The organism is uncultured Sneathiella sp., from assembly GCF_963973085.1.
GTDB lineage: Bacteria > Pseudomonadota > Alphaproteobacteria > Sneathiellales > Sneathiellaceae > Sneathiella.
The window spans coordinates 401326-457177 of record NZ_CAXAXA010000002.1; the positions used below are offsets into that span (position 1 = coordinate 401326).

Here is a 55852-nt window from a genome sequence, read left to right on the forward strand (position 1 = left end):
CATGACATCCGTATTCGTTGCCGGGTCGAGCAGGCGGGCGTTGATCAGGGCATGCACCGGTCCCGTCATGGCGCGCCCTCCCGTGTCAACAGGTCGAGGCAGGCCATGCGTACAGCGACCCCCATCTCCACCTGCTCCGAAATGGCGCTGATATTCAGGTCGTCTGCAATCTCACTATCGATTTCGACACCCCGGTTCATCGGCCCCGGATGCATGATCAGCGCGTCGGGCTTGGCGACGGCGAGCTTTTGTGCGTTCAGCCCGAAGAAATGGAAATACTCGCGGATCGACGGCACGAAGGAGCCCTGCATCCGTTCCGTCTGCAACCGCAGCATCATGACGATATCGGCATCCTTCAGTCCCTCGGACATCTTGTTATAGACCTCCACGCCCAGTTTCGCGGCGTTGGAAGGGATCAGCGTCGTCGGCCCGACGATGCGCACCCGCGCGCCCATGATATTCAAAAGCGCGATGTTGGAGCGGGCGACGCGGCTATGCTGGATATCGCCGCAGATGGCGACGATCAAACCTTCCAGCCGTCCTTTGCGGCGCTTGATGGTCAGGGCATCGAGAAGAGCTTGGGTTGGATGTTCATGGCTGCCGTCGCCGCCGTTGATCACGGCGCAATCGACTTTCTGCGCGAGCAGATGCGGCGCGCCCGAATCGCCATGGCGGATCACCAGTACGTCCGGGTGCATGGCGTTGAGGGTCATCGCCGTGTCGATCAGCGTTTCGCCTTTCTTCACGGAGCTGTTGCCAACGGACATATTGATCACATCGGCACCGAGGCGCATGCCCGCCAGCTCGAACGAGGTGCGCGTCCGCGTTGAATTTTCAAAGAAGAGATTGATCTGCGTCTTGCCGCGGAGCAGGTCCTGCTTCTTGTTCGGGGTCCGGGTGAGTTCGGCGTAATGTTCCGCGAGAGTGAGAATCTGATTGATATCGGCCGCGTTGAGCCGCGCGATATCAAGGAGATGCGTATGGGCAAATCGTATGGAATCTGTATTTGTCATTAAAAGCCAACTGTATAGCGACGGAACGAGGGCCGGGCAAGCGCAAGATGATTTTTTTAGCGCATGGCGTCGAGCGCGCCCTGCAGGACATAGGCGGCGGCCATTTTATCCACTGCTTTCGCCCGCTTTTTCCGCGACGCGTCGGCGTCCAGCATGGTGCGGGTTACAGCAACGGTGGAAAGGCGCTCGTCCCAGAAACACATCGGCAGGTCGAAATATTCCTCCAGATTTTTCTGGAACTGGCGAATCGACTGGCACCTTGGGCCTTCACTGCCGTCCATATTGAGCGGCAGGCCAATGACGAAGCCACCGATTTTCCATGACTCGATAATTTTGCCGATTTCCCCCGCATCCGCCTTGAACTTTGTTCGCTTGATTGTCATAAGGGGCGTGCCTATTTTCAGGGCGGCATCGGAGACGGCCAGGCCGATTGTCTTTGTGCCGGGGTCCATGCCCAGAAGCCGCGCGTCCTTGGGGACAAGATGTTTCAAATAGGTGGGGTTGCCGAGGAGCATTGCTTACGCTAATTTGCAGCCAATGTCGGTTTGGTGCCTGTTTTCAAATTGGAGACGATCCCGGGCCGACCTTCCGGAAAGCTCCTTATTATAGCAAAGGGTGACAGATGTCGCTTGATAAAGCCACTGTGGCGAAAGTAGCCAATCTGGCCCGCATTAAGATCGAGGAAGAAGACCTCGAACCGATGGCGGCCGAACTCAATAACATCCTGGGCTGGGTTGAGCAGCTCGGTGAAGTTGATACCGAGAATGTCGAGCCGATGACCTCGGTTGCGGAAATGAGTCTGCGCTGGCGCGCAGATGAGGTGACTGACGGCGGTTATGTCGAGGATGTGGTTGCCAATGCTCCCAGCCGTGAAGACGGCTTTTTTGCCGTGCCGAAGGTGATTGAATAATGAGTGATCTGACGATGCTGGGGATTGCCGCCGCTCGGGACGGCCTCAATGCTGGCGATTTTTCCGCACGCGAGTTGGCCGCCGCCCATATCACGGCGATGGTGGCCGCGAAGCCGCTGAACGCCTATATTACCGAAACACCGGAGCAGGCCGTCGAGGCTGCCACCGAGTCGGATGCGCGTCGCGCGAAGGGGGAGGCCGGGAAGCTTGAAGGCATTCCGCTTGCTATCAAGGATCTGTTCTGCACCGAAGATGTACTTACGACCGCTGCCTCGCATATTCTCGACGGGTTCAAACCGCGATACGAATCCACGGTAACCGCGAACCTCTGGAAAGCGGGCGCGGTGATGCTGGGCAAGGTCAATCTTGATGAATTCGCCATGGGGTCCTCAAACGAGACCAGTTATTACGGCAATGTGGTCAATCCTTGGCGCCGCGAAGGCGATAATCGCGACCTCGTGCCGGGTGGTTCCTCCGGCGGTTCGGCAAGCGCCGTCGCGTCCTTTAGCGCCATGGGCGCGACGGGCACGGATACTGGTGGTTCCATTCGCCAGCCCGCGTCCTTTACCGGCATTGTCGGAATCAAGCCGACCTATGGCCGTTGTTCACGGTGGGGTGTCGTCGCCTTTGCGTCCAGCCTCGATCAGCCGGGACCGATGGCCCGCAGCGTGCGTGATACCGCGATTATGCTGGAGGCTATGGCCGGATTCGATCCCAAAGACAGCACCAGCGTCGATATGCCGGTGCCGAATTTCGAAGCGGCGCTGACCGGCGATATCCGTGGGCTGAAAGTCGGCATCCCGAAGGAATACCGCACCGATGCGATGAGCCCGGAAATCGATACGCTGTGGCAGAAGGGCATCGACTGGATGAAGGCCGCCGGGGCGGAAATCGTCGAGATCAGCCTGCCGCATACGAAATATGCACTGCCCGCCTATTATATCATCGCGCCCGCCGAAGCCTCCAGCAACCTGGCGCGCTATGACGGGGTGCGCTTCGGCCTCCGGGTCGAGGGCAAGGACCTCAACGATATGTACGCAAGCACCCGCGCCGAAGGTTTCGGCGATGAGGTGAAACGGCGCTTGTTGATTGGGACCTATGCGCTTTCCGCCGGGTATTACGACGCCTATTACCTGAAGGCCCAGAAAGTCCGTACCCGCATCGCCGATGATTTCCGCGACGCCTATAAAAACGTCGATGTCATCCTGACGCCGACCGCGCCGTCCGCGGCCTTCAGCTTCGGCGAGAAGAGTGACGATCCACTTGCGATGTATCTGAACGATGTGTTCACCGTCCCCGCCAGCCTGGCCGGGTTACCGGGTATTTCCGTTCCGGCAGGTCTGTCGGAAGAGGGGCTGCCGCTGGGGCTTCAGCTGCTGGGCCGACCGTTCGATGAAGAAACCGTGTTTCGCGCGGCGGGCGTACTGGAAGAGGCGGCGGGCTTTACCGCCACGCCGACCGACTGGTGGAGGGGATAAGATGGGAATGATTATTCAGGGCGCCACCGGTGATTGGGAGGTTGTGATCGGCCTCGAAATTCATGCGCAGGTGACCAGCAAATCAAAGCTTTTTTCGGGTTCTTCCGCTGAATACGGGGCGGAGCCCAACAGCCAGGTGTCCTTCGTCGATGCAGCGATGCCGGGCATGCTTCCGGTGATCAACGAGATGGCGGTGGAACAGGCCGTGCGCACCGGTCTTGGCCTCAACGCGAAGATCAACAAATTCTCGGTCTTCGACCGCAAGAACTATTTCTATGCCGACCTGCCGCAGGGCTACCAGATCAGCCAGTATCTCCAGCCGATCGTCGGGGAGGGCAAGATCCTCATTGACTTGAAAGACGGAGAAACCCGCGAGATCGGGATCACCCGCCTGCATTTGGAGCAGGATGCGGGCAAGAGCCTGCATGACCAGAGCCCGAACCAGACCTTTGTCGATCTCAACCGCTCCGGTGTGCCGCTGATGGAGATCGTGTCGGAACCGGACATGCGCTCGCCGGAGGAAGCAGCGGCCTATGTGAAGAAAATCCGCAGTATCGTCCGCTATCTTGGCAGTTGCGATGGCAATATGGACGAAGGCTCGATGCGGGCCGATGTCAATGTCTCGGTGCGCAAAGCCGGGGAGGAGTTTGGCACACGCTGCGAAATGAAGAACATCAACTCCGTGCGCTTCATGCAGCAGGCCATCATCTATGAAGCCAACCGTCAGGTGGATATTCTTGAAGCGGGCGGCACTGTCGATCAGGAAACCCGGCTCTATGATCCGGACAAGGGAGAGACCCGATCCATGCGCTCCAAGGAAGAGGCGCATGACTATCGTTATTTTCCGGACCCCGATCTGTTGCCACTAAAGTTCGACGATGCGTTTATCGAGGCCATCCGCGCGACCCTACCGGAATTACCGGATGACAAAAAGACGCGCTTTATCAATGAGATGGGTCTGTCTCCCTATGACGCCAGCGTGCTGGTAACGGAGAAGGAAGTCGCCGATTATTTTGAGGCGGTGGCCGAAGGGCGTGAAGCAAAACTCGCCGCCAACTGGGTGATCGGGGAACTCTTCGGCCAGCTGAACCGCACGGGTAAGGACCTGTCCGAAAGCCCGGTCGAAGCGACGGCGCTGGGCGAACTCATCGATCTGATCTCGGATGGCACGATCTCCAACCGGATTGCGAAAGAAGTCTTCGAGGAGATGTTCGATACCGGCAAGAAAGCCGCCGATATTGTCGAGGAAAAAGGCCTTAAGCAGGTCTCCGATACCGGCGCGATCGAGGCGGCGATTGACGAGGTGATCGCGGCCAATCCGGACAAGGTCGCGGAATATCGCGGCGGCAAGGACAAGCTGTTCGGCTTCTTCATGGGACAGGTGATGAAGGCGACGCAGGGCAAAGCCAACCCCGGCGTTGTCACCGGCATCTTGAAACCCAAGCTCGACGGATAGTTATCAGGGCGCGATGCGGCGGGGTTATCTCGCCGCATCCGGCATTTTCCCTAAGCTGCGCTCGTCAAGGAAGCGCCATGATGGCGCACATCCGCGATGCATTTATCGATCGTCTTGTGAATGACGGCGGAGGTTTTGATGACGTGGCCCGTGTGGTCGCTGATCTGCCAGACCCAGCTTTTCTTGGTATAATCCTCATGCTCGGCGAGAATTTTCACCTCCGCATGTCCGGCGATATCGGCAATACATTCTTCGAAAGTTTCGTGAATCTTCGTCGTGCTTTTAACGAGTGTTCCACCGTCGTCCGTCACATGCCAGATCCAGTGGACCTTGGTGATATCCTCGCTGACCGTGATCATGCGGATATGCAAGGTGAGGCCCTGGTGCAGATGTCGATGGTTATGTGTGTGATGATAATGATGGTGCTGCACATGATGCGTTGTCACCGGATGATGATGTGCCGCTGCCGGATGCTGCTCAAACCTCTGGTAGGGGTGAGGATAGCTGTAGATATCATGCCCGGGACCCGCATGGGTCACATGATCGACGAGCGGTGGATAATGTGGGTGCACCGGATGTTGCGGCGCGAGTGCTGGGTAATGGGGGGGACCCATATAGGGGTGGGCCGGATGATGGTTCCCCGGATGATAGCCCGGATGGCCGAGCGTTGGAAAATAACGGTCCGGCAGATTCAGGGGATTATGCGGGTTGGCATCTGGAGCTGTTGGCGGGTAATGGCCATAGTTTGTCCAGTACGGGTGAGGGATGGTCATGAAAATCTCCGTCTTTGATCGAAAAAAGAAAAACGCTCGCTCAGCGCTATTCTTCAGACGACTGGGGACGGAACCTGTGAGACCAAAATCCTATCACACGTAAGACTGTACGGCCCAGATCAGCATCAGCACCGGAAAGATGAAGATATAGGCGGCCTCTCTGGCCTGGGACATTAGCTCGCCACGTGACTTGGACTTGCGAAGGGACATGAATTTATCCTTTAAACCGACATAAAATATGAACTTCCAGCCCCCAAATGGCATCATTTCGCATATGCAGCATTGATTTAAATCAATGGATTAATCGATTTATTTCGCAAGTGCAATATAATTTCCCGCGGACTCAGATCATGACGATTTCAAGCCGGTAGGGGGAGCTGTCGGTGATCTGGATAATCTCCATATCCTGATAAGTCGGTGTCGACTTGCGGTAGGTGATCCCCCAAGCTGTTACATCGATGCGGCAGATCAGACCGTCATATTTAAGCGCGATCTGATAGCCCGATGTCGGTCCGCTGCATTTGCAGCGGTGATATTTGAACGGCGTGAGGACCTCCGGCGGCGGGCATGGCCATTCGATTCCCTCGGTTTCCAGCGCCTGATACTGGAGATCTTTGTTATCGATGGTGCTGATCAGTGCGATGTGGGTTTCCAAGGGCATATTTCCTTCCTCTTTTTTTCCCTTGTGGGACGCACGTGAGGCATGGCTTGTGAGAAAATTGCGGGCGAATTCTGTTCTGATCGGCGCGCCGGTCTGATAGGCTTAAAAAATGCAATGGACAGACAGCGGCCTCATTCTCAGCGTGCGCAAACATGGCGAAAACAGCGTGATTATCCATGCCTTTTCCCGTGAAAAAGGGCGCTATGCCGGTCTGGTACGTGGTGGGGTGGGTCGCCGCCTGCGCGGTATCCTGCAGCCCGGCAACGAGGTGGAGCTGACCTGGCGCAGCCGTCTTGCCGACCAGCTCGGCTCTTTCACCGTTGAGGCCCGGAAATCCCGGGCCAGCATGCTGTTCGATACGCCGGGCGCGCTTGCGGGCGGAAGCTCGGCGCTGTCCCTGCTCGATATCGTCCTGCCGGAGCGCGAGGCCCATGCCACACTGTATAAGGCAACGCTGCTGCTCTTTGATGCGCTGGCCGATGCGCCGGACATCTGGCCGCTCCTACTCGCCCGGTGGGAGCTGGGACTGCTGGGAGAGATCGGTTACGGCCTTGACCTGTCATCCTGTGCGGCAACGGGGGCGACGTCGGGGCTTGTTTATGTCTCGCCGAAATCGGGACGGGCGGTCAGCCGGGAGGCGGGCGCGCCCTACCATGACAAGCTTCTTCCGCTCCCCGGATTTCTCCGCGCCCGCAAATTGGATGAGGACGCGGGGGAGGAGGTGTCGCCCGGGGATATACTCGACGGGCTTATGCTCACCGGTTACTTCGTCGAGAAATTCATCAGCGAGCATCATCCGGGCGTTCATCTGTCGGCGCGCGGGCGGATGATGACGGTGTTGAAACGTCGGTATGCACCGGAATTGAAAGAAAAATCGCGGGAAAATGATCCCACTTAAATTTTCCCTCCTCAAACGAAAATCAGGTGGTATATAGGGGGCATGAGTGACCATTCCCCGATCAGACCCGGCGAGATCGTTCCAACCTCGCTGAAGGACGCCATAAGCGAGCGCTATCTCGCCTATGCGATGTCCACCATCATGTCCCGTTCCCTTCCCGATGTGCGTGACGGGCTGAAGCCGGTGCACCGGCGCCTTCTCTACGCCATGCGGATGCTGAAGCTGGATCCCGGTTCCGGTTTCAAGAAATGCGCCCGTGTTGTCGGCGATGTGATCGGTAAATATCATCCCCATGGCGATCAGTCGGTCTATGACGCGCTTGTCAGGCTCGCGCAGGAATTTGCGCAGCGCTACACGTTGGTTGAGGGGCAGGGCAATTTTGGCAATATCGACGGGGATAATGCCGCTGCGATGCGGTATACCGAAGCCCGGATGACGGTGATCGCTGAGATGTTGCTCCGTGATATCGATCAGGATACCGTCGATTTCCGCCCGACCTATGACGGGGAAGAATCGGAGCCGGTCGTGCTTCCCTCCGCCTTTCCTAACCTGCTTGCCAATGGCTCCGCCGGGATCGCGGTGGGCATGGCGACCTCGATCCCGCCGCATAACGCCACCGAGCTTGCCAACGCGCTCCTGCATCTAATCAAGTTCCCGAATGCGGGGATCGACAAGCTGATGGAATTTATTCCCGGGCCCGATTTCCCGACTGGTGGCGAATTGGTCGAGAAACCGGAGAGTATGCGGGAAGCCTATCTCACCGGGCGCGGCAGTTTCCGTCAACGCGCAACATGGGAAGTTGAAGACCTTGGACGCGGCACCTATCAGATCGTTGTCACCGAAATTCCCTATCAGGTGCAGAAAAGCAAGCTGATCGAGCGGATTGCCGAACTGATCCAGACCAAGAAGCTGCCGTTCCTCGCCGATGTGCGCGACGAATCGGCGGAAGATGTGCGCCTCGTGCTGGAGCCACGCAGCAAAAATATCGAAGCAGATATGCTGATGCAGGGGCTGTTCCGCCTGACCGATCTTGAAAACCGCTTTTCGCTCAACATGAATGTGCTGGACGCGACCCAGACGCCGCGGGTGATGAGCCTGCGCGACGTGCTGCTCGCCTTCCTCGATCACCGGTTCGAGGTACTTGTCCGCCGCTCAAAGCACCGCCTTGGCAAGATTGAGGCGAGGCTGGAAGTGCTGGATGGTTATCTCATCGTCTTCCTTAATCTTGATGAGGTGATCCGGATTATCCGCGAGGAGGACCATCCCAAGCAAAGCCTGATCGACACTTTCAAACTCACTGAGAATCAGGCTGAGGCGATCCTAAACATGCGGCTCCGGTCACTCCGCAAGCTGGAGGAGATGGAACTTCGGACCGAGCATGACAAACTAAGCGAGGAGAAATCTGGGCTGGAAGCCTTGCTCGGCGATGAGGAATTACGTCGCGCCGCGATTTCAGAAGAAATCCGCGACATGAAGAAGGCACTGCAAAAGCTGCCGGAAATTTCTGAGCGCCGCACCCGCATCGGCGAAGCGCAGGAGCTTCCGGATATGCCGCTTGAAGCCATGATTGAGAAGGAGCCGATTACTATTATCTGTTCCGAGAAGGGCTGGATCCGGGCGCTCAAGGGGCATGCGGAAGAAAACGGATCCGAGAAATACAAGGACGGCGACCGGGGTCGTTTCTGGATCACGGCGGAGACGACGGACAAGCTGGTTCTGTTTGCCACCAATGGCCGGTTCTACACCATCGGCTGCGACAAGCTCCCGCGCGGACGCGGCCATGGGGAGCCGGTGCGGCTGATGATCGACCTTGGTAATGATCAGGACATTGTCTCGTTGTTTGTACACAAGCCGGGCCGGAAGCTGCTGGTCGCCTCAAGTGACGGACGCGGCTTCACCGTCGATGAGAACAGCGTCATCGCCCAGACCCGCAATGGCAAGCAGGTTCTCAACGTCTCCGGTGATGTCGAGGCGGCGTTCTGCGTCGATGTGGAAGGCGACAGCGTCGCGGTGATCGGCGAAAACCGACGGCTCAACTGCTTCGCGCTGGAGGAAATTGGCGAGATGGCTCGCGGGCGCGGGGTTACCCTGCAACGCTACAAGGATGGCGGGCTGTCCGATATCAAAACCTTCACCAAAGAAGAGGGGCTCACCTGGAAATCAGGAGAGCGGACCCGCACGGAAACCGATCTGACCGGTTGGTACACGCGCCGGGCCAACGCCGGAAGGCTCCCACCGAGAGGGTTCAACAAGAACAATAAATTCAGCTAGGCAAGGGGAGGATGCCGTGACAACTGTCTACGAGGCATTTTGTGATGCCGCGACCCGATTCCGGGATCATGCCTTTGTCTGCGTTCCGGCCTATAAGAAGCGGAGCTATCACCCTGAGGGGGTCGAGTTCACCTATGGCGAGGCTGCAGGGGAAGTCGAGCGGTTGAAAAGGATATATAAAACCGCCGGCTATGGCCACGGCCACCGTATCGCCTATCTGCTGGAAAACCGCCCCGATTATCTTCTGCATATGCTCGCGGCCAACGCGCTCGGGGTGTCCGTTGTGCCCGTCAATCCTGATTATTTACAGGACGAGATGCAGTATCTGCTGGAGCATTCCGATGTTGATCTGGTTGTCTCGATCGGCGAGAGAGCGCTGGATATACAGAAGGTGGCGTTGAAGCGGACGAGGCCGCTGCCGGTGGTCAAGCTTGAGGAGTTTGCCGGATGGATTCCTCGGCCGCGACCGGCGCCTCTCGCGGGCTCGCCAGGATTCCTGAGCGAGGTCAGCCTGCTCTATACTTCCGGCACGACCGGGCGGCCCAAGGGCTGCATCCTCACCAATGACTATTTCCTGACTGCGGGGCGCACCTATCTGTCGCTGGGCGGCGTGGCGACAATTCGCCAGGAGCAGGAACGCATCTACAATCCTCTGCCGCTTTTTCACATGAATGCGGCGGCGGTTACCTTCCTCTGTGTAATCCTGTCAGGAGGCTGCCTGATCATTCCCGACCGCTTCCACCCGACAACCTGGTGGCAGGAAGTGGTGGAAACCCGCGCGACCGTCATCCATTATCTCGGCGTGGTGCCGCCGATGTTGATGAACCAGCCGAAAAGCGAGTATGAGACGGCACATTCCGTGCGCTTCGGGCTCGGTGCCGGTGTCGAGCCGGAACTGCATGAGCAGTTCGAGACGCGCTATGGTTTCCCACTGGTCGAGGTTTGGGGGATGACGGAAACCGGGCGCGTCTTCGCGGACAGCAATGAGCCCCGGCAAATCCACACCCGTGCCTTTGGTCGCCCGACGGACGAATTCCTCGCCCGTGTTATCGATGAAAACAATAACGAGGTGCCACCCGGGACGGAAGGGGAGCTGCTGGTAAAATGCGGAGGCGGCGATCCACGTCGCGGCTTTTTTGCCGGCTACCTCAAGAATGAGGAGGCGACAGAAGAAGCATGGAAAGGCGGGTGGTTCCATACCGGCGATACAGTGCGTCAGGATGAAAGCGGCATGCTCTATTTCGTGGACCGCAAGAAGAATATCATTCGTCGCTCCGGCGAGAATATCGCCGCTGCCGAGGTCGAGGCGGTGCTGCAGGCTCATGAGGACATCGCGAAGGTTGCTGTTATCGCGGTCAAGGATGAGCTGCGCGAAGAGGAGGTAATGGCCTGCATTGTGCTGTTGGAGGGCGTGGCCGCAACGGAGGAAACGGCCGAAGGGTTATTCTCATATGCGGATGAATGCCTTGCCTATTTCAAGACGCCGGGCTGGATATTGTTCCTCGATGACCTGCCAACAACCGGTACTCAGAAGATCCAGAAAACCCGGATTTTCGGTGCCGATGTCGATCCACGAGAACAGGCGGGGGCCGTTGATTTCCGTGAAATGAAAAGGAAGAAGAAGTCGCTTTTATCATAATAGGCATAATTTAGGGTTGATAGGCAAACGTTTGTTTGGTAAGCCGGAATTTCTTTATTGCCCCTTCGGGCATCCGTAATTGAAAGGAATTTTTTATGTCCAACGGAACGACTCCTTCTCCCCTTATCAATGGCATATGGGCTGTGGGCACGGACGTCTCCCGCTCGGCAAAGCTTTTTCGTCTTGTTATGCTGGCGGTCGCCGGGACCATGCTGATTGCCCTGTCGGCCCAGCTGTCCGTACCGATGTGGCCGGTCCCGATGACCATGCAGACCTTCGCCGTGACGATCATCGGCGCGACCTATGGCTGGCGCCTCGGCGGGGCAACGGTAGCGTTGTATCTGGCGGAAGGGGCGATCGGCCTGCCGGTTTTTGCCGGTGGCGGCAATCTCGCCTCGCTTGCGGGCCCGACGGCTGGCTATCTCTTTGCGTTTGTTGCCGCGGCAGCGCTTGTCGGTGCGCTGATGGAAAAGGGCTGGGGACAATCGATCCTCAAGACGACTCTGGCGATGGTGGTCGGCTATGTGGTGATCTTTGCCGGTGGCCTTGCCTGGCTCGCGACGTTTACCGGGTTTGAAAAGGCGCTGGTCGCCGGTCTCTATCCCTTCATGCCGGGCGCCGCAGCCAAGATCGCGCTGGCGGTTGCCATCCTGCCGATGGTCGGCAAGCTGGTCCAGAAACTTCGTAAATAACCGAAAGAGCTGCGCGGGAGGGGAAATCCTCCCGCGTTCCCCTAGTAGGTTGAGCCGTTCAGAATCGCGGGCAGCCAGGTGGCCAGCGCCGGAAAGGTCGCAAGCAGGGCAAGCGCGACGAGCTGCAACAGAACAAAGGGGATAACGCCCCTGTATATCACCCCGGTCGTGACTTCCGGCGGAGCGACGCCGCGCAAGTAAAACAGTGCGAATCCGAACGGCGGCGTCAGGAACGACGTCTGCAAATTCAGCGCAATCATGATCCCGAGCCAGATCGGGCTGATCTCCATCAGCAGCAGAACCGGCGCGACGATGGGGACAACGACAAAGGTGATCTCGACGAAATCGAGGAAAAAGCCGAGAATAAAGATCACGGCCATAACGACGAGCAGCGCGCCGAACTCCCTACCCGGCAGGTCCCTTAACAGGCGATAGACCAGCTCATCGCCGCCCAGCCCCCGAAACACGAGGCTGAAGATGGTCGCGCCGATCAGAATGACGAAGACCATGGCGGTCATCTCCATGGTCGATTGACAGACATCCCTGAGAATGCCGCGCCTCAGCAGCCGTCTCAACCCGATGGCGAGCCCGGTGACGATCACCGCGAGCAGGATAAAAGCGAGCAACGCCGCCGGACCAACCCCGTCTACCGCGATCCGCTTGAGGTCGGTAAGGTTTGCCAGCAGCAGAAGCAGCGGAATGGCAATCCCGGCAGCATAGATGGGCAGTCCCGATCCCTCATCCCCTTTCAGTGCCGCGAGCAGGATTGCCCCGATAGCGCCGACTGAGGCGGCCTCGGTCGGGGTGGCGATCCCCATCAGGATGGAGCCTAGCACGGCGATAATCAGGATCACTGGAGGCAACAGGGACCGGAGCAGCGTCAGCAGCAGATTTCTGTCGCTTCCCGTCACGTCTTCGCGTGCGAGAGCGGGCGAGCTTTCAGGTTTAAAGACGGCCATAAGTATTTGATACAGAATATAAAGCCCGACGAGGCAGAGCCCGGGAATTAGCGCGCCCGCGAACAAATCGCCGACGGAGACCGGCTCCGGCGACCAGTTGCCCTTTAGCGACTGCGCCGCCATATAGGCGTTGGAGATTTGCTCGCCGAGGATGATCAGCACGATGGAGGGCGGGATAATTTGCCCCAGCGTTCCTGCGGCGCAAACGGAACCCGCGGCCAGACGCGGATCATAGCCGCGTTTCAGCATTGTGGGTAAGGACATCAGACCCATGGTCACGACTGCCGCGCCGACAATGCCCGTGGAGGCGGCGAGCAGCGCGCCGACGATAAACACCGAAATCCCGAGGCCACCGCGCAGCCGCCCGAACAGCAGGCCCATGGAGTCAAGTAATTCCTCCGCTACCCGCGATTTTTCAAGCATGATCCCCATGAAAACGAAGAGCGGGACCGCGAGCAGCGTCTCGTTCCACATGGCACCACCGAAAATCCGCGACGGAATCGCGCCAATGAGCGATGGGTCGAACACGCCCAGCATCCAGCCGACACCGGCCATAAAAAGCGCTGATCCGGCAAGGGTGAAGGCAACGGGGAATCCGGCCATCAGGCTGAGTATCGTGACGGCGAACAGCCCGACCGCCAGGTATTCAGCAAGGCTCATGCCATGTCCTCCCACCGAAGCAGGACACTCATCGACCTAAGGATAGTGGCGATTCCCTGCAGGATCATGGTGATGGGAAATACCAGCAGCAGGGATTTCAGCAGAAACAGGAACGGCAGTCCGGTCCCCTCGCGAGAGCCTTCCATGATCTGCCAGGATCCGGAGACATAGGGCCAGCTTAGGATCAGGATGACAAGGCAGACCGGGATCAAAAGAAACAGGCTGCCCAGGAAATTGATTGCCGCCCGGCCTTTTTCGCCCAGTTTTTCATAGAGGATATCAATCCGGACATGGCCATCGCGGCGCAAGGTATCGGCAGCACCGACCATAAACAGCAGGGCAAAGCTGTAAATAACGCTCTCCTGCAGAGCGATGAGTCCGATGCCGAAGACATATCTTGCGAGAACGAGCAGGAACTGGATCAGCACCATTGCCAGCGCGAGCCAGGAAATGTACTTTCCGATGGTCGCACTGAACCGGTCGAGTAACTGGGCGAGGGCAGTCAGACGGGTCACGCAAATTTCTTCCACACTACAGGGCCTTGACCCCTGATATTACAGTATCAGCGTTATAGGCGAGCAATCGGTTTGGCGCAACGCCTTGCCAATGGCATGCCGATCTTGCGATAGGGGATGCGCACCATGCGGATTCGATGTTGCTGTTAACCATAAAATGGTCGACTAACCATTCGCTTTGATGAATTTTTGCCGGGCGTTTCTTGGGGATGGAAAGCCGTTTTCATTTTTTGCAGGACCATGAAATCGCTATACTATTTTATATTTATATAATATTTTTCAACACGTTATTAAGTTTATCTAACTTTGTAAGTTAATAATTATCAGTAATATTCGCATTTTGGAATATGAAAATTTGCCTTGTATTTGATCTGTCTTCCTGCAAAATTGCCAGCAACAGGGAGAACAAGCGTCCATACAACTGACCGCAGATGTCAGAATAATAATAAGACTTGCATCAAAGCAGCTACATGTATTGACGCGAAGTTTCTGTTAGATGACAGCTATCTTTGATAGGGGGACTTTTTCCGTCTATCGATTTGAAACGGGAGGAATATTTTATGGAACGACGCAAGTTTTTGACAGGCGCTGCGATTGCTGGCGCAGGTGTTGCCGCGGCCCCCTTTGCCGCCCCGGCAATCGCTCAGGAACGCCAGGAAATCACAGTTGTCTCGACATGGCCAAGGGATTTCCCGGGCCTCGGGATCAGCGCCCAGCGTCTTTGCGCCCGCATCACTGAAATCAGCGAAGGCCGTCTCACGGTCAACTATTTCGCCGCTGGTGAACGTGTCGGTGCGTTTGACTCTTTTGACGAAGTCGCATCCGGTAATGCGCAGGCCTATATCGGCGCCGACTATTACTGGAAGGGCAAGCACCCGGGCTTTGCCTATTTCACTTCCGTGCCGTTTGGCATGACGACGGTGGAATGGAATGCCTGGATCAAGTTCAAGGGCGGCCAGGAACTCTGGGACGAAATGTCCGGTGAATTTGGCCTGAAGGCACTGCCATGCGGTGCAACAGGCACTCAGATGGGTGGCTGGTTCAACAAGGAAGTGAATTCTGCGGCTGACTTCAAGGGCCTGAAATTCCGTATGCCGGGCCTCGGGGGTGACGTGCTTGCCAAGCTCGGCGCGTCAGTTGTCTCGCTTCCTGGTGGGCAGATTTATGAAAACCTTGTTTCTGGCGCAATTGACGCAACGGAATGGGTGGGACCATATAACGACTACTTCCTGAAGTTCTACGAAGCCGCCAAGTACTACTACTATCCTGGCATGCATGAGCCAGGTGGGGGACTTGCCTTCGGCATGAACAAATCCTGGTGGGAAGGTCTTTCCCAGCATGACAAGAATCTGATCACTGTCTGCTGCATGGAAGAACATGCCGCACAGTATGAAGAAGCTCAGGCACTCAACGGTGAGTATCTCAAGAAAATGATCAACGAGAATGGCATTATTCTTAAAGAATTCAGCGATGACGTTTATGATGCCTTCGGTGAGGCCGCCGTTGAGGTCTTTGAAGAAACGCGTGCCCATAGCGCGCTTGCAAACAAGATCGACGAAAGCTTTCAGGTGAACCTCCGCGAAATCGGCGGCTATCAGAAGATTGCTGAAGTCGCCTTCTCCAACAAGCGGAACCGGGTTCTGGGGATTTAAGTTGCAAAAGATGCGGACAGGGGCGGGACAACGATCTCGCCCCTTCCTCTATGGGAGGCATATATGACGACTGCGGGAGATGTGTATGCATCAAACCGCGGACTGCAATGGTCAGTCCGGGTCTTTGGGTGGTGTATGCTGGCGGCGCTGCCGATTTATTTTTTTAATAATTACCTGTCATTTGTTCTTGGCTGGCCCGGAATAGAACCGATCTTTGCCTCTGGCGAGGTGACGTACCAGTCATGGATACAGCTTGCGCTGTTTGTCGCCGTGGTTGTGTTTGCTGTAGTTTTGGTTCAAACCACAACTCAGCGCCATCTGAGGGATGACGCGGCGATTATTACCCGCGTGAATACCTATCTTGTCCGGGCGGCCTTCTGGGCCGTTTTTTTGGTCGGTATTGCGGATATGACCTTATCCTTTCTCCGGCTCGAAGGACTGCTGCCCTATCTTGTAGGCGCCCAGCTTGACGGTGACCTCGCGCGCGTCCATTTTCGCGGTCCCTATGTTCATATCCCGCTGATTATTCTGGCGCTCCTCATCGCTCTGCGGTCGCGTACGCTCGGGTTCCAATGGCTTGCGCTGCTGGTTGTCTTTGCCGAACTGCTGATCGTTATCACGCGGTTCATTTTTTCCTATGAACAGGCGTTTATGGGCGATCTGGTGCGCTTCTGGTATGCGGCGCTCTTCCTGTTTGCCAGTGCCTATACACTGGTGGAGGAGGGGCATGTTCGAGTTGATGTTTTTTATGCGGGCTTCACAAATAAGACCAAGGGTTTCGTCAACGCGATGGGCAGTCTGTTTATGGGTATTACGCTGTGCTGGACAATCCTGCTTGTCGGCATGGGAAGCAGTACGTCCATTCTCTACAGCCCGATGTCAAACTTTGAAGTGTCGCAATCAGGCGTCGGGATGCAGGTGAAATATCTGATGGCCGGGTTTCTGGCCGTTTTTGCCATAACGATGATGGTTCAGTTCGTCAGCTACCTGATGGAGGCAGTTGCCGACTATCTGGAGCAACCGGGTCATGTTGACCATGAATCGTCATTGACAGGGTAATGTAAAATCATGGAACTTCTTTTTCTCGCCCTTCTCGTTTTCCTGATGGCATTGGCCTTGGGCTCCGGTTATCCGGTGGCGTTCGCTTTGCCCGGCTCGGCCATTGTGACCGTGGCAATTGCCGCGCTCTGTGGTTATGTCGCGACCGGCAATCCTGATGCCTATTTTTCCCATGGCGGTCCCTGGCAGTGGCTGAGCGCCGGGGTTACCAATCTTCGCGGCGTCTATTGGGAGGTGGAGCGAGATACGCTGATTGCCATTCCGCTCTTCATCTTCATGGGCATCATGCTGCAACGCTCCAAGATCGCGGAGGATCTGCTGGTCACCATGGCACAGCTGTTCGGTCCGGTCCCGGGCGGGCTTGGTATCTCCGTGGTGTTTGTGGGCGCGCTGCTGGCGGCAACCACCGGTATTGTTGGCGCGACCGTAGTGGCGATGGGGCTGATCTCGCTGCCGGCAATGTTGCGGAACAACTATTCGAAATCTTTGGCAACTGGTACAATCGCAGCATCGGGAACGCTCGGCCAGATTATCCCGCCGTCGATCGTGCTGATCATTCTGGCGGACCAGCTGGCGAGTGCCGTGGATCAGGCCGGAACGGCGCGAAAGGCACTGCACAAGGCAGCGACGGGCGAGCTTTCCATGCCGTCTTCCTTCGGCGTGGTGTCGACCAGCGCGGGCGAGATGTTTTTGGGCGCGCTTGTGCCGGGCCTGTTACTCGTCGCCATCTACATGGTGTTTATCCTGATCTACGCTCTGATTAACCCGAAGGTCGCTCCGGCTGTTCGTGGCGGCACCTTCGACAAAGCGTTTTTCGCCAAGCTGGCATTGGCGCTTTTCCCGCCGCTTGGTCTTATATTCCTGGTGCTGGGGTCCATTCTGGCTGGTATCGCAACGGTCAACCAGGCCGGCGCCATCGGCGCGGTGGGAGCGATCATGATGGCGGGTTATCGCCTGAAGGACGGCAGTAAGGATGCTTATGCGCCGGTCGTTCTCGGGCTGGCGTCGCTGATTGGAATTATGGCCGTCCTGTTGTTGTTCGAACCCAACGTCAAGGCGATCAATACGACTCGGGATGCGCTCGGTGTTTTCCTTGGCGTTGTCGCGACCTTGGGTCTGATAATCGCAATCGGCTGGAGCAGTTGGCGCGCCTTTAAAATCGAAAATACCCTTCAGGAAGTGATGATCGAGACGGCGAAGACAACCTCTCTCGTCTTTATCATCCTGCTCGGTGCCGCGATGCTGACGGCGGCATTCCGCGCTTTTGGCGGGGAAGAGCTTGTCCGTGATTTCCTCAACGGCCTGCCGGGCGGGTTCTGGATGAAATTCACCATCGTCATGGCGGTGATCTTCGTTCTCGGCTTTTTCCTCGATTTTATCGAGATTGCGGTGGTGGTCGTGCCCATTGTCGCGCCGATCCTGCTTGCTGACCCTTCTGCGAATATCACGGCCGTCTGGCTGGGGGTGATGATCGGCCTGAATATCCAGACGTCGTTCCTGACGCCGCCCTTTGGTTTTGCGCTTTTCTACCTTCGCGGCGTTGCCCCGCCCATCGTCAAGACGCTGGATATGTATAAAGGGGTGATCGCCTTTATCTCGCTGCAGCTGATTGCGCTTGTGGTTGTCGGGCTCTATCCACCGTTAGTGAATTATCTACCGAACCGGGCGTCACTACTCTCGGAAACGGCACCGCCGCCGCGAAATCCGCGCCTGGACTATTGCGTTGACAAGTATATTCAGGATCAGTTTATCACCCAGGGGGTCGCGATCAACAGTGCCATTGCGGAGGCGCGTCAGCTTAATCTTGATTATCTGCCGGACCGCCTGAAGACTAACCTTGAACAGAGCTTCGATGCCGCCGAAGAGGCTCCTGCCCTTATGGCGCAGGCCTGGGAGGCGGATGACCGGATCAATGACGCCGTTGTCGATTATCTGCCGGTACAGCAGCAGGTGCGGCGCATAGAAGCGGAGATTCGGGAGCATGATGAGGAAATTCGCGATCTGAAGACCACCATCGGACGGATGCGCAGTGAAGACCAGGTAGCTGCAAAGCAGAAGCTGCAAGATAAGGTCGCCGAGCTTGAGGCGGAGCGGGAACTGCTCGTCGCGGAGATTCCGGCGGACTGGAAGGAAACCTACAAATCCTTCAAGGCATTGCTGAAAGAGGAAACTATTCTCAGTGGCAAGTTCCGTCGGGTGGCCGGGGACGGCTATAAGCCGGTTGCCGAGATTGTCGCTACTCTTAAAGATAATGCGGCCTATGCCGAGTTGCAGTCAGGCCTGATGCAAATCCGGTCCGATCTTGCCGATGCGGATGCCGAACAGCTTGTCGCATCAATTGAGGATCTCAGCAGTCGCGCCGGCAATGTGGAAGGGGCGTCCGACATTGCGTCCGGTCTTTCCAAGGTGCGGCGCAGCCTGAGAAACGATACGCCGGATTTCGAGAAGGCGATGGAAGATATGGCCGAGGTGGTCGCCGACTATGAAGCCCAGCTTGATTGGCGCAATCAGGCGGAGATTAATATGCTGCCTACCCTTGAACGCTATGAAATGGCGATTCGCGGGACACTTGGCCTCAGAGAACAGCGTAAGCTCGACGATGAACAGGCGCTCTTCGTCGCGTCCTGCCAGTCCGATCACCGGGATGTATCGCATTACTTCTAGGGAGTAGGGCAGTATTGCGAGAAAAAGCGGCGGTGGATTGTAAAAGACCCCCGCCGTTTTTTTGAGCGCAGAAGGTTTTCTGAAATTAGCGGGTCACGGCTCAGGCGTCTATTCGGAGATAAGCTGCCATCCGTCGCGGGTCAGGATTTCGGACGGATAGAACCGCTTCTTGTAGGCCATCTTCGGGCTCTGGTCGATCCAGTAGCCCAGATAGACATACGGAAGCCCCTGGCGTTCCGCCTCGGAGATATGCCAGAGGATGAGGAAGCTGCCCGGGCTTCGTTTGTCTTCCTCCGGATCGAAGTAGCTGTAGACGAGCGACAACCCATCCTCCATCAGGTCGATCAGGCAGACGGCGAATAGACTGCCGTCGTCTTTTCTAAATTCCACCAGCCGGGACCGGACAGGGCTCTCCTCCACCATTGCCTGATAATCAATGTAATCCATGTCGACCATCCCCCCTTCGGAATGGCGCGACTGCAGATAGCGATGGAACAACTCGAAATGTTCTCGGCTGGCCCGCGATGGCAGGATGCGGGCCGTGATGTCCGAATTCGCCTTCCAGATACGCCGGAAGGACTTCTTGAGCCTGAAATCCGTTGCCCGAACCCGAATCGGAATACAGGCGCTACACCCGTCGCAGGCCGGTCGGTAGGCAAGGTCCTGGCTACGGCGAAAGCCCGCATGGCTGAGCGTGTTGTGAAGACCATCGGGATCTTCCCCGGCGAGCAGGGTCACTACCTTGCGCTCCAGCCGGTTTTCAAGATACGGACAGGGGGCAGGGGGCGTCGAGAAGAAGAAGCGCGACGGTATTTCCACGCGTTTCATGTCACCATATGTCTCGTTATTTTTCCCATGCCATAAAGGTAGCGCGAATTAGGGAGTTCGCAAATAGGGCGGCGTCATAATTTTCCGTGATTTCACATCAATCCATAATAAAACGGGGCGAAAAGCGAAAAAATAACCCAAAGCAGGACGACGAGAGGGGCACCGGCTTTGAAAAAATCCGCAAATTTATAGTGTCCGGGCCCCATGACGAGAAGATTCGTCTGATACCCCATCGGCGTCGCAAAGGAGCAGTTGGCGGCGAAAATGACCGCATAGATGAAGATCATCGGGTCGACCCCCATCTCCTGCGCCATGCTGATCCCGATCGGGGTGAACAGTACGGCGGTGGCGTTGTTGCTGAGAATATTGGTGAAGAACGCGACCAGCAGGAAGAAAACCGAGAGGATAACCGCCGGTCCGGCCCCTTTCATCAGCGTGAGAACGCCATGGGCGAGATAGCCCGCGCCCCCCGTTGCCTGCATTGCCGCCCCAAGACCGAGCGCGGCGGCGATGAGCAACAGGATCCGGCGGTCGATGGCGCGGCTCGCCTGATAGACATTGAGGCAGCCGCTGACGACCATCGCGACGGCCCCGCAGACGGCCGCCACGACGATGGGGAGCACCCCGGTGGCGGCGCAGACGACCACGGCGCCGAAGATGATTCGCGCGCGCCAGGCGAGAGCAGTCGCAGGCAATTCGCGCGCCGACCATTCCAACAGCAGCACGTCCGGGTTGTTGCGCAGCCGCATGATATCGGATCGCTGTCCGAGGATAAGCAGCACATCGCCTGCCTCCAGCCGGATATCCGTCATCCGGTTGGTCCTGATCATGCGCGAGCGGCGCTGAATACCGACGACGACACAGCGGGTGCGATAATGAAAGCTGATCTGGTAAAGCGCCCGCCCGATCATCCGCGATGCCGGGGCAACAACGGCCTCGGCCAGCGTCTGTTCCTGCACTGAGGCGAGTTCCTCGCTCACCTCTGTGCTGGCGCTGTCCGGCTCCAGGAAGCCTTGCAGGATCTGCGGGTTATCGGCGAAGGCCTCGGTGATGGATTTACGTGTTCCGGCAAACACCACGGCGTCGGCGGGCTTCAGGGTAATGCCGTCAAAAGGCGGCAGCAGGATATGTTCCCCGCGCTGGATGAAGCGGATAGTGATATTGCGCAGGCTTGGGAACTGTCCGGCAATGGCTTCCTCGCCGACCAGCGGGCTATCGGGGGCAACTTCCATCTGGACTATGAACTGCTTGCCCGACACATCCACCATATCGCCCTTCATTGAGCCGCGATCGGGCAGGATGCGCGGGATGACGATCAGGGCGTACACAAGCCCGGCGGCGGCCAGTACGGCGCCCGGAACGGTGAAGTCGAAAAAGCTGATCTGTGGTTGCCCGGCCTGAACCGCGGCGGCCATAACCAGAAGGTTCGTCGAGGAACCGATCAGCGTCGTCATCCCGCCAAGGATGGAGGCATAGCTCAAGGGAATCATCAGCGTCGAGGTGGAGCGGTGCAACCGTTCGGCCAGCGCGGTCATCAGCGGAATAAAGATAACCACCACTGGCGTATTGTTCATAAAGGCGCTGATCAGCAGCACGGTGGAGAGCACCACCGCGATGGCCAGAACCGGGTGATGGCGACGGAGTGCAACAAGACGGCGGATGGGTTGTTCCAGCGCGCCTGTCCGCACAATGCCTTGCCCGACGACCAGAAGGGACAGCACGGTGATCAGCGCCGGGTCGGCGATACCGGCCAGAATCTCCCGCGGTGTCAGGAGGTTTTCTCCGGCCTGGTTGACCAGCGGGTAGAAATGGAACAGCAGCAACAGCCCCGCAATCACCGCGATGGAGGAGATTTCCAGCTCGACCCGCTCGTTGGCGAAGGCGACAATTGCGACGGCAATGAAAGCAAAAACCGCCCAGATATGAAATGTTGATCCAACTATTTCCATTGACTGCAAATAAATCCTTGCTGTTTTGCCGCGTCGGAGTAAAAGCGTCGCGAAGATTATGCACCGACAGCTCCATCATGAAGATTGTCGTGAATCTTGCAAGCCCGTTGTTGTCGGCGGATGGCCATAAACCTTTGAAGAAAAACCACGATGAGTGTTTCCTATTATGATGCTTCGGCGAATACGCGCGCCGATTTTCCGCACCTCGCCGGTGAGATGCGCGCCGATGTCTGCGTTATTGGCGGCGGCTATACCGGGCTCTCTGCCGCCTTGGAGCTGGCCGAAAAGGGATTCGCCGTCACGCTGCTGGAGGCGGAACGGATCGGCTTCGGCGCCTCTGGCCGCAACGGCGGACAGATCGCCACTGGCTATACACCCGGTATGGTGGATACGCAAGAGATCGTGGGGCCGGATGAGACGGCCCGGCTGTGGAAGTTTTCTATCGAGGCGACACGGCTGCTCAAGGATCGGATCGCCAGTCACAATATTGATTGCGATCTCCGGCATGGGGAACTTTATGCGGCAGTAAAGCCGCGCCACCGGGATTGGCTGCTGGAGGAACTGACGCATTGCGAAAAGGCTTATGGCTATGAGCGATATAAATGGATCGACCGGGAGGATTTGGGGAATCATCTCGCGACGGACCGGTACTGCGGAGCGCTTCTCGATGAGGAGGGTGGGCATCTGCATCCGCTTAACTATGCGCTGGGGCTGAGTATGGCGGCGACGGCGGCGGGTGTCACGATTTATGAGAATTCCCGCGTGACGGAAGTAACAGATGGCAGGACGGCGCGTGTCATAACGGCGGCGGGGTCGGTGACGGCGGATTATGTTGTTCTTGCGGGCAACGCCTATCTTGGTGACCTCAGCAAGACATTGGCGGCGAAGATCATCCCGGTCGATACCTGCATCATAGCGACGGAACCGCTCGGCGCGGCGCGGACAAAGACGCTGATGATGACAGATGCCTGTGTCTCGGATACCAATTTCAACCTCGATTACTTCCGGATGTCAGCGGATTATCGCCTGCTCTATGGCGGGCGGGACAAGCTGATCAGTGACGGCAACGTCACGGGCGCGGCGCTTCGGCGGAATATGCTGGCGACCTTTCCGCAGCTTGAAGATGTTAAAATCGACTATGCCTGGGGCGGGAAGGTGGCGATAACCCGAAACATGCTGCCCGATGTCGGCCGCTGCGGGAGTATTTATTACGCCCAGGGCTATTCCGGGCAGGGGGTGCCGCTCTCCGCCATTGTCGGTCGGGTCATCGGCGAGGCGATTGCCGGGGATGCCGGGCGCTTCGATGTATTCGCGCGCATCCCGCACAAACCGTTTCCGGGCGGAACGGCGCTGCGAGTGCCGCTGCTCACGCTCGCGCGGCTCTATTACGGGTTGCGCGATGCCCTATGAGCGCAGCGGCACCCGGCGGATCACCACATCGATCACGAAGTCATGCAAACAGCGCCCGCGCGGGTTAAAGAGGGACACCAGCAGGATCAGGGATGAAGTAGCGGCCACGCTGAGATAGAAGATTGCCGCATGGATGAAGGCGATCAGATAGTCCGGCGGACCGCCCGCCGTCCGCTCCATACGAATATTCAGGAACCGCATGCCAAGAGTGGCGCTGCCCGGTCCGCCAACCAGCACTGTATGATAGGCCAGCGGGATAAGCGCGAGGATCAGCAACAACAAGGGCGTCAGCACGCCAAAGGTGATAACGCCGAGGATTGTGGCCGCAAATGTCGCTACCACGGAGATCACCGCGATGCAGATGACATCGATGGCATAGGCGAACACGCGACGCAGGCGGATCGATTCGAAATCATCGGGGTTGAAAACCTCCGCCTCGGTGCGGTGTCCTTCGTTCTGGCCCTCCAGGGAGCCAAGCTCGATCAACGGGCCGTCAGGTTTACTCATGGCTGGACAGTTCCTTTGTCAGTATAGAAACAACTGGTATCAGTCATAGGAAGTAAATGGTACTTGTTGGATTAAATACAATAAGACATAAACTCCTCCTGGGCGCGCCAGACAGAACAACTGTTGTGAAGGATTGAACAATGGCGTCGAGATCTTTTCTCATTCTGATCCTTGCGGGCGGCCTGATCAGCCTGGTCGCCATGGGATCGCGCGCGGCCTTCGGGCTGTTTCTTGAACCGGTTTCCTCCGATCTCGGCTGGGGGCGGGAGGTTTTTGGCCTCGCCCTTGCCATCCAGAATATTGTCTGGGGCCTGTCGCAACCCTTCGCCTCCGCCATTGCCGATAAATATGGTTCCGGCAAGACGCTGCTTGTATCCAGCCTCGTTTATGCGGCTGGTCTTTTCCTGATGTCGCAGACCAGCAGTCCGACGGAGCTACATATGTCGGCGGGTGTGATGATCGGCCTGGGCCTGTCGGGCACCGGTTTTGGTGTCGTCATCGGCTCGGTTGGCCGGGCGGTAGCCGAGGAAAAACGCTCCATGGCACTCGGGATTGTGGGCGCGTCTGGCAGCCTCGGGCAGTTCCTGATGGTCCCGCTCGGGCAGGCATTTCTCTCGGGTTATGGCTGGTCGATGGCGCTGGTCCTGATCGGGCTATGCTCGCTCCTGATGATTCCCGCCGCTGCCGGGGTGACGGGCCGGGCGGAGGACAGTGGCAGCATCGGCGCCGCCAGTCTTTCGGCGGCGATCCGCGAAGCCGCGGGCAACCGGAGCTACTGGCTCCTGTTCATGGGATTTTTCGTCTGCGGTTTTCATGTGACCTTCCTCGCCGTGCATCTGCCCGCCTATATCGTCGATCAGAACGTCGCCGCGAAATATGGCGCGATCGCACTTTCCATCGTCGGGCTGTTCAATGTCATCGGCTCGCTGTCGGCGGGGTATCTGGGCGGTAAATACTCGAAGAAATATCTCCTGAGCGGGCTCTATTTTGCCCGCGCCGCGTTGTTCGTCGCCTTTATCCTGGTGCCGATCAGCCCGCTGACGGTGATCATTTTCTCCGCCATCCTCGGGCTCCTCTGGCTTTCGACCGTGCCGCTCACCTCTGGGCTGGTCGCGGTATTGTTCGGGCCGAAATATATGACGACCCTGTTCGGCTTCGTCTTTTTCGGGCACCAGATCGGCGCCTTTCTCGGCGCATGGCTCGGCGGTTTTGTGTTTGACCTCTATGGATCCTATGATGTGGTCTGGTGGATGAGTGTGGCGCTGGGCCTTATCTCCGGCCTTCTCCACTGGCCTATTCAGGAAAATATGCCGGTGCAGCGTGCGGCGGCGACAGGCTAAAACAGTTTATGTGGAACATGGACGGAACAGACAGATCGCCGGTTTTCGGCGCCCTCGCCATTCAGGCGGTGGTGTTCGTCGGTCTCTATCTGCTCCGCCCGCTTGTCGAGGAAGCGACCGGCCATGCCGTTCCGCTGCTCTGGGTGATGCTGGCGCAGGGCGTTATTGCGGGTATCGTTAGCCGGGGGTTCCGTTTTTCCCTGCCGTGGGTGGTGGGGCAGGTGATCGCGCCGCCGCTGCTCCTGTTCGCGCTGGCTCTGGATTTGCCGACATGGGTGTTCCCGGTCATATTGCTGCTGCTGGTGCTGGTGTTCTGGAATGTGGCGGGCAACCGCGTGCCGCTCTATCTGACCAACCGCGCGACATCCGAGGCTATCTCGAAGCTGCTGCCGCGCGGCAAGGCCGTTCATTTTGTCGATCTTGGAAGCGGCCTTGGCGGCACGCTGCGATATCTTGCGAAAGCCGCGCCGGAGAGCCGGTTTACCGGGCTTGAGACTGCGCCGCTGCCCTTTGCGTTGTCATGGCTGCTCGGGAAACTGAGCGGCGCTAAAAATCTCGACTTCCGGTTTCGCGATATTTTCAAGGAAGATCTGGGGCAATATGACGTTGTGTATTGTTTCCTCTCCCCGGTGCCGATGGCGCGGCTCTATGACAAGGCGCGGGCCGAGATGAAACCCGGCAGCCTGTTTATCAGCAACAGCTTCGCAGTGCCGGATCAAAAACCCCACCGGGTCGTCACCGTCAAGGACGGACGCAGGACGAAGCTGCTCATCTGGAAGATGTAGGTTATTTAAGATTCGCGGGCAGGACCGGCGTCTCCCGCAGAAGGATAATGCTGATCCGCCGGTTGCCGGGGTTGGAGGGGTCGTCCCGGATCATCGGGTCTGTATCGGCGCGTCCGGCGACCTTCTCTATGCGTTCCGGATCAAGCCCGGCATCGAGTAGGGCACGGCGGCTGGCGTTTGCGCGATCGGAGGACAGCTCCCAGTTAGTATAGGTGCCACCGTTGAAAGAGGCGCTGTCTGTATGGCCGCTGATGGACAGGCTGTTGGGAAGTTCCTCGATGGATTTGGCGATCATGCCGACAAGGCCCTTGATCTTTGGCGTGATCGTGGAACTGCCGCTTTCGAACATGCTCTCATTGAACTGATCGACAATCTGGATGCGCAGTCCTTCGGGCGTCATGTCGATGATGATGTTGTCCTGCAGGCCTGACAGCTCTGGGTCCTTGTTGATGGCCTGGCGGATCTGGTCCTTTGCCTGCTCGAAGCTCATTTCCTCGATTTTCCGGAGTTTTTCAAGCAGTTCCGCCTCTTCCAGCTCACGCGCTTCCCGGGCGTCCTTGCCTTCGTTTTTCTGACCCTGTTCAGGTGGTGTGATGCTGGAGACAACGGAGGGAACACCAAGGTCCGAGATACGGGAGCCTTCGGTCTGCATGCTTTGGCCGCCCAGCATTCCACCGGCGCCCGACTGGCTGATGCTGGCAGTCGTCGGGGCAAAATAATCAGAAAGCCCTTCTTTTTGTTCGGTTGTCGTCACATTAAGCAGCCACAGCAGCAGGAAGAACGCCATCATTGCCGTTACAAAGTCGGCATAGGCGACCTTCCAGGCGCCACCATGGGCGCCGTGGCCGCCTTTCTTGACCTTCTTGACGATTATCGGGGCAATGTCATCTGCCATAGGGCACTCTTAACCTATCGGGAAACATGTCAGACGGTTGGCGCTTCATTACAGGCTTCTTCCACCTCGATGAAGGACGGACGTTCATGGTTATAGAGGGTCTTGCGCGCAAACTCGACAGAGACAGCGGGAGCATAGCCCTGCAAATGGGCGAGCAGTCCCTGCTTCATGCATTCAAAATATTTGGTGTCGGCGTCTGCGAACTGTTCCAGGTTCTTGCCCATGGGAGAGAACAGGCCATAGGCGACGAAAATGCCGAAAAAGGTGCCGACCAGCGCGGCCGCGATGAGCCCGCCGAGAATTTCGGGCGGCTCGGCGATCGAGCCCATGGTAACGATCACACCCAGAACGGCGGCCACGATACCGAAGGCGGGCAAGGCCTCACCCAGGGCGGTGACGGCACCGGAAATCGCATGCCCCTCGTTGTGATGGGTTTCGATATCCTGATCCATCAAGGCTTCCAACTCATGCGGATTTTCAGTCCCCATGGTCATTAGCCGGAGATAGTCACAGATGAAATCCACCGCATGATGGTTCTTGGAAAAGGCCGGAAAATGCTGAAACAGCTCACTTTCATGCGGATTTTCGATATGCGGTTCCAGTGCGATCATGCCCTTGGTCTTGGACAGCTTAAACAGTGCATAAAGCAGGGTCAGCAGTTCGGTATAGGATTTTTTGTCATGGGGCGAACCCTTCATCAGCTTTCCGAATGACTTCAGAAAGCCGAAAATCACCCATTTCGGATTGGCCTGCAAAAAGGCGCCCGCGGCGGCACCGAGGATGATCAGGAATTCGAGAGGCTGGAACAGCACAGCAAAGCTGCCGTGCGGCGCATAGCCACCGGCCACGGAGCCGAATGTCACAACAATACCAATAATCCAAAACATTCTTACACAGACATCCTTACGGGTTTTATCCAAGGAATTAGACAGGGATTTTGACCTGAAAATGGTTAATAAAGCGTGTGTAATTTTAGGAAGTTTTTAAAGAGCGGCGGGGACTTGCGGGTTCTTATATATTTTAGGCCGATACGGCAGGGTTCAGAAAATTAATGATTTTGATAATCATTTATGGGAAAGTGCCGCCGTTTACAGGTAAAGCGGGTTCTTGATGGCAGGTAATGGTTACGCATGAGTTTTAACGCAAGAGAATTCAGGAACGCCCTTGGTTGTTTTGCCACGGGGATCACTGTTGTCACGTCGCGCAGCGCGACGGATGAACCGCTTGGCGTAACAGTGAACTCCTTCAGTTCCGTCTCCCTCGATCCGCCGCTGGTATTGTTCAGCCTTGCCCATGTTGGCGGCCATTGTCAGGAATTTCTTTCCAGCGGAAAGTTCGCGGTCAATATCCTGACCCCTGAGCAGCGGCATCTCTCCGATCGCTTTTCCATGGCTCGCGACGACCGGTTCGACGGCATTGACCATTATATCTGCGAGAATGGCAGCCCGGCATTTGAGAAAAGCCTTGCTGTCTTCGAATGTGAGACCTACACCGTTCATGAGGCGGGGGACCATGCGGTTTTCATCTGCCGTGTGACCAACGTTACCGTGGGGGAAGAGGAGAAGGCGCTGCTGTTCCACAAGGGCCAGTACCACGATCTCTAGCCAATATATTCCGTCAGCCGAAAAATAACCGCCGGGGTCTTTCGCGTGCCGCTGCGAGAGGGTACAACGGACAGAACTTTTTCCTGAGGGAGGCGATAGAAGATGGCAAAGAAGGCAGCGTTCATTGGGCTTGGCGTCATGGGATATCCGATGGCGGGCTTTTTGCAAAAGGCCGGCTATGACACCACAGTCTACAACCGGACAGGCGCAAAGGCGGAAAAATGGGTCGCCGACTATGGCGGAAGCCATGCCGATACCCCGGCAAAGGCCGCAGAGGATGCCGATTTCGTCATGGTCTGCGTTGGCAATGATGACGATTTGCGCAGCGTTGTCTTAGGGGAGACCGGCATTCTCGCCACCATGAAATCCGGTTCGGTTTTTGTTGATCACACAACCGCCTCCTCCGATGTGGCGGAGGAGCTTGCCGCCATCGCGAAAGAAAAGGGCGTCGGTTTTGTCGATGCGCCGGTTTCCGGCGGCCAGGCCGGGGCGGAGAATGGCAAGCTGACGGTGATGTGCGGTGGCGTGGAAGCGGATTTCACCCGCGCGAAGGACCCAATCGCGGTCTATTCCCAGGCCTGCATGCTGATGGGCGGCGTGGGCGCCGGGCAGCTGACGAAGATGGTCAACCAGATTTGCATCGCCGGGGTCGTTCAGGGCCTCTCGGAGGGGATTCACTTTGCCGAGAAGGCGGGACTTGATGCGGAAAAGGTGATCGAGGTGATTTCTAAGGGCGCGGCGCAAAGCTGGCAGATGGAAAACCGCTACAAGACGATGATCGCCGACAAGTTCGACTATGGTTTCGCCGTCGACTGGATGCGCAAGGATCTTGGCATCTGTCTTAAGACGAGCGACCAGATCGGCGCCAGCCTGCCGAACACGGCGCTGGTCGACCAGTATTATTCCGACATCCAGAATATGGGCGGGAATCGCTGGGATACCTCCAGCCTGATCAAGCGGCTGCGCAAGCTTGCCGATTAGCTTAGCGGCGCGGCAAGGGAGAGAGACCAGTAACGCGTGACGGTCGCATCCTCCGGCTCGACCGGGGAAATGCCGAGGCCGACATCGCAGACCTTGTCATTCAGGATATTGGCGCGGTGCGGCGGGCTGTTCATCCACATCTCAACCACACCGGCCGCATCCACCGCACCGAGTGCGACATTCTCCGCGGCGGTGGAGAAGTTATAACCGGTCGCGCGGATCCGCTGATCGAAGGTCGAGCGGTCCTTTCCCATATGCGAAAGGGCTTGTTTTCGGTCCATGAATTCCGCATGTTGCTGGGCGGTTTGCATGAGAAGGCTGTTCGGGGTGAGCGCGGGCAGGTCGGCTTTGGCCCGCTCCGCATTCAGGCAATCGATAACGTCGGTGATAAGGCTCAAGAGTTAGCTCCGATCCGGTGAAAACAGTTTCAGTATTGAAGACGCGCGTCCTTGCGCATTTGTGAGGAATTCCGGCCATGACCAACAAAAAGAAATCACTGAACCCCGAAACTTTGACGGCGCAAGCGATGGGCTGGCTTGACCCGGCGCATAAGTCGCTTATTCCCGGCATATTTCCCGGCACCACCTTCGAGCGCGAGACGGACGGCAGCTATGCGGCGGGGCGCGTCTATACCCGCGATCATAATCCGGGCTATGACCAGCCCGAAGAACTGCTTCGTCATCTGGAGGGCGGCAAAAAGGCGCTTCTCTTTTCCTCCGGCATGTCGGCGGCGCTCGCCGTGGTGCAGGCGCTCCGTCCCGGCGATCACCTGATTGCGCCCGAGGTGATGTACTGGAGCTTTCGCAACTGGCTGCTGACCGTGGGGCGGGAATGGGGATTGGACGTGACCTTCGTACCGAATGGCGATCTCGCGGCGGTCGAAGCGGCGGTAAAGCCCGGCAGGACGAAACTTCTCTGGCTGGAAACCCCGGCCAACCCGACCTGGGTTGTGGATGACATTGCGGCCTGGGCGGCGGTGGCGAAGGAGGCAGGCGCGCATCTTGCCGTCGATAACACCGTGGCGACGCCGCTCCTGACCAATCCGCTCAAGCTCGGCGCCGATATCGTCATGCATTCGGCGACGAAATATCTTAACGGCCATTCGGACGTACTGGCGGGGGCGCTGGTCACGACGAAGGAAGATGATTTCTGGGCGCGGGTCAAGGTGAACCGCAGCGCGGGTGGCGCCATTCCGGGCCCGTTCGAGGCCTGGCTGCTGCTCAGAGGTATGCGGACCCTGCATCTTCGGGTCGCGCGCGCCAGCGAGAACGCCCTCGCCATCGCCCGGCATTTCGAGGGCAGGCGGGGAATTCGTGCCGTGCTCTATCCGGGGCTTGAGTCCCACCCCGGATATGAAATCGCGGCGCGGCAGATGACGGGCGGCTTCGGCGGCATGCTCAGCCTCTGTATTGAGGGCGGAGAGACGGCGGCAATGGCCGTTGCGGCGCGGCTGCAACTGATCAAGCGGGCAACTTCGCTCGGTGGGGTCGAAAGCCTCGTCGAACATCGCGCGAGTATCGAGGGCGCGGGTACGCCCTGCCCGGAGGACCTGTTGCGGCTTTCCATCGGAATTGAACATGTGGATGACTTGATCCGGGATATCGATCAGGCGCTGGACGGGAGGAACAGCTAATGGAACGTTCAATCATTGTGACCGGGGCAAGCCGGGGCATCGGCCGGTCCATCGCGCTCAAAGCGGCGGAAAAAGGCTATCAGGTTTGCGTCAACTACAAGGGCGCGGCGGACAAGGCGGAGGCTGTCGTCCGCGAGATTGAGGCGGCGGGCGGCACGGCCATCGCGGTGCAGGCCGATATGGCAATCGAGGCGGATATTCTCCGGATGTTCGAAACCGTCGATACGAAGCTGGCGCCCTTGGCTGCGCTGGTCAATAACGCCGGAATCGTCGACAAGGCCGCGCCGGTCGCGGATATGAGCCTTGCACGGCTCAACCGTATGTTCTCCACCAATATTACCGGGCCGTTCCTCTGCGCGCGGGAGGCGGTGAAGCGCCTGTCCACGGCGCGCGGTGGTCCGGGCGGCGGCATCGTCAATATCTCCTCCGTCGCGGCGAGGCTCGGCAGTCCCAATGAATATGTCGATTATGCCGCCTCCAAGGCCGCCATCGACGCCATGACCATCGGCCTCTCGAAGGAAGTCGCAAACGTCGGGATTCGCGTCAATGCGGTGCGCCCCGGCGTGATCTATACGGAAATTCATGCGAGCGGTGGCGAGCCGGACCGGGTTGAGCGGGTGAAGTCCATGGTGCCGATGCAGCGCGGCGGCGAGGTGGAGGAAATCGCCGATGCGGCGCTCTGGCTGCTGTCGGAGGAGGCGTCTTATGTCACCGGTGCGCTTCTGGATGTCTCCGGCGGGCGCTAGCCTTACCCTTGCAAATTCTTCGCGGCCTCGACGGCGAAATAGGTGAGGATGCCGTCGCAGCCCGCCCGCTTGAAACCGAGCAGGCTCTCCATGACGACTTTCTCCCGGTCGAGCCAGCCGTTGTTGGCGGCGGCGGCCAGCATCGCATATTCGCCCGAAACCTGATAGGCGAAGGTCGGCACGCCGAACTCATCCTTCACCCGGCGGCAGATATCGAGATAGGGCATGCCCGGCTTGACCATGACCATGTCTGCGCCCTCGTTGATATCGAGTGCCACCTCGCGCAGCGCCTCGTCCGTGTTGGCGGGGTTCATCTGGTAGGTGCGCTTGTCGCTGGTGCCGAGATTGCCGGTTGAGCCGACCGCATCGCGGAACGGGCCGTAAAAGCCGGAGGCGTATTTCGCCGCATAGGACATGATGGCGGTGTTGACATAGCCCTCGCGCTCCAGTTCTGTGCGGATGGCACCGATGCGGCCGTCCATCATATCGGAGGGGGCAATGATATCGCACCCCGCCTCGACCTGATTGAGGGTCTGGCCGATCAGCACGTCGATCGTCGCGTCATTGACCACATAGCCGTTTTCGACAAGGCCGTCCTGCCCATGGATGGTGAAGGGGTCGAGTGCGACATCGCAGAGGATGCCTATGTCCGGCACGGCATCCCGTATCGCCCGGATCGCCTTGCAGATGATATTGTTCTTGTTGAGCGCCTCCCGCCCGTCGTCAGTCTTGAGCGATTGTTCGACCGCCGGGAACAAAGCAATCACCGGAATGCCGAGATCAAATGCTTCCTTCGCCGCAACGACAAGCAGGTCGGTGCTGAGCCGCTTCACCCCCGGCATGGAGGGGATGTCAACGGCGAGGTCTTCCCCCTCATGCACGAATACCGGCCAGATCAGGTCATCCGTTGTCAGTTTATTCTCGGCAACCAGCCGCCGTGACCAGTCGGATTTGCGAACCCGGCGCATACGCGTTGCGGGAAAATGGGGCGCAAGGGTTTTCATGAGGTCGATGTCCTGCTTTTTGGCATTGATTGGCGTAATTTCGCGCATATTATCCTTATGGAGGCCGTGCCGCAAATGATTAAACCTAACGGTCGTTTGCCTAATCATTGACAGCCTTTGTACAAGGTCGTATCAACAGGGAACGAAATAAAGAGGCAACCACCCATGGACTTTAACCTATCGGAAGACCAGGCCGCCTTTCAGGGCATGGCCCGCAGTTTCGCCGCCGAAGTCTTCGCCCCCAATGCGGAGAAATGGGACGAGGAGAAAATCTTCCCCGTCGCGGAAATGCGCAAAGCGGCCGAGCTTGGTTTCGCCGGAATATATGTCGGCGAGGAGCATGGCGGATCGGCGCTCTCGCGGCTCGATGCGGCGATTATCTTCGAGGAGCTGGCGTCGGGCTGCCCCTCAACCGCGGCCTTTATCTCCATCCATAACATGGCGAGCTGGATGATTGACCGGTTCGGCTCAGATACCGTGCGGGAGAAATTCCTCTCCCGACTCACGACGATGGAACATTTCGCGAGCTATTGCCTGACGGAACCGGGATCGGGCTCCGACGCGGCGGCGCTCCGCACGAAGGCAGTGCGGGACGGCGATCATTATGTGCTGAACGGCGGCAAGGCGTTTATTTCCGGCGGCGGCAAGGCGGATGTCTATGTGACCATGGTCCGCACAGGGGATGCCAGCGCGAGCGGCATAAGCTGTATCGCCGTGCCGACAGATGCGGATGGCATAAGTTTTGGTGCGCAGGAACGTAAGATGGGCTGGAACTCCCAGCCGACAGCGCAGGTTCTCTTCGATGATTGCCGGGTGCCAGTGGAAAATCTTGTCGGCAATGAGGGCGATGGTTTTAAGATCGCGATGATGGGCCTTGATGGCGGCCGCCTCAATATCGGCGCCTGTTCCATTGGCGCGGCGCGGGCGGCGCTGGAACTCGCGCAAGACTATACGGCCGACCGCAAGCAGTTCGGTAAGCCCATCGCTAGCTTTCAGGCGTTGCAGTTCAAGCTCGCCGACATGGCGACGGAGCTGGAGGCGGCGCGGCTGATGATCCGGCAGGCGGCGGCGAAGCTAGACGCGAAAGACCCGGAAGCCACGCTCTATTGCGCCATGGCAAAAAGGTTCGCGACCGATGTCGGCTTCAATGTCTGTAACGAGGCGTTGCAGCTCCATGGTGGGTACGGTTATCTGCGCGACTTTCCGCTGGAGCGGCTGGTCCGAGACACCCGCGTGCACCAGATACTGGAAGGCACCAACGAGATCATGCGCGTGGTTATCGCGCGCAAGCTGGCCGACGGGCAGGGGAGGCAGTAAGTCATGAGTACAGAAGAAGAAATCCTGTTTGAGGTGAAGGGTGCCATCGGCCTCGTCACCCTCAACCGGCCGAAGGCGCTGAACGCGCTGACCCATGAAATGTGCCTCGCCCTCAAGGCGAAATTGCAGGAGTGGGAGACGGATGCGGGCGTGGGCGCCGTGCTCGTCGAGGGGGCGGGAGGTCGCGCCTTCTGCGCTGGCGGTGACATCGTCAAGCTCTATAACGAGGGGAAGGACGGCGGCGACTATCCCTATCATTTCTACCGCGATGAATATCTGCTCAATCTCGCGGTCAAGCATTTCACCAAGCCCTATATAGCCCTGATGGACGGGATCGTCATGGGCGGCGGGGTCGGTGTGTCGGTCCATGGCAGTCACCGCATCGCCACTGAGCGGACCCTGTTCGCCATGCCCGAGAGCGGGATCGGCCTGTTTCCCGATGTTGGCGGCTCCTATTTCCTGCCGCGGCTTGCGGGGGAGCTCGGGCTATATCTCGGCCTCACCGGCGCGCGGCTTAAGGCGGCGGATGCGGTTTATACGGGGATTACGCCGGTTTATATTGAATCAGCGAAAATCGATGAACTCAAGGGCGCGTTGAGCGGCCATCGTTTCGGCAATGATGCCCATTCGGAGGTCAGTTCGATCCTTGCCCGCTTCGCCAGCGATCCCGGCGCGGCGCCGATTGCTGAGGTGGTAGGTGCGATTGATACGCATTTTGCGAACCCCTCGGCAGAAGCGATTCTCGCCAGCCTGGAGGGTGACCCGGACCCCTGGGCGCAGAAAACCGCCGAGACCCTGCGCGAGAAATCACCGACCAGCGTCAAGCTCGCGTTTCAGCAGCTCCGGCGCGGGGCGAAGCTTGATTTCGATGACTGCATGCGCATGGAGTTCCGCATGGTGGGCCGGGTGATTCAGGGTGTCGATTTCTACGAGGGAACCCGCGCCGTCGTCATCGACAAGGATCAGTCGCCGAAATGGAACCCGGCGACGCTGGAAGAGGTAAGCGACGCCGAGATCGAGGCCTATTTCGCCCCGCTGCCGGACGGAGAATTGTGCTGACGCCGGCCACCATATTACTTTACAGTTTTCTGATATATCCGTATCCTTTGAGATCAGCTTTGAAGGAGCAGGATATTGTCAGAAACCTATGGCCTTGACCGTTATATAGACGACCTGCGGGAAGTTTCTTCGAAAACCGTGGATCAGGATGAGATATTCCGTCTGCTTACACCACTGTCCCGGCGTTTGGCCCTGGACAAGAGTTGGGTAACGCAGAAACATTATGAAATTAATCCGGACATGGGATACGGCGTTCATTTGTTGCATGAAGAAGCGGATCATTCTCTGGCTATCATGGCAGTAGCCTGGGAACCGGGCGGGAGCGCCCCGCCGCATGATCATGGAACCTGGGCTGTGGTTGCCGGAATCGACGGGATAGAGAGAAACATACGATATAACCGCGTCGATGACGGCTTGCAGCCGGGATATGCCAGATTGGAAGTCAAGCATGAACTCCATGCTGGCCCGGGGGACATCATATGTATGAAAAATGGCGGCATTCATTCCGTACTTAACGAAACCGATGCGGTGACGCTCTCACTTCACACCTACGGCAGGCATTTCAATTTCACGGATCGATCGCAGTATGATCTGGCGACAAACGAGAAACGGGATTTTATCGTTCCAATTGCCTAGCTTCCACTACCAGAGCGGCGCATCAAGTCCTTCGAGCAGGACAAACTGCCCGTCCGCGGCGTTCTTGCGGGCGTCGCGCGCCTTGCTATATTCCGGGCTGTCATAGAAGGCCCGCGCCGACGCCATATCCGGGAATTGCAGGATCACCATCCGTTGGGTCTCCTCCGGTCCCTCGATCGTTTCCATCGCCCCGCCGCGCGTCAGATACTGCCCGCCATATTTTTTAATGGCGATCGGGGCGAGAGATTTATAGACTTCATACTGTTCCGGGTCCTTCACGGTTATCCGGGCGATGACATAAGCGGCCATTGATCGTTCCTTTCCGGGGGTCTGGCATAAGAAGAACAATAAGGGAAAAAACCATGAGCTACAAATATGTTTCGGTCGAGAAAAAGGGCCGCATCGCCACGGTGCGCTTCGATCGCGGGATTGACGTCAACCCGCTCTCCATCGACGCGATGAAGGAACTGACGGAGGTCGCAAAGTCGTTCGAGGGGGATACGGAGACCAGCGCCATCATCCTCACCGGCAACGGCAGGAATTTCACCGTCGGTTTCGACCTCAAGGACCCGGCCGCGACGGCGCGCATCAGCGCCCCGGTGATGGAGCGGCGGGAGATGCTCTCCGTCGGCCCGAAGATGAGCAAGGCGTGGGAGGATTTGCAACCCATGACCATTGTCGCGGTGGATGGCTACTGCATCGGCGGCGGCGTCGCCCTTTCCGTTGCCTGCGACATGCGTGTCGCGTCAAAGGGCGCGATCTTCTGGGTGCCGGAAATCCGCAACGGCATGAATATGAGCTGGCAGTCGGTGCCGCGCATGGTCAACCTGATGGGCCCGGCGCGCACCAAGCAGCTCTGCATCGTCGCCGATCAGATCAGCGCCGAAACCGCCGAGAAATGGGGCCTGATCGAGGAAGTGGCGGAAGACGGCGGCGCCTATGAACTCGCGCTGGAATTCGCCGAGAAAATCGCCGCCATGCCGCCGCTCCCCGTCCGCATGATCAAGCAGGGCGCCAGCGTCGCCGCCAATGCCCTCAACCACGCCGTCAGCTATATGGACATCGACCAATACACCGTCGCCATCACCTCCGAAGACCACGCCGAGGGGATCAACGCCTTCCTCGAAAAACGCGACCCCGAGTTTAAGGGGCGGTGAAGGGGTTATAGTTTAAGATTATCTATAACTTGTTGTGACGGTCCGTTCGTTATGGTAGTGAAATTAGCATGTCAAAAAATAGGTATGGTAGGATATGAGACTGCTAATTTTACTATTCGGATGTTCATTTTTATTGGCTTCCTGCGCAACACCGTCCCCACCTACTTCAAAGAATTTCCCGGGTCCGTCAGTCAGTGAATCGGAAATCAGAGATTCTGAAAAACTTCTCGCCGACATTGGTGCTGTTTCAAAAAACGGGTCGTCACCTGATGATCAGGAAAAGATGGCATATCGGGCATTTGATAACCTGAAGCAAAGCGGTAATCCGATATGCGCCCTTGTTTATCAGGGGATATATCCGGATTGCAGATACTTCAATTTGTTTCTACGTGATCGGCCTGCTCTCAATGCATTTCCCTATGGGAACACCAACATTAGTGTTCATCGTGAAATTCTATCCTATCTAAAAAATGAAGATGAAGTGGCTTTTTTAATTGCTCACAATATGGCGCACCATCTGGCCGACCACTATTACGAAGTGCGGGATGATACTTCGTTTAGTTTTGTTGTTTCCGGCTATCAGAGAACAGCTGACGGGAAAAGCACCTATATTAACCGTCGGCCAGGGCCCGGCTTCGACGAGAATGGCCCTCACAAGTATATTGTTTCACAAGAGTACGAAGCCGATTATATAGCGGCATATCTGTTAGCGGCGGCAGGATATGACGTGGGGGCAGCAATTAAATTCTACAAAAAAATGCACTCTTTAAACCCGAGCAATGGAAAGGCGGAAAAATCCGAAGCGGGGTTTCTCGACACGCATCCCTTTACTTCTTCGAAGATTATCCGTCTGCAAAAAACTGCAAAAGAAATAGCGGACAAAATCTCTAAAAATCAACCGTTGCTGCCGAATGAAATGGTGTCTGAATAAGGTATGGCGTTCGATTTAGTATGTTGTAGGTCTGGTTAGCAATATATAAGGAAATTCACACTTGATTTGGGAATCTTATTATTGGAAACAACCTCTCTTGGAGAGTGCGAAAAGATTGCAAAAGCTTTCTGAATTATGTTCATTCGAAGACGCGGAGATGGTGCGGCTTGAAAAAGACATATTCATAGGCTTTTTCTCTATCCGGAAGTTGATGGATACATTTAAAATTAGTGATGCAACGAAGAGCCACGAGATACTAATACATTGGTTTCCAAACATCAAAAAAGTAGATTATTTAAACAATCATCGTATTGACGACTTATATGATTTAGATAATAGAAATAGCGAAAATCGAACGTTACGATTTATTTGTGATCAAATCGTGCATAGCTATGTATTTGTACCATTAGATAATGAACATGATGGACTAGACGGATTTTACATAGCTTCAGATCGTACAAAGAACAGCAGAGTGTATTTTTTATCGATTCAGGATGTTATATCTATTTTTACCTTAGTGGGAAATGACTATCCGTCCAGTTCAAGATTTGTAAGAGATGCTGAAACAGGGGAGTTTAAAGCTAAGGTATGGTAGTCTGCTGAATTTGTATTTTCGGAGACATTTTTAATTTAAATCGAGTATAAAACATCCCCATGTCTCTCCCGCGTAAAACAATTCTCCGGCTTGTTGCCATCTTCATTATCTTTGGCGTGATCCCCTTTACGGGGATTTATGTTGCGCAAGGCTCGTTCGTGTTTCCCGTGCCAGAGGGGGAGAATCCGGGCGAGACGGTGCGCGGGTTTGCGCCGCTTTCCCTTGAGACGCCGGACGGGGAGACGCTCCGGGCGTTCTATCATCCGCCCGCCGAGGAAGGCGCGGCCAGCATCCTCGTCTTTCATGGCAATGCGGAGACGGCGGCGGCGGCGATCCCACGCGGCGGCTCGCTCGTGGCGGCCGGGTTCGGGGTCCTGCTCGTGGAATATCGCGGCTATGGCGGCAGCACGGGCACGCCCTCGGAGGCGGGGCTGATCACCGACGGGCTCACCGCCTATGATTACCTCCGCGCGCAAGGGAACGCACCGATCGGCATTCTCGCCTTTTCGCTTGGCACCGGGGCGGCGCTCCCGGTCGCGGCGGCGCGGGAGACCTTCGCGGTGGTGCTGGAGGCACCGCCGACCTCGCTCCTCGATATCGCGCGCTATCGCGTCGGCTGGGTGCCGTTCGATTTCCTGATGAAATATCCGTTCCATAATGACCGGGTGATCGCCGAGGTGGACGCGCCGATCCTGATCATCCATGGCGATAATGACCTGGTGATCCCGGTCGAGCAGGGACGCCGCCTCGCGACGCTGGCCGGGCCCGGTTCTGCCTATATCGAGATCAAGGGCGCGGGCCATAACAATCTCACCCAATATGGCACGACCGCCATGGCCCTCAGCTTTTTCCGCAAATCCCTCGCCGCCGAATAGGGCGGGCGGCTATTTCACGTAAGCGTCGCGGAGCTTGCGCATACCCTTGAGCCAGCGGTCATAGTCGCCCGCTTTTCGCATCATATATTCGCGCACCTGAGGGTGGGGGAGGATGAGGAATTCTTCCTTGTCCATGGTGTCGACCACGCAATCGGCGAGCTGTTCCGGCTCCAGTACCCCATCGACCGAGGCGACGCCGTCAAGACGGCTGGCCGTCATTGCCGTGCGCACGGACTGCGGACAAAGGACGGAGACGCGCACGCCCTTGTCGCCATAGCGGATCGACATGGTCTCGGCGAAGGCGACGGCCGCATGTTTGGTGGTGGCGTAGGTGGCGCTGTCGACCTGACTTAAGAGACCCGCCGCCGAAGCGGTGTTGACGAGATAGCCACCGCCGTTGGCGATCATCTTTTTCACCACCGCGCGCGCCGCGTAGACATGGGCCATCACATGGATATCCCAGTTCAGCTGCCACAGGTCATCGTCGGTTTCTTCCCATCCGTAGCGGGCAATCCCGGCATTTGAGACGAAGATATCGATGGGGCCGAAGGCCTCCTCAGATTTCGCCACGACGTTCTGGATATCGGCTTCGCGTGCGACATTGCAATGCACCGAAAGGCCGTTCACCGATTTCGCCACCTCATTGAGCGGCCCTTCCTGTAGATCGGCGACGGTAATGCCCTTCGCCCCCTCCGCATGGAAGCGTTCCGCCAATGCCTTGCCAATGCCGCTTGCCCCGCCGGTGATGACGATATTCTTGCCCGCAATTTTCATCCTTTTCCTCCCGCAGCTTTTTGCTGTTCTGGTTTGTCAGGAGGTGATTGTGGCGTTATTTCACGCGCCGGTAAAGGACTGAATGCCGGTCTGCGCGCGGCCCAGGATCAGCGCATGCACATCATGGGTGCCTTCATAGGTGTTGACGGCCTCCAGGTTCATAACATGGCGGATGACGTGATACTCGTCCGAGATGCCGTTGCCGCCATGCATGTCGCGGGCAACACGCGCGATATCGAGGGCCTTGCCGCAAGAGTTGCGCTTGATCAGCGAGATCATTTCCGGCGCGGCGCGGCCTTCGTCCTTCAGGTGCCCGACGCGGAGGCAGCTTTGCAGGCCGATGGAGATTTCCGTCTGCATGTCTGCGAGCTTCTTCTGGATGAGCTGGTTGGCGGCCAGCGGTCGGCCGAACTGCTTGCGGTCCATGGTGTATTGAAGCGCCGCCTGCCAGCAGAACTCCGCGGCACCGAGGGCGCCCCAGGCAATGCCGTAGCGGGCGTTATTGAGGCAGCCGAACGGTCCGGCGAGGCCCTTGACATTGGGCAGCAGGTTTTCTTCCGGCACGAAGACATTGTCCATGACAATCTCCCCGGTGATGGAGGCGCGAAGGGAGAATTTCCCCTCGATCTTCGGGGCGGAAAGGCCCTCCATGCCTTTTTCGAGCACGAAGCCACGGATGACGCCATCGTCTGTTTTCGCCCAGACGACGAAGACATCGGCGACGGGGGAGTTGGTGATCCACATCTTGGCGCCGCTGACACGATAGCCGCCGTCGACGGTTTTCGCCCGGGTCACCATGGAGCCGGGATCGGAGCCGTGATCGGGCTCGGTCAGGCCGAAGCAGCCGATCCATTCGCCGCTCGCCAGTTTCGGCAGGTATTTCTCGCGCTGTGCTTCCGTGCCGTAGGCGTGGATGGGATGCATGACGAGGCTCGACTGCACGCTCATCATCGAGCGGTAGCCGCTGTCGACCCGTTCCACTTCGCGCGCGACAAGTCCGTAGGAGACATAGCCGAGACCGGCGCAGCCATATCCGTCGATGGTCGAGCCGAGCAGGCCCAGCGCGCCCATTTCCGGGAAGATCGCCCGGTCAAATGTTTCATGGCGGTTGGCTTCCAGCACCCGGCTCATCAGCTTTTCCTGGCAATAGTCGCGGGCGGTGTCGCGGACCAGCCGCTCCTCCTCGGTGAGCTGGTCGTCCAGCAAAAACGGATCGACGGGATCAAAGACGGGTTTGGATGAGGCGCTGCTCATGGGTAATCTCCAGCATTTAATATTTGTTTTTTGGTCAGGGAGGTGACATTTAATCGTTTGTTTAGCGGCTTTGCGCTGCAACATCAATATGCTTCATGCTGATTTCCGCGATATGTGGTAGGCTATGGCCCAGTTTTATCAGGATCGGGCAGGCGGGAAATGGCGTCGGAAGAGAGCAAGGGCGAATATATTGTCGAGTTCCAGCAGCATGGCACGTCCGTCAAGGTATCGGTGATCGACCCGGTGACGATGACGGAAGTCTCCCTCGTCGGCCCGCGCTCCGCCGGTCAGGAAGAACTGCAGCGCGCGGCCCTTGCGAAGCTGCATTATGTGATGAAGAAGAAGGCGGGTGAAACGAAACCGGACGACGCACCGACGCAGCCACCGCAGAAAAAGCCCGGCATTATTGTCTAGATTCTATGTTACCCGCGGGCGCGCATGTCTCGGGCGTTTTCGGTCGTCAAGATATTTCCGGCATAACCCCAAGAGCCGCTGCGCACTTCATGTATACGGACGGAGGTTCCGGCCTTGATCGTTTCACCGGCGACTTCGCCAAATGCATCTGTAACTTTTCGTATTATTTTGGCTTTATCCTCGGCCGAAAAAACATCTTCGAGTACCTGGATATCGATTGAAGGCATAGATTACTCCATTTTCTGTGGCGTCCCAAAATACAGATAACGCGACAGTATATGCTTTCATAGGTCTTATCCATAGCTTCGCTGTCGACCCAATTGCCAGCATCATAAATTTTTTTATGCTTCGGGCGGTTTTTTGGTTTAGGCCGACTTCTTTTTAGGCCGACTTCTTTTTACGTCCGAGACCGAATTCCTTGGCGAATTGTGACCGCCGCTTCGCGTAAGAGGGCGCGACCATCGGGTAATCCGGCGGGAGGTTCCACTTGGCGCGGTAGTCGTCCGGCGTCATGTCGTAATTCGACCGCAGATAGCGCTTCAGCATTTTCAGCTGCTTGCCGTCTTCCAGACAGACAAGATAGTCATTCTGCACAGACCGCTTGATCGGAACAGCTGGCTTCAGGTCTGATTCCTCCGGCGTCGTTTTGGAATCCAGCGATGAAAGCGACGCGTAAACTGTCTTGATGACTTCAACCAATTCTGAATTTTCAAGCTGGTTATTACTGACATAGGCGGACGTAATATCCGCTGTCATTCTCAACAGCTCTTCCCGTTCAGACTGGGTGTGGGTGTCTCCTTCGTTCGTCAAAGATTGTGCCATTTCTTATTTTTACTCATGTTTTGAGGATTTTAGGATGCTCTTACATGTTATGAAACGCCCTAAATGTCAATACTTGCTAACGCGAATGATTTGAAAAATATGTAAAAAATCATCCTCGTCAATTTGCGGGAGTAGATAATACTAGGCAATAACCGACTTTGAGTTGTTCGAAGAACAATTAAATGGCGAATCATTATTTGATGTGACACCTTGTATTCTGGGAATTTCTAGGAATTAAACTAAATCTGGTCAAAAAATGTTGAATAGCGGTATTTTTTTGCAACTTCTTGTATGTATCATCTACGTCACTTCCATCTGCTCTCAACAAAATTGACTCAGGTCAAGAGGGACAGACGCGGCTCCATTGCCGGGTTTCACGAATAGGCGTTGCCGCCGTAGCAGCGGCGGAAATAAAATCTTCCGGAAAAAGGCTCTTCGGCACAGGGTTTTTCTAGGCAGCCCGGCCATCCTGTGCTATCCAACCGGCGCGGATTCTACGCATGGGCGAAATGCAAAATCAAATACTGGTTTTGTCGACACCATGTGATCGCGCGGCGACGGAAAACAGGCCGGAACGGGGAGGTTTGACCCGCCGGCCGCATCGGATTATCAGGTGAAGCCGGGATTTCAGTGTCGAGTTCCCGGACAGGAAATGGAGTTCTTACAGATGACGATACAGAGTGCCGAGCTGGCCAGCTTCTTCAAGGCCGACCTTGAACGGAATGATCCCGATATCTTTCGTGCCATCGGGCTGGAACTCGGACGTCAGAGGGACCAGATCGAGCTGATCGCCTCGGAAAATATCGTCAGCCCCGCCGTCATGGCGGCGCAGGGCTCCGTCCTCACCAATAAATATGCCGAAGGCTACCCCGGCCGCCGTTATTATGGTGGCTGTGAATATGTGGATATTGTCGAGGAATTGGCCATTGAACGCGCAAAGGAGCTGTTTGGCTGCGGTTTTGCAAATGTCCAGCCGAACTCCGGCTCCCAGGCAAACCAGGGCGCCTTCATGGCGCTGATCAAGCCGGGCGATACCATCCTCGGCCTGTCGCTCGCCGCCGGGGGACATCTGACCCATGGCGCCGCGCCGAACCAGTCCGGCAAATGGTTCAACGCCGTGCATTACGGCGTCACTAAAGACACACACCAGATTGACTTCGATGAGGTCCGCGCGCTCGCCAAGGAACATCAGCCGAAAATGATCATCGCCGGTGGCTCGGCCTATCCGCGTCACATCGATTTTGCCACCTTCCGCGAGATTGCCGATGAAGTCGGTGCCTTCCTGATGGTCGACATGGCGCATTTCGCCGGTCTCGTTGCTGCTGGTGTTCACCCAAGCCCGTTCCCCCATGCGCATATCGTGACGACGACGACCCACAAGACATTGCGTGGACCCCGCGGCGGCATGATCCTGACCAACGACGAGGCCATCGCCAAGAAAGTAAACTCGGCGATTTTCCCGGGTATTCAGGGCGGTCCGCTGATGCATGTGATTGCGGGCAAGGCCGTCGCCTTTGGCGAGGCGCTGACCCCGGCGTTCAAGACCTATGCCGCGCAGGTGGTGGAAAATGCCGCCATACTCGCGAAAACGCTGGTTGGGCATGGCTTCGATATCGTTTCCGGCGGCACCGACACCCATGTCATGCTGGTTGATCTCCGGCCGAAGAAGCTCACCGGCAATATCGCCGAACATGCGCTTGAAAACGCCAATATCACCTGCAACAAAAACGGCATTCCGTTCGATCCGGAAAAGCCGATGGTGACCTCTGGCGTCCGTCTCGGCACTCCGGCGGCGACAACCCGCGGCTTCGGCACCGCAGAATTCACGAAAGTCGGTGACCTGATTGCCGAAGTCCTTGACGGGCTGGCTGCAAACCCGGAGGATAACGCCGCCGTGGAGGAAAAAGTGCGCAAGGAGGTCAAGGCCCTGTGCGATGCTTTCCCTCTCTATCCGGATTTATAGGACGCGGCAGGGGGATGTTGGGATCGATCAGGAAATAAGGGGGCATTCGGATGCGCTGTCCATTTTGTAGTAGTGAAGAAACGCAAGTCAAGGATAGCCGACCGACCGAGGATAATACCGCGATCCGGCGGCGGCGGGCCTGCGCCACCTGTGGCGCCCGCTTCACTACCTTCGAGCGGGTCCAGCTGCGGGAACTGATCGTGCTAAAAAAGGACGGTCAGCGCAGTGTGTTCGAGCGTGACAAGCTGGAACGCTCCATCAGCATCGCGACCCGCAAGCGCCCGGTCGATCAGGACCGTATCGACCGCATGATCAACGGCATCGTCCGCCAGCTTGAAAGCAGCGGCGATCAGGAGATCCCGTCGGAGCGGATCGGCGAACTGGTGATGGACGGGCTTGCGGAACTCGACAGCGTCTCTTACGTCCGTTTTGCCTCCGTCTATAAGGACTTCCGCGAGGCCAAGGATTTCGAAGAATTTATTGGCGAGCTCAGCACGACCGTCCCGTCGGAAAGCTGACAACGCCTGATCTGAAAAGCCGGTATCCATGACTGCTCAGTTTAACAGCCGCGATGAACTCTTTATGCGGGCCGCGCTTCGGCTGGCCGCGCGCGGTCTCGGCCGGGTAGCGCCAAACCCTGCCGTTGGCTGTGTGCTGGTGAAGGACGAGCAGGTGGTCGGTCGCGGCTGGACACAGGATGGCGGGCGTCCCCATGCAGAGGCAATGGCGCTTGCGATGGCCGGGGCGGCGGCAACGGGATCGACGGCCTATGTCACGCTGGAGCCCTGCGCCCATCACGGTGAAACCCCGCCCTGCGCCGACAGCCTGGTCGAGGCCGGGGTGCGCCGGGCGGTTGTCGCGCTCAGGGATCCCGATGAGCGGGTCAATGGTGGCGGCATCCGGATTTTGCAGGAGGCGGGCGTCGAGGTGACAGAAGGTCTTTTTGGCAATGAAGCGGCGGAGGTGAACGCGGGCTTTATCCTGACACGCCTGCATGACCGGCCGCTGATCACCCTTAAAATGGCAACCAGCCTTGACGGAAGGATTGCGACGGCGACCGGCGATAGCAAATGGATCACGGGCGCGGCAGCGCGGCGCTTCGGTCATATGCTGCGGGCGCAGAACGATGCCATTATGATCGGCGTCACCACTGCCCTTGTTGACAACCCGGAGCTGACCTGCCGGATTGGCGGGCTGGAACAATACTCCCCGATCCGCATTGTCGCGGATTCGCGGTTGCGGTTGCCGCTCACGTCGAAGCTGGTGCAGTCCGCCAAGGAAGTGCCGCTCTGGATTCTCACCGTCGCCGGCAATGACGCAGATCGCTTGCAGGCCTTCGCCGATGTCGGCGTGAAGATCGTCGAGGTGCCGGCCAATGCGAGCGGTCTGCCCGACATGACCGCCGGTCTCAAGGCCTTCGCCGCGCAGGGAATAACACGAATACTTGTCGAGGGTGGTTCCCATCTTCTGGCAACGCTGATAAAAGATGAGCTGGCGGATCGTCTGATGTGGTTTCGCGCAGGCACGATTATCGGCGGGGACGGCATTCCGGCCCTGCAATCCATCGGCCTTGAGAAACTTGAAGACGCACCGCAAATTCGCCTGATCGAGGAACGTCGGCTGGGCGACGATTTATTGGAAAGTTATTTTCTTCGGAACTGAGCAATATGTTTACGGGCATTATCACGGATGTCGGACGGGTGCGCGGGATTGAAAAAACCGGCGATACCCGTTTTGAAATTGAAACCTCATATGACACCGATACGATCGATATCGGTGCGTCCATCGCCTGTTCAGGCCCCTGCTTGACGGTGGTTGAGAAAGGGGAAGGGTGGTTTGCCGTCGATGTGTCGGACGAGACTCTCTCCTGCACCAATCTCGATGAATGGCGGGAGGGAACGCGAGTCAATCTGGAACGGGCGCTGAAAATCGGCGACGAGCTCGGCGGGCATGTAGTCACCGGCCATGTCGATGCGGTGGTAACGGTCCTGCATCAGGAGACGGTCGGCGACTCCACCAAGCTGATTTTCTCGTTGCCCGCGAAATACGCCGGCCTTGTCGCCGCCAAGGGCTCGATCTGCCTGGATGGTATTTCCCTGACAGTGAATGAGGTCGGCGACGATACTTTCAGCGTTAATATTATCCCACATACGCAGGATCATACGTCCTTTGATAAATTGACGATCGGACGACGGATCAATTTTGAAATCGATGTACTGGCACGCTACGTCGCCCGCATGACTGAGGTAAATAACAAGAAATGAGCTATAAAGAATATCTCTCCCCTACAGAGGAAATCATCGAAGACGCCCGTAACGGCAAGATGTTCGTGCTGGTCGACGCGGAAGACCGCGAGAATGAGGGGGATCTGGTTATCCCCGCGCAAATGGCAACGCCGGAAGCCATCAATTTCATGGCCAAGAACGGCCGCGGGCTGATCTGCCTGTCGATGTCGGAGGAGCGGGTTAATCATCTTGGTCTGCCGCTGATGGCGCAGGATAACGCGTCCCGTCTCACCACCAATTTCACGGTCTCGATTGAGGCGAGGGAGGGCGTTACCACCGGGATTTCTGCGGCGGATCGTTCCCATACAATTGCCGTTGCCATCGATCCGACCAAGAAAGCACAGGATATCGTATCGCCGGGGCATGTCTTTCCACTGGTTGCGCGCGAAGGTGGCGTGCTGCGTCGCGCCGGCCATACAGAGGCCGCGGTCGATATCTCTCGCCTCGCAGGGCTGATGCCTGCCGGGGTCATCTGTGAGATCATGAATGACGACGGAACCATGGCGCGGCTGCCTGATCTTGTAAAATTCGCGCAGTTTCATAATCTGAAAGTCGGCACCATTGCTGACCTGATCGCCTACCGCCGCCGTCATGACAGCCTGATCACCCGCGAGATCGAGGCGGATATCTCCAGCAAATACGGCGGTGACTGGAAGATGATCGTCTTCTCCAACAAGCCTGAATATGCCGAGCATGTAGCGCTGGTCAAAGGCGATGTCTCCGGCGAGGAACCGGCATTGGTCCGCATGCATGCCCTTAATCTGCTCGGAGATGTGTTGGGCGAACTGGATGAAAATCCCGACATGCTGCATGACGCGATGGCGCAGATTGATGCGGCAGGCAAGGGCGTGGTTGTCCTGATCCGCGAGCCACGGCCAATGGCGCTCTCCGATCGGGTGCGCCGCAAGCTCGGCAAGCCGTTGAAAGAGCAGCAGGAACTTCGCGACTACGGCATTGGCGCGCAGATTCTTATCGACCTTGGCATCAAGAACATGATCCTCCTGTCCAATAACCAGCGCACCGTGGTCGGGCTCGACGGTTATGGCCTTGCGATCACAGAAACCCGCGCTATCGCGACGAGAGGCTAAGCCATGAGCAATGACAAACATGTCCTGATCGTCGAAGCGGACTTTTACCGAGATATCTCCGATGCGCTGCTCGACGGCGCAAAAGAGGTGCTGGAGGTGGCGGGCGCTACTTATGAGATTGTGCAGGTGCCGGGCTGCCTTGAAATTCCGGCGGCGATCCGCTTCGCCCTCCGCTCGATGGAATTCACTGGCGGGCGGCGGCGCTTTGATGCCTATGTTGCACTTGGCTGCGTGATCCGCGGGGAAACCTCTCATTACGATACGGTATCGGAAGAGAGCGCGCGGGCGCTGATGGATCTGTCGACGGACTATTGCATCGCGCTTGGTAATGGCATCATCACCTGCGAGGATGAGGATCAGGCCTGGGCGCGGGCTCGCAAGGAAGAGAAGAATAAGGGCGGGGGTGCGGCAGAAGCGGCGCTCGCCATGCTCGGGCTGAAGGAAAAATTCGGAATGTTCCCCAGATGAACGTACGTAGCGAGAAGCGGGGCGACAAGCATAGCCGCCGCACATTGGCCCGGCTCAATGCCGTGCAGGCCCTCTATCAGCTGGAGCATGACAGCAAGTCCCCGCGTGAGGTGGTGGAGGAATTCCTGCTGCATCGCGTCGGCAAGGAGCTCGATGGCGATCAGTTTAAGGACAGCGACAAGCCGTTGTTTGAGGATATCGTCCTCAATACAAATGCGCGTCAGGCGGAAATTGACGCCCTGATTGCCGCGCGGCTGGAGAAAGATCGGACAACAGATCGGCTGGAAGTCGTGCTGCTGTGCTTGTTGCGGGCGGCGACCTATGAATTCCTCGCCCGCATCGATATGCCGGCCAAGGTCCTGATCAAGGAATATATCGGCATCGCCCGAACCTTTTTCACCGGCAAGGAACCGGCGCTGGTTAATGGCGTGCTCGACAAGATTGCGAAAGAGCTGCGCCCCGGCGAATTCGAGTAAGATGACGGACGCGGAGACAGACAATGGGAACGGCGAATTTGCGCTGATTGACCGGCTCCTGAAGCCGCTGGCCGCTAAAACCCCGGCTGCCCTGGGCCTTACCGATGATGCGGCGGTGCTTTCACCGACGCCGGGCAGGGATCTGGTTCTCGCCAAGGACGCTATGGTGGCGGGCGTGCATTTCCTTGAAGACGACGCGCCGGAGGATGTTGCGCGCAAGCTGCTCCGGGTGAATTTGTCCGACCTTGCGGCTATGGGGGCAAATCCGGTTGGCTATCTTCTCGCGACCTTCTGGCCCGAAAAATTACCGCGAGACTGGATCGAGGGATTCGCGGCCGGCCTTCAGAAGGATCAGGATGAATTCGGTGTTGGCCTTCTGGGCGGGGATACGGTGCGTACGCCGGGACCGCTTTCGCTCTCCCTGACGGCGGTCGGCGAGGTAACGGCGGGGCAGGCGCTTCGGCGCAATGGCGCAGCGGAAGGCGACCTGATTGTGGTTTCGGGCACAATTGGCAACGGGGCGCTCGGCCTGTTGGCCCTGAAAGGCGCGCTTGTCGGTCTTGATGAGGATTTGCAGAAGAAACTTATCGATCGCTATCACCTGCCTCAGCCACGCCTTGCCCTTGGGAAGTTGCTGACGGAGAAGGCGACGGCCTGCATCGATATTTCCGATGGGCCGCTGGCGGATATCGGCCATATCTGCGATGAGTCAAGGCTCGGCGCCGAAATCGAATGGGAACGGATACCGCTTTCCTATGCCGCCCGCCAGGCGCTCGCGCAAAACGCCCGCCTGAGGGACGTTGTCCTAACCGGCGGCGATGACTATGAGCTGGCCTTCACCTTGCCGCCTGCCATGGAAGAAGCGCTTGAACAGTTGGCAACGGAAAGCGGCCTTGCCCTCACCATCATCGGAAAAATGACAGCGGGAAACGATGTGCGCGTTTTTCACGAAGACGGAACAGAACTTACGCTTGATACGCGTGGCTGGCAGCATTTCTGAGCTGCTGATGAGAAATTGCATAATAGCTATGCATATCTGTAGGTTGTCTTTGTGACATATTCTTGACATATTCCACGAAAATTTGATGTAGTTTTGGGAGAGACGCATGCTGGCGATGCAATACTCGGTTCGCTTGCCACAGGATTTTGATACGGCGCAGATCCATAAACATGTGGCGGCACGCAGTAGTTTGTTCGACGGCTGTCCGGGATTACGGCATAAATTCTACCTTTATGATCCCGAAGAACATGTCTACGCCCCCTTCTATATCTGGGAAAACGCCCAGTTCGCCCAGGAATTCCTTCTCGACAAGTTGTTTAACGGTGTTATCGAGACGTTCGGGCGGCCGAGAGTGAGAAGCTGGCAGATCATTTCCTTCGATTATGGACCTGCACATGGGAAGACGCCGACATTCCTTTCCAGTGCCGTTGACAAGGTCCCGGCCGGGCGACCAGTCGGAGAGTTTATGCGTAAGGAGAAGGAGCATCACCAGGAGATGCTGGAAACACCCGGCCTTTACGCGCATATGGTCCTGCTTGATCCGGATCGCTGGGAAAAGGGACTATTCAGTCTCTGGCAACGGCAGCAGGATGCGGTGCCGGTTAAGGCTGATTGCGTCTATAGCTACGACATTTTAAAGAGCTACGAACCACTTCAAGGTGCGGCATAATCCGTTTCGTCCGCAAAATAACAACAGTCAGGTAAGGGCGACAGGATGATGGACCGACGTACAAAGATCAGTATTTTATTGATGTCGGGCTGTCAGGCCCTGATGAACAGCACCACCTCGATCATGATCTCGTCCGCCGCGCTGGCCAGCCTTCTCCTGCTCGGGGATGACAAGTCGCTGGCGACCCTGCCGGTGACGGCGGTGGTGACGGGCACGGCGATTGCCACTATCCCGGCCTCCTTCTTCATGCGCCGGGTCGGCCGCAAGATGGGTTTCATGTTCGGCGCGGTGATCGGCATGACCGGCGCCGCGATTTGCAGCTACTCTGTCTGGGTCGGCCATTTCTGGGGGTTCGTTTTCGGCGCCATCCTCGTCGGGATGTATACGGCGTTTGGCAATTATTACCGTTTTGCCGCCGTTGATATCGCTGGCGACAAGAATCGGAGCAAGGCCGTTTCATACGTGCTGGCGGGCGGTGTGATCGCCGGATTTATCGGCCCGCAGATCGCCAGCCACAGTAAGGATCTGTTCGCGCCGTTCCTTTATATGGGGTCTTATCTGTCGATCGTTCTGCTCGGCTTTCTCGCGCTAATCTTCATCAGTTTCGTGAAAATCCCGAAAATGCAGATACCGGATCATGAGCAGGCGCAGCGCCCATTGTCGGAAATTGTCCGCCAGCCGACTTTCATTGTCGCGGTGCTGAGTGCCATGATCGGTTACGGCGTGATGAGCCTGGTGATGACGGCGACGCCGCTTGCCATGGTCGGCTGCGGCCACCAGCCAAGCGATTCCTTCAATGTTATCAGCTGGCACGTGGTCGCCATGTTCGGCCCGAGCTTTTTCACTGGCAACCTGATTTCCCGCTTCGGTGAATATAAGATTATCCTGCTCGGCGCGCTGCTCGGTGTGGCTAGCGTGACGGTCTCCCTGCTCGGGCTGGAGCTGGCGAATTTCTATATTGCTCTGGTCCTGCTCGGCTTATCTTGGAACTTTATGTTCATCGGCGGTACGACACTGGTGACGACAACCTACAAGCCGTCGGAAACGGCGAAGGTACAGGGGCTGAATGATTTCCTCGTCTTCGGGACGGTGGCGACGGCCTCTCTCATGAGCGGCCAGCTGCAGGAGCGTTTCGGCTGGGACGTCGTCAACTACGGCGCCCTGCCGCTGTTGGCGTTTGTTATCCTGCTCGTGCTCTGGAGCCTGCGCACGGGCAGTCGGCGGGTGGCGGCGGGATAACCCGCCACCGTATCGCTGCGTTTTCTAGCTAGTTACTCGGAGACCAGTGCCTTGACGATCATGTCGGAGGCTTCCTCCGCATCGCCCCAGCGCACGATCCGCACCCATTTGTCTTCCTCGAGATCCTTGTAATGCTCGAAGAAATGAGAGATCTGGTCCAGCAGGATCCCGCGCAGGTCGCTGTAATTGCTGATGTTGGAATAGTAGGGGTGGAGGTCGTCCACCGGCACGCTCAGGATTTTCTCGTCCTGTCCGGCTTCGTCCTCCATGATCAGGACACCGACGGGGCGCGCCCGGATGACGGCGCCCGGCATCACCGGGATCGGTCCGGCGACCAGCACATCGACCGGATCGCCGTCGTCTGCGAGGGTATGCGGAATAAAACCGTAGTTGCACGGATAGAACATGGCCGTATGCAGGAAACGGTCGACGAACATGGCCCCGCTCTCCTTCTCGACCTCATATTTTACCGGCACGCCGCCCAGCGGAATTTCGATGACGACATTAACATCCCGGGGCACATCCCGGCCCGCCGGAATTTTAGATATATCCATACTCGCAGTCTCCTGAAATTGCTGGCGTTCCGATAGCATGTTCCGAAAAAATATGCCACCGGCTAATGGAAAAAAATGCTGAAAAAGCATCCCCTAAATTAGGCAATTCCAATAGCTTGCGAAACCAAAGGTAATCTGGCATTCTACCCCCGACTTTAGTCTAATTTAGCCGAGTTGAATATCCATGGGGGTACTTGGCGACAACAATAACAACAAAAGTACGGCCATTTTCGTAATGGCTTTTTTCGTAACATTGATGGGGAAATAAAGAATGTCAGTAGAATTATGGATACCGATTATCTGCGGGCTGATAGCCTTGGGCTACGGTGCGTATGCAGGTCGGTCGGTTCTGTCACGTGATGCCGGTACCGAAAAGATGCAGCAGATCGCTGCCGCCATTCAGGAGGGGGCATCGGCCTATCTGAACCGGCAGTATCTGACCATTGGACTGGTCGGAATCGTTATATTTATCATCCTGTTCTTCCTGCTCGGCCTGAAAGTGGCGATCGGCTTCCTGATCGGCGCGGTTCTCTCTGGCGCCGCGGGCTTTATCGGCATGCATGTTTCTGTCCGGGCTAACGTCCGTACGGCCGCCGCGGCCTCCAAGAGCCTGAGCGACGGTCTGGACGTATCCTTCAAGGCGGGCGCGATCACCGGTTTGCTGGTGGTCGGCCTCGCGCTGCTGGCGGTGGCCGGCTATTACGGCTATCTGACAGCCGCGGGCGTTGACGGTCGCGATATGGTCAACAGCCTTGTTGCCCTCAGCCTCGGCGCCTCGCTCATCTCCATCTTCGCCCGTCTCGGCGGTGGTATCTTCACCAAGGGCGCCGATGTCGGTGCTGATCTGGTGGGTAAGGTCGAAGCCGGAATTCCGGAGGATGATCCTCGCAACCCGGCGGTGATTGCCGATAACGTCGGCGACAATGTCGGTGACTGCGCCGGTATGGCGGCCGATTTGTTCGAGACCTATGCGGTGACGGTTGTCGCGACCATGGTGCTCGGCTCCATCTATTTCGCCAATGACGCGGCGCTGATGTCCTACCCGCTGATGATCGGCGCGGTCTGCATCCTCACCTCCATCATCGGCACTTTTTTCGTCAAGCTTGGTGCGAACAACAGCATCATGGGTGCGCTCTACAAGGGCTTCATCGTGACGACGGTTCTCTCCGCCATCGCGCTCTGGCCGGTCACCATGCTGACCATCGGCATGGATACGGTTTACAATATCGGCGATAAGCAATTCACCGGTATGAGCCTGTTCTTCTGCGGTCTTGTCGGGCTGGTTGTCACGGGTCTGCTGATCTGGATCACGGAATATTACACCTCGACCGAATACCGTCCTGTCCGCAGTATCGCGGCGGCGTCGGAAACCGGTCATGGCACTAACGTCATTCAGGGCCTCGCTGTCTCGATGGAGGCAACGGCGGTTCCGGCAATCATCATCTGTGCCGGTATCATTGTGTCTTATAACTTTGCGGCTCTGTTCGGGATTGCCATCGCCGTAACCACCATGCTGGCCCTTGCCGGCATGATTGTCGCACTCGACGCCTACGGTCCGGTCACGGATAACGCGGGCGGTATCGCGGAAATGGCGGAAATGGACGAGGATGTCCGCAAGACAACCGACGCCCTCGATGCGGTTGGTAACACCACGAAAGCGGTCACAAAGGGCTATGCGATCGGTTCTGCCGGTCTCGGTGCGCTGGTGCTGTTTGCGGCCTATACGGAGGACCTCAAGCATTTCATCAGCGAGGCAACCCCGACGGAGTTCAGCTTCTTCCAGGGCGTCACCCTCGATTTCAGCCTGCAGAACCCCTATATCGTTGTCGGCCTGATCCTCGGCGGACTGCTACCCTATCTCTTCGGGGCCATGGGGATGATGGCGGTTGGACGGGCAGCGGGTGCCGTGGTGCGTGAAGTACGCCGTCAGTTCAAGGAGATCCCCGGGATCATGGAAGGCACGGGCAAGCCTGACTATGGCCGGGCGGTTGACATGCTGACCAAGGCGGCGATCAAGGAAATGATTATTCCGTCCTTGCTGCCGCTGCTCGCCCCGATTGTCGTCTTCTTCCTGATGTATCTGGTGGCGGACAAGTCGGCGGCCTTTGCGACCGTCGGCGCCATGCTACTTGGCGTAATCATCACCGGCCTGTTCGTGGCGGTCTCTATGACCGCAGGCGGCGGTGCGTGGGATAACGCCAAGAAGTATATCGAGGACGGCAACCACGGCGGCAAGGGTACGGATGCCCATGCAGCGGCGGTGACCGGCGATACGGTCGGCGATCCGTACAAGGATACGGCGGGTCCCGCTGTGAACCCGATGATCAAGATCACCAACATCATCGCACTCCTGCTGTTGGCGGCGCTGGCCCACTAAGCTGTTCGCTGTTATAGCCTAAAACAGAAAACCCCCGGTCATCGATCGGGGGTTTTTTTCTTTTCCGGGCAGGGCTTTATCAATCTGGTGATGGCGCGCACAGACGTCGTGAAATGGCTTACTTATCTTTACCCCGTCATTAATCCGTTCCGTGAAAGTTTATGTAAACAGGGCGGGGCGGTTTCGGGGATACGTGAAGAATGTCGATCATGGACATTATTATCTACACTCCGGTTTGGGTTTGGCCACTTTTTGCCTTTCTTGTTCTGAGTGGAATTACTGCGCTGCGCCCGCGTAAAGCGCGACCGGCGCGCATGCTACTGCTTCCAGTACTCTTCTTCGTATGGGGTCTTTATGCGATCTTTTTGAAATTGCCGGGCTGGCCGATTGCACTGGGTGTGTTTGTCGTGGGGCTCGCTCTAGGTTTTGGAGTGGGCTGGCTGCTCGCAAGTCGTTATCCCGCGGCAACCTACGACCACGAGGCAAAGCGGATACTGCGCCCGGGAACCCCGTTGACCCTGATCCTCATCATGATCGCCTTTATTACGAAATACGTGCTGTCGGTTGTGATAGCCACTAATCCGCAACTGAGTGCGGCGATCGGATTTTCCGTTTTCTACGGCATTACTTCGGGCCTGATAAGCGGTGCCTTCTGGGGCATCATGGCCCTTCAGCTTCTACAGGCGTTTAATTACATCGGGCCGGGCGCACATCCACCCGCATAAGCGGGGTTACCGGCACCGCCGTTAGTTTGAGATATACTACTGGCCTTCGCCCGCGGTGTTGAACCGTCCGAGGTTGCCGAATAGTTGTTCCAGCAGGCCAAGCTCGCGTCCGCCTGTTGGGGTTTCGCGCTCGACAATTTCGATTTCCTGACCGTCCTCAAGGCTGAGATCGGCGACTTCCGCGACGACAT

The 55852-nt window shown here is 57.3% G+C and carries 58 protein-coding genes (2 of these 58 running past the window's edge); 37 read left to right on the forward strand and 21 right to left on the reverse strand.

Going from position 1 to position 55852, the window contains the following annotated elements:
* The 3 genes in view from pyrC to ruvX are tightly spaced (at most 56 nt apart) and all read right to left on the reverse strand, a layout consistent with a single transcriptional unit that may run on beyond the window.
* Nucleotides 1-69: the 5' portion of a dihydroorotase gene (pyrC, locus tag AACZ19_RS06085; protein WP_339632096.1), read on the reverse strand. 1224 nt of this gene lie to the left of the window's left edge; only the first 69 of its 1293 coding nucleotides appear in the window; it begins with the start codon at nt 67-69; its stop codon lies beyond the left edge, outside the window.
* On the reverse strand, nt 66-1013 hold the full coding sequence (locus tag AACZ19_RS06090) for an aspartate carbamoyltransferase catalytic subunit (protein ID WP_339632097.1): 948 nt from the start codon (nt 1011-1013) through the stop codon (nt 66-68). The genes pyrC and AACZ19_RS06090 overlap by 4 nt, the downstream gene beginning before the upstream one ends.
* Before the next feature lie 56 nt (nt 1014-1069).
* Entirely contained in the window at nt 1070-1528 is a 459-nt protein-coding gene (gene ruvX, locus AACZ19_RS06095) for a Holliday junction resolvase RuvX (protein WP_339632098.1), read from the reverse strand.
* A gap of 107 nt (nt 1529-1635) precedes the next feature.
* Between ruvX and gatC the strand changes: the two genes are divergently transcribed.
* Genes gatC through gatB form a run of 3 tightly spaced genes read left to right on the forward strand, consistent with a single transcriptional unit; the run spans nt 1636 to nt 4857 of the window.
* Entirely contained in the window at nt 1636-1923 is a 288-nt protein-coding gene (gene gatC / locus AACZ19_RS06100) for an Asp-tRNA(Asn)/Glu-tRNA(Gln) amidotransferase subunit GatC (RefSeq protein WP_339632099.1), read from the forward strand.
* The gene (gene gatA, locus AACZ19_RS06105) at nt 1923-3401 is read left to right on the forward strand and encodes an Asp-tRNA(Asn)/Glu-tRNA(Gln) amidotransferase subunit GatA (RefSeq protein WP_339632100.1); all 1479 of its coding nucleotides are present in this window, start codon (nt 1923-1925) and stop codon (nt 3399-3401) included. The genes gatC and gatA overlap by 1 nt, the downstream gene beginning before the upstream one ends.
* Before the next feature lies 1 nt (nt 3402).
* On the forward strand, nt 3403-4857 hold the full coding sequence (gatB, locus tag AACZ19_RS06110) for an Asp-tRNA(Asn)/Glu-tRNA(Gln) amidotransferase subunit GatB (RefSeq protein ID WP_339632101.1): 1455 nt from the start codon (nt 3403-3405) through the stop codon (nt 4855-4857).
* A 50-nt stretch (nt 4858-4907) separates the two neighbouring features.
* Here gatB and AACZ19_RS06115 read toward each other — a convergent pair whose 3' ends face one another.
* Nucleotides 4908-5630, reverse strand: a complete 723-nt coding sequence (locus AACZ19_RS06115; RefSeq protein WP_339632102.1) for a hypothetical protein — start codon at nt 5628-5630, stop codon at nt 4908-4910.
* 343 nt (nt 5631-5973) lie between these two features.
* On the reverse strand, nt 5974-6291 hold the full coding sequence (locus tag AACZ19_RS06120) for a hypothetical protein (RefSeq protein ID WP_339632103.1): 318 nt from the start codon (nt 6289-6291) through the stop codon (nt 5974-5976).
* Nucleotides 6292-6400: 109 nt separating this feature from the next.
* Between AACZ19_RS06120 and recO the strand changes: the two genes are divergently transcribed.
* The 4 genes from recO (at nt 6401) to AACZ19_RS06140 (ending at nt 11791) form a co-directional block, all read left to right on the forward strand.
* On the forward strand, nt 6401-7189 hold the full coding sequence (gene recO, locus AACZ19_RS06125; protein ID WP_339632104.1) for a DNA repair protein RecO: 789 nt from the start codon (nt 6401-6403) through the stop codon (nt 7187-7189).
* A 42-nt stretch (nt 7190-7231) separates the two neighbouring features.
* Complete coding sequence (gene parC, locus AACZ19_RS06130; RefSeq protein WP_339632105.1) at nt 7232-9460, forward strand: DNA topoisomerase IV subunit A; 2229 nt, start codon at nt 7232-7234, stop codon at nt 9458-9460.
* A 16-nt stretch (nt 9461-9476) separates the two neighbouring features.
* Nucleotides 9477-11099 carry an AMP-binding protein gene (locus tag AACZ19_RS06135; RefSeq protein WP_339632106.1) on the forward strand — a complete coding sequence of 541 codons (1623 nt, stop codon included), beginning with the start codon at nt 9477-9479 and terminating at the stop codon, nt 11097-11099.
* A gap of 95 nt (nt 11100-11194) precedes the next feature.
* A complete protein-coding gene (locus AACZ19_RS06140) occupies nt 11195-11791 on the forward strand; it encodes a biotin transporter BioY (protein WP_339632107.1) in 597 nt (198 codons plus the stop codon).
* 41 nt (nt 11792-11832) lie between these two features.
* On the opposite strand, the gene AACZ19_RS06145 is transcribed toward AACZ19_RS06140, so the two are convergent.
* Both AACZ19_RS06145 and AACZ19_RS06150 read right to left on the reverse strand, forming a co-directional pair.
* Nucleotides 11833-13410 carry a TRAP transporter large permease subunit gene (locus AACZ19_RS06145; RefSeq protein WP_339632108.1) on the reverse strand — a complete coding sequence of 526 codons (1578 nt, stop codon included), beginning with the start codon at nt 13408-13410 and terminating at the stop codon, nt 11833-11835.
* Entirely contained in the window at nt 13407-13925 is a 519-nt protein-coding gene (locus AACZ19_RS06150; protein WP_339632109.1) for a TRAP transporter small permease subunit, read from the reverse strand. Before AACZ19_RS06150 ends, AACZ19_RS06145 begins: the two co-directional genes overlap by 4 nt.
* 560 nt (nt 13926-14485) lie before the next feature.
* Here AACZ19_RS06150 and AACZ19_RS06155 point away from each other — a divergent pair.
* The 3 genes from AACZ19_RS06155 to AACZ19_RS06165 all read left to right on the forward strand — a co-directional run bounded on the left by AACZ19_RS06155 (nt 14486) and on the right by AACZ19_RS06165 (nt 19300).
* Nucleotides 14486-15577: a TRAP transporter substrate-binding protein gene (locus AACZ19_RS06155; RefSeq protein ID WP_339632110.1), complete on the forward strand. Its 1092-nt coding sequence runs from the start codon at nt 14486-14488 to the stop codon at nt 15575-15577.
* A gap of 63 nt (nt 15578-15640) precedes the next feature.
* Nucleotides 15641-16636 (forward strand): TRAP transporter small permease subunit, encoded by a 996-nt coding sequence (locus tag AACZ19_RS06160; protein ID WP_339632111.1) that lies wholly within the window; start codon nt 15641-15643, stop codon nt 16634-16636.
* A 9-nt stretch (nt 16637-16645) separates the two neighbouring features.
* Nucleotides 16646-19300 carry a TRAP transporter large permease subunit gene (locus tag AACZ19_RS06165; RefSeq protein ID WP_339632112.1) on the forward strand — a complete coding sequence of 885 codons (2655 nt, stop codon included), beginning with the start codon at nt 16646-16648 and terminating at the stop codon, nt 19298-19300.
* 108 nt (nt 19301-19408) lie between these two features.
* Here the strand turns inward: AACZ19_RS06165 and AACZ19_RS06170 are convergent, their stop codons facing one another.
* Both AACZ19_RS06170 and AACZ19_RS06175 read right to left on the reverse strand, forming a co-directional pair.
* Nucleotides 19409-20128 (reverse strand): arginyltransferase, encoded by a 720-nt coding sequence (locus tag AACZ19_RS06170; RefSeq protein WP_339632113.1) that lies wholly within the window; start codon nt 20126-20128, stop codon nt 19409-19411.
* A gap of 92 nt (nt 20129-20220) precedes the next feature.
* Complete coding sequence (locus AACZ19_RS06175) at nt 20221-22077, reverse strand: SLC13 family permease (RefSeq protein WP_339632114.1); 1857 nt, start codon at nt 22075-22077, stop codon at nt 20221-20223.
* Between the two features lie 150 nt (nt 22078-22227).
* Here AACZ19_RS06175 and AACZ19_RS06180 point away from each other — a divergent pair, with 150 nt between their 5' ends.
* Nucleotides 22228-23487 carry an FAD-binding oxidoreductase gene (locus AACZ19_RS06180; protein WP_339632115.1) on the forward strand — a complete coding sequence of 420 codons (1260 nt, stop codon included), beginning with the start codon at nt 22228-22230 and terminating at the stop codon, nt 23485-23487.
* On the opposite strand, the gene AACZ19_RS06185 is transcribed toward AACZ19_RS06180, so the two are convergent.
* Nucleotides 23482-23994 carry an RDD family protein gene (locus AACZ19_RS06185; protein WP_339632116.1) on the reverse strand — a complete coding sequence of 171 codons (513 nt, stop codon included), beginning with the start codon at nt 23992-23994 and terminating at the stop codon, nt 23482-23484. The two genes, AACZ19_RS06180 and AACZ19_RS06185, sit on opposite strands and share 6 nt — an antisense overlap.
* A 140-nt stretch (nt 23995-24134) precedes the next feature.
* Between AACZ19_RS06185 and AACZ19_RS06190 the strand changes: the two genes are divergently transcribed.
* Both AACZ19_RS06190 and AACZ19_RS06195 read left to right on the forward strand, forming a co-directional pair.
* Entirely contained in the window at nt 24135-25334 is a 1200-nt protein-coding gene (locus AACZ19_RS06190) for an MFS transporter (RefSeq protein ID WP_339632117.1), read from the forward strand.
* A gap of 8 nt (nt 25335-25342) precedes the next feature.
* Nucleotides 25343-26119 carry a class I SAM-dependent methyltransferase gene (locus tag AACZ19_RS06195; RefSeq protein WP_339632118.1) on the forward strand — a complete coding sequence of 259 codons (777 nt, stop codon included), beginning with the start codon at nt 25343-25345 and terminating at the stop codon, nt 26117-26119.
* Nucleotide 26120: 1 nt separating this feature from the next.
* Here AACZ19_RS06195 and motB read toward each other — a convergent pair whose 3' ends face one another.
* Nucleotides 26121-27014, reverse strand: a complete 894-nt coding sequence (motB, locus tag AACZ19_RS06200; protein WP_339632119.1) for a flagellar motor protein MotB — start codon at nt 27012-27014, stop codon at nt 26121-26123.
* 29 nt (nt 27015-27043) lie between these two features.
* Nucleotides 27044-27901: a flagellar motor stator protein MotA gene (gene motA / locus AACZ19_RS06205; protein ID WP_339632120.1), complete on the reverse strand. Its 858-nt coding sequence runs from the start codon at nt 27899-27901 to the stop codon at nt 27044-27046.
* A gap of 243 nt (nt 27902-28144) precedes the next feature.
* Here motA and AACZ19_RS06210 point away from each other — a divergent pair, with 243 nt between their 5' ends.
* Nucleotides 28145-28618, forward strand: a complete 474-nt coding sequence (locus AACZ19_RS06210) for a flavin reductase family protein (RefSeq protein WP_339632121.1) — start codon at nt 28145-28147, stop codon at nt 28616-28618.
* 102 nt (nt 28619-28720) lie between these two features.
* A complete protein-coding gene (locus AACZ19_RS06215) occupies nt 28721-29599 on the forward strand; it encodes an NAD(P)-dependent oxidoreductase (RefSeq protein WP_339632122.1) in 879 nt (292 codons plus the stop codon).
* Here AACZ19_RS06215 and AACZ19_RS06220 read toward each other — a convergent pair.
* A complete protein-coding gene (locus tag AACZ19_RS06220; RefSeq protein WP_339632123.1) occupies nt 29596-29997 on the reverse strand; it encodes a CAP domain-containing protein in 402 nt (133 codons plus the stop codon). The two genes, AACZ19_RS06215 and AACZ19_RS06220, sit on opposite strands and share 4 nt — an antisense overlap.
* Before the next feature lie 77 nt (nt 29998-30074).
* On the opposite strand from AACZ19_RS06220, the gene AACZ19_RS06225 reads away from it, so the two are divergent.
* Nucleotides 30075-31232, forward strand: coding sequence for an aminotransferase class I/II-fold pyridoxal phosphate-dependent enzyme (locus AACZ19_RS06225; RefSeq protein WP_339632124.1), 1158 nt, complete (start codon nt 30075-30077; stop codon nt 31230-31232).
* A complete protein-coding gene (locus tag AACZ19_RS06230; RefSeq protein ID WP_339632125.1) occupies nt 31232-31978 on the forward strand; it encodes an SDR family oxidoreductase in 747 nt (248 codons plus the stop codon). Before AACZ19_RS06225 ends, AACZ19_RS06230 begins: the two co-directional genes overlap by 1 nt.
* Nucleotides 31979-31980: 2 nt before the next feature.
* Here AACZ19_RS06230 and hemB read toward each other — a convergent pair whose 3' ends face one another.
* Nucleotides 31981-33030 carry a porphobilinogen synthase gene (gene hemB, locus AACZ19_RS06235; protein WP_339632126.1) on the reverse strand — a complete coding sequence of 350 codons (1050 nt, stop codon included), beginning with the start codon at nt 33028-33030 and terminating at the stop codon, nt 31981-31983.
* 117 nt (nt 33031-33147) lie between these two features.
* Here hemB and AACZ19_RS06240 point away from each other — a divergent pair, with 117 nt between their 5' ends.
* From AACZ19_RS06240 to AACZ19_RS06250, 3 genes are all read left to right on the forward strand, one after another.
* Entirely contained in the window at nt 33148-34299 is a 1152-nt protein-coding gene (locus AACZ19_RS06240) for an acyl-CoA dehydrogenase family protein (RefSeq protein WP_339632127.1), read from the forward strand.
* A 3-nt stretch (nt 34300-34302) separates the two neighbouring features.
* Complete coding sequence (locus tag AACZ19_RS06245; RefSeq protein WP_339632128.1) at nt 34303-35358, forward strand: enoyl-CoA hydratase/isomerase family protein; 1056 nt, start codon at nt 34303-34305, stop codon at nt 35356-35358.
* Nucleotides 35359-35433: 75 nt separating this feature from the next.
* Nucleotides 35434-35994, forward strand: a complete 561-nt coding sequence (locus AACZ19_RS06250) for a cysteine dioxygenase family protein (RefSeq protein ID WP_339632129.1) — start codon at nt 35434-35436, stop codon at nt 35992-35994.
* A 6-nt stretch (nt 35995-36000) separates the two neighbouring features.
* Here the strand turns inward: AACZ19_RS06250 and AACZ19_RS06255 are convergent, their stop codons facing one another.
* Nucleotides 36001-36303: a DUF1330 domain-containing protein gene (locus tag AACZ19_RS06255; protein WP_339632130.1), complete on the reverse strand. Its 303-nt coding sequence runs from the start codon at nt 36301-36303 to the stop codon at nt 36001-36003.
* A 53-nt stretch (nt 36304-36356) separates the two neighbouring features.
* Between AACZ19_RS06255 and AACZ19_RS06260 the strand changes: the two genes are divergently transcribed.
* From AACZ19_RS06260 to AACZ19_RS06275, 4 genes are all read left to right on the forward strand, one after another.
* Nucleotides 36357-37151 carry an enoyl-CoA hydratase/isomerase family protein gene (locus AACZ19_RS06260; protein ID WP_339632131.1) on the forward strand — a complete coding sequence of 265 codons (795 nt, stop codon included), beginning with the start codon at nt 36357-36359 and terminating at the stop codon, nt 37149-37151.
* Nucleotides 37152-37245: 94 nt separating this feature from the next.
* Nucleotides 37246-38082 carry a M48 family metallopeptidase gene (locus tag AACZ19_RS06265; protein WP_339632132.1) on the forward strand — a complete coding sequence of 279 codons (837 nt, stop codon included), beginning with the start codon at nt 37246-37248 and terminating at the stop codon, nt 38080-38082.
* 61 nt (nt 38083-38143) lie between these two features.
* The gene (locus tag AACZ19_RS06270; RefSeq protein ID WP_339632133.1) at nt 38144-38677 is read left to right on the forward strand and encodes a hypothetical protein; all 534 of its coding nucleotides are present in this window, start codon (nt 38144-38146) and stop codon (nt 38675-38677) included.
* A 59-nt stretch (nt 38678-38736) separates the two neighbouring features.
* Nucleotides 38737-39552, forward strand: a complete 816-nt coding sequence (locus tag AACZ19_RS06275; protein WP_339632134.1) for an alpha/beta hydrolase — start codon at nt 38737-38739, stop codon at nt 39550-39552.
* 9 nt (nt 39553-39561) lie between these two features.
* Here the strand turns inward: AACZ19_RS06275 and AACZ19_RS06280 are convergent, their stop codons facing one another.
* Together AACZ19_RS06280 and AACZ19_RS06285 are read right to left on the reverse strand one after the other, a co-directional pair.
* A complete protein-coding gene (locus tag AACZ19_RS06280; protein ID WP_339632135.1) occupies nt 39562-40326 on the reverse strand; it encodes an SDR family oxidoreductase in 765 nt (254 codons plus the stop codon).
* A 60-nt stretch (nt 40327-40386) separates the two neighbouring features.
* Nucleotides 40387-41580 (reverse strand): acyl-CoA dehydrogenase, encoded by a 1194-nt coding sequence (locus AACZ19_RS06285; protein ID WP_339632136.1) that lies wholly within the window; start codon nt 41578-41580, stop codon nt 40387-40389.
* A gap of 159 nt (nt 41581-41739) precedes the next feature.
* Between AACZ19_RS06285 and AACZ19_RS06290 the strand changes: the two genes are divergently transcribed.
* Nucleotides 41740-41994 (forward strand): hypothetical protein, encoded by a 255-nt coding sequence (locus AACZ19_RS06290; RefSeq protein ID WP_339632137.1) that lies wholly within the window; start codon nt 41740-41742, stop codon nt 41992-41994.
* An 8-nt stretch (nt 41995-42002) separates the two neighbouring features.
* On the opposite strand, the gene AACZ19_RS06295 is transcribed toward AACZ19_RS06290, so the two are convergent.
* Nucleotides 42003-42221 carry a tautomerase family protein gene (locus AACZ19_RS06295; RefSeq protein WP_339632138.1) on the reverse strand — a complete coding sequence of 73 codons (219 nt, stop codon included), beginning with the start codon at nt 42219-42221 and terminating at the stop codon, nt 42003-42005.
* Between the two features lie 154 nt (nt 42222-42375).
* The gene (locus AACZ19_RS06300; RefSeq protein WP_339632139.1) at nt 42376-42816 is read right to left on the reverse strand and encodes a MucR family transcriptional regulator; all 441 of its coding nucleotides are present in this window, start codon (nt 42814-42816) and stop codon (nt 42376-42378) included.
* Between the two features lie 667 nt (nt 42817-43483).
* On the opposite strand from AACZ19_RS06300, the gene glyA reads away from it, so the two are divergent.
* The 10 genes from glyA (at nt 43484) to AACZ19_RS06350 (ending at nt 52005) form a co-directional block, all read left to right on the forward strand.
* Entirely contained in the window at nt 43484-44779 is a 1296-nt protein-coding gene (glyA, locus tag AACZ19_RS06305) for a serine hydroxymethyltransferase (RefSeq protein WP_339632140.1), read from the forward strand.
* A gap of 50 nt (nt 44780-44829) precedes the next feature.
* Nucleotides 44830-45297, forward strand: a complete 468-nt coding sequence (nrdR, locus tag AACZ19_RS06310) for a transcriptional regulator NrdR (RefSeq protein ID WP_339632141.1) — start codon at nt 44830-44832, stop codon at nt 45295-45297.
* 28 nt (nt 45298-45325) lie between these two features.
* The gene (gene ribD / locus AACZ19_RS06315; RefSeq protein ID WP_339632142.1) at nt 45326-46441 is read left to right on the forward strand and encodes a bifunctional diaminohydroxyphosphoribosylaminopyrimidine deaminase/5-amino-6-(5-phosphoribosylamino)uracil reductase RibD; all 1116 of its coding nucleotides are present in this window, start codon (nt 45326-45328) and stop codon (nt 46439-46441) included.
* A 5-nt stretch (nt 46442-46446) separates the two neighbouring features.
* A complete protein-coding gene (locus AACZ19_RS06320) occupies nt 46447-47043 on the forward strand; it encodes a riboflavin synthase (RefSeq protein WP_339632143.1) in 597 nt (198 codons plus the stop codon).
* Nucleotides 47040-48152, forward strand: a complete 1113-nt coding sequence (ribB, locus tag AACZ19_RS06325) for a 3,4-dihydroxy-2-butanone-4-phosphate synthase (RefSeq protein ID WP_339632144.1) — start codon at nt 47040-47042, stop codon at nt 48150-48152. The genes AACZ19_RS06320 and ribB overlap by 4 nt, the downstream gene beginning before the upstream one ends.
* Before the next feature lie 3 nt (nt 48153-48155).
* Nucleotides 48156-48620, forward strand: coding sequence for a 6,7-dimethyl-8-ribityllumazine synthase (locus AACZ19_RS06330; protein ID WP_339632145.1), 465 nt, complete (start codon nt 48156-48158; stop codon nt 48618-48620).
* Complete coding sequence (nusB, locus tag AACZ19_RS06335; protein WP_339632146.1) at nt 48617-49096, forward strand: transcription antitermination factor NusB; 480 nt, start codon at nt 48617-48619, stop codon at nt 49094-49096. The genes AACZ19_RS06330 and nusB overlap by 4 nt, the downstream gene beginning before the upstream one ends.
* Nucleotide 49097: 1 nt before the next feature.
* Complete coding sequence (gene thiL, locus AACZ19_RS06340) at nt 49098-50096, forward strand: thiamine-phosphate kinase (protein ID WP_339632147.1); 999 nt, start codon at nt 49098-49100, stop codon at nt 50094-50096.
* Between the two features lie 106 nt (nt 50097-50202).
* A complete protein-coding gene (locus AACZ19_RS06345; RefSeq protein ID WP_339632149.1) occupies nt 50203-50766 on the forward strand; it encodes a DUF4865 family protein in 564 nt (187 codons plus the stop codon).
* A gap of 45 nt (nt 50767-50811) precedes the next feature.
* The gene (locus tag AACZ19_RS06350; protein ID WP_339632150.1) at nt 50812-52005 is read left to right on the forward strand and encodes an MFS transporter; all 1194 of its coding nucleotides are present in this window, start codon (nt 50812-50814) and stop codon (nt 52003-52005) included.
* Between the two features lie 32 nt (nt 52006-52037).
* Here the strand turns inward: AACZ19_RS06350 and ppa are convergent, their stop codons facing one another.
* The gene (gene ppa / locus AACZ19_RS06355; protein ID WP_339632151.1) at nt 52038-52559 is read right to left on the reverse strand and encodes an inorganic diphosphatase; all 522 of its coding nucleotides are present in this window, start codon (nt 52557-52559) and stop codon (nt 52038-52040) included.
* A gap of 271 nt (nt 52560-52830) precedes the next feature.
* Here ppa and AACZ19_RS06360 point away from each other — a divergent pair, with 271 nt between their 5' ends.
* A complete protein-coding gene (locus AACZ19_RS06360; protein ID WP_339632152.1) occupies nt 52831-54936 on the forward strand; it encodes a sodium-translocating pyrophosphatase in 2106 nt (701 codons plus the stop codon).
* Nucleotides 54937-55136: 200 nt separating this feature from the next.
* Entirely contained in the window at nt 55137-55661 is a 525-nt protein-coding gene (locus AACZ19_RS06365; RefSeq protein ID WP_339632154.1) for a DUF6622 family protein, read from the forward strand.
* A gap of 36 nt (nt 55662-55697) precedes the next feature.
* On the opposite strand, the gene bamE is transcribed toward AACZ19_RS06365, so the two are convergent.
* Nucleotides 55698-55852 carry the 3' end of an outer membrane protein assembly factor BamE gene (gene bamE / locus AACZ19_RS06370; protein ID WP_339632156.1) on the reverse strand. Its footprint extends 298 nt past the window's final position, so only the last 155 of its 453 coding nucleotides appear in the window; the start codon falls outside the window, past its right edge — the gene reads right to left on this strand; its stop codon occupies nt 55698-55700.

Coding starts and splice junctions, on each gene's coding strand:
- AACZ19_RS06155 (WP_339632110.1), top strand. CDS start 14,486: ATGGAACGACGCAAGTTTTTGACAGGCGCTGCGATTGCTGGCGCAGGT.
- gatC (WP_339632099.1), top strand. CDS start 1,636: ATGTCGCTTGATAAAGCCACTGTGGCGAAAGTAGCCAATCTGGCCCGC.
- ppa (WP_339632151.1), bottom strand. CDS start 52,559: ATGGATATATCTAAAATTCCGGCGGGCCGGGATGTGCCCCGGGATGTT.
- AACZ19_RS06365 (WP_339632154.1), top strand. CDS start 55,137: ATGTCGATCATGGACATTATTATCTACACTCCGGTTTGGGTTTGGCCA.
- AACZ19_RS06090 (WP_339632097.1), bottom strand. CDS start 1,013: ATGACAAATACAGATTCCATACGATTTGCCCATACGCATCTCCTTGAT.
- AACZ19_RS06190 (WP_339632117.1), top strand. CDS start 24,135: ATGGCGTCGAGATCTTTTCTCATTCTGATCCTTGCGGGCGGCCTGATC.
- AACZ19_RS06115 (WP_339632102.1), bottom strand. CDS start 5,630: ATGACCATCCCTCACCCGTACTGGACAAACTATGGCCATTACCCGCCA.
- AACZ19_RS06195 (WP_339632118.1), top strand. CDS start 25,343: ATGTGGAACATGGACGGAACAGACAGATCGCCGGTTTTCGGCGCCCTC.
- AACZ19_RS06140 (WP_339632107.1), top strand. CDS start 11,195: ATGTCCAACGGAACGACTCCTTCTCCCCTTATCAATGGCATATGGGCT.
- recO (WP_339632104.1), top strand. CDS start 6,401: ATGCAATGGACAGACAGCGGCCTCATTCTCAGCGTGCGCAAACATGGC.
- ruvX (WP_339632098.1), bottom strand. CDS start 1,528: ATGCTCCTCGGCAACCCCACCTATTTGAAACATCTTGTCCCCAAGGAC.
- AACZ19_RS06350 (WP_339632150.1), top strand. CDS start 50,812: ATGATGGACCGACGTACAAAGATCAGTATTTTATTGATGTCGGGCTGT.
- AACZ19_RS06215 (WP_339632122.1), top strand. CDS start 28,721: ATGGCAAAGAAGGCAGCGTTCATTGGGCTTGGCGTCATGGGATATCCG.
- motB (WP_339632119.1), bottom strand. CDS start 27,014: ATGGCAGATGACATTGCCCCGATAATCGTCAAGAAGGTCAAGAAAGGC.
- AACZ19_RS06275 (WP_339632134.1), top strand. CDS start 38,737: ATGTCTCTCCCGCGTAAAACAATTCTCCGGCTTGTTGCCATCTTCATT.
- AACZ19_RS06225 (WP_339632124.1), top strand. CDS start 30,075: ATGACCAACAAAAAGAAATCACTGAACCCCGAAACTTTGACGGCGCAA.
- AACZ19_RS06280 (WP_339632135.1), bottom strand. CDS start 40,326: ATGAAAATTGCGGGCAAGAATATCGTCATCACCGGCGGGGCAAGCGGC.
- AACZ19_RS06120 (WP_339632103.1), bottom strand. CDS start 6,291: ATGCCCTTGGAAACCCACATCGCACTGATCAGCACCATCGATAACAAA.
- gatB (WP_339632101.1), top strand. CDS start 3,403: ATGGGAATGATTATTCAGGGCGCCACCGGTGATTGGGAGGTTGTGATC.
- ribD (WP_339632142.1), top strand. CDS start 45,326: ATGACTGCTCAGTTTAACAGCCGCGATGAACTCTTTATGCGGGCCGCG.
- AACZ19_RS06145 (WP_339632108.1), bottom strand. CDS start 13,410: ATGAGCCTTGCTGAATACCTGGCGGTCGGGCTGTTCGCCGTCACGATA.
- AACZ19_RS06185 (WP_339632116.1), bottom strand. CDS start 23,994: ATGAGTAAACCTGACGGCCCGTTGATCGAGCTTGGCTCCCTGGAGGGC.
- AACZ19_RS06210 (WP_339632121.1), top strand. CDS start 28,145: ATGAGTTTTAACGCAAGAGAATTCAGGAACGCCCTTGGTTGTTTTGCC.
- AACZ19_RS06165 (WP_339632112.1), top strand. CDS start 16,646: ATGGAACTTCTTTTTCTCGCCCTTCTCGTTTTCCTGATGGCATTGGCC.
- AACZ19_RS06230 (WP_339632125.1), top strand. CDS start 31,232: ATGGAACGTTCAATCATTGTGACCGGGGCAAGCCGGGGCATCGGCCGG.
- AACZ19_RS06300 (WP_339632139.1), bottom strand. CDS start 42,816: ATGGCACAATCTTTGACGAACGAAGGAGACACCCACACCCAGTCTGAA.
- AACZ19_RS06295 (WP_339632138.1), bottom strand. CDS start 42,221: ATGCCTTCAATCGATATCCAGGTACTCGAAGATGTTTTTTCGGCCGAG.
- AACZ19_RS06245 (WP_339632128.1), top strand. CDS start 34,303: ATGAGTACAGAAGAAGAAATCCTGTTTGAGGTGAAGGGTGCCATCGGC.
- hemB (WP_339632126.1), bottom strand. CDS start 33,030: ATGCGCGAAATTACGCCAATCAATGCCAAAAAGCAGGACATCGACCTC.
- AACZ19_RS06360 (WP_339632152.1), top strand. CDS start 52,831: ATGTCAGTAGAATTATGGATACCGATTATCTGCGGGCTGATAGCCTTG.
- AACZ19_RS06290 (WP_339632137.1), top strand. CDS start 41,740: ATGGCGTCGGAAGAGAGCAAGGGCGAATATATTGTCGAGTTCCAGCAG.
- AACZ19_RS06260 (WP_339632131.1), top strand. CDS start 36,357: ATGAGCTACAAATATGTTTCGGTCGAGAAAAAGGGCCGCATCGCCACG.
- AACZ19_RS06330 (WP_339632145.1), top strand. CDS start 48,156: ATGAGCAATGACAAACATGTCCTGATCGTCGAAGCGGACTTTTACCGA.
- glyA (WP_339632140.1), top strand. CDS start 43,484: ATGACGATACAGAGTGCCGAGCTGGCCAGCTTCTTCAAGGCCGACCTT.
- AACZ19_RS06345 (WP_339632149.1), top strand. CDS start 50,203: ATGCTGGCGATGCAATACTCGGTTCGCTTGCCACAGGATTTTGATACG.
- gatA (WP_339632100.1), top strand. CDS start 1,923: ATGAGTGATCTGACGATGCTGGGGATTGCCGCCGCTCGGGACGGCCTC.
- AACZ19_RS06175 (WP_339632114.1), bottom strand. CDS start 22,077: ATGGAAATAGTTGGATCAACATTTCATATCTGGGCGGTTTTTGCTTTC.
- AACZ19_RS06320 (WP_339632143.1), top strand. CDS start 46,447: ATGTTTACGGGCATTATCACGGATGTCGGACGGGTGCGCGGGATTGAA.
- thiL (WP_339632147.1), top strand. CDS start 49,098: ATGACGGACGCGGAGACAGACAATGGGAACGGCGAATTTGCGCTGATT.
- ribB (WP_339632144.1), top strand. CDS start 47,040: ATGAGCTATAAAGAATATCTCTCCCCTACAGAGGAAATCATCGAAGAC.
- AACZ19_RS06170 (WP_339632113.1), bottom strand. CDS start 20,128: ATGAAACGCGTGGAAATACCGTCGCGCTTCTTCTTCTCGACGCCCCCT.
- AACZ19_RS06255 (WP_339632130.1), bottom strand. CDS start 36,303: ATGGCCGCTTATGTCATCGCCCGGATAACCGTGAAGGACCCGGAACAG.
- AACZ19_RS06180 (WP_339632115.1), top strand. CDS start 22,228: ATGAGTGTTTCCTATTATGATGCTTCGGCGAATACGCGCGCCGATTTT.
- nusB (WP_339632146.1), top strand. CDS start 48,617: ATGAACGTACGTAGCGAGAAGCGGGGCGACAAGCATAGCCGCCGCACA.
- AACZ19_RS06285 (WP_339632136.1), bottom strand. CDS start 41,580: ATGAGCAGCGCCTCATCCAAACCCGTCTTTGATCCCGTCGATCCGTTT.
- parC (WP_339632105.1), top strand. CDS start 7,232: ATGAGTGACCATTCCCCGATCAGACCCGGCGAGATCGTTCCAACCTCG.
- AACZ19_RS06265 (WP_339632132.1), top strand. CDS start 37,246: ATGAGACTGCTAATTTTACTATTCGGATGTTCATTTTTATTGGCTTCC.
- motA (WP_339632120.1), bottom strand. CDS start 27,901: ATGTTTTGGATTATTGGTATTGTTGTGACATTCGGCTCCGTGGCCGGT.
- AACZ19_RS06160 (WP_339632111.1), top strand. CDS start 15,641: ATGACGACTGCGGGAGATGTGTATGCATCAAACCGCGGACTGCAATGG.
- AACZ19_RS06240 (WP_339632127.1), top strand. CDS start 33,148: ATGGACTTTAACCTATCGGAAGACCAGGCCGCCTTTCAGGGCATGGCC.
- nrdR (WP_339632141.1), top strand. CDS start 44,830: ATGCGCTGTCCATTTTGTAGTAGTGAAGAAACGCAAGTCAAGGATAGC.